This is a genomic window from Okeania sp. SIO3B5 (genome assembly GCF_010692555.1).
Taxonomy (GTDB): domain Bacteria; phylum Cyanobacteriota; class Cyanobacteriia; order Cyanobacteriales; family Microcoleaceae; genus Okeania.
This window is the reverse complement of record NZ_JAAHHG010000015.1, coordinates 1-41,727: the sequence shown is the minus strand read 5'-3', so window position 1 is coordinate 41,727 and position 41,727 is coordinate 1. Positions and strand designations below refer to the sequence as shown.

The window sequence follows — 41,727 nt, the reverse complement described above, 5'->3', positions numbered from 1 at the left end:
ATGACTATTTATCCCTGTGTCTCCCCGTCTCCGTGTCCCCATTTCTGATATGACTATTTCTCTCTTCTCTCCTGCTCCCCTTCTCCCCTGCTCTCCGTGTCCCCGTGTCTCCCCGTCTCCGTGTCCCCATTTCTGAGGAGTTCCTTATAAGGGATAGCTTAGTAAGGGGGGTTAGGGGGGATCTAAAACTGTACTTCATAGGTTAAAGAACTGCTATAGTATTAATAATAATTATTATTATGTTTACCACTCCCCTACTCAAGTAGGTTTTGAACTATTATCTAACTTTTCTAATACCTCTACTAAAGAAGAACGCACTGTTGAATCATCATATTTAAGTAGAGTTAATAGAGCTTGCACCACTGGCTCTGAAGAATTGCTTAATTTGCCTAACACTTCTACAGCAGATATACGCATACTTGAATTGTCATCTTGAAGTAGAGTTAATAGAGTTTGCACAACTGCTTCTGAAGTATTATCTAATTTATCCAATGCTTCTGGTGCTGAACAATTGACTTCTGAACTATCATCTTGAAGTTTATTTTTTTGTCTAACAAACTCTTCAAATTCCTCAAATGTAGGTTCCTCTAATTGATATTTTTCCTTGGTATAATCTCCGGAACCTGCATCAAGTTCTTGGATAAAACGTAACATTCCCACAACACCTAATGAATCTATTAGTGCTTCGTATCCTTTTTGTCTAATTTCTGTTAATTTCATCATTTTTTTCATGTGAAATATTTATTAATGGAACAACAAAGTTTTCTACTTTTCAGCTTCTGAATTCTTACCCAACTTTTCTAATGCTTTAGCAGCAAAGTAACGTACAAACGGTTCACTATCTTGAACTAAATTTGACAGTGCTTGCACCACAGATTCAGAAGCATTACCTAAGTTGCCCAATGCCTCTACAGCAGAACGGCGCACGTCTGGATATTCATCTTGAAGTAAAGCTAAAAGAGCTTGCATTACAGGTTCAGAAGTATTACCTAAGTTGCCCAATGCCTCTACAGCAGAAGAGCGTACCCTTGTATCTTTATCTTGAAATAAAGCTAAAATAGCTTGCACAACAGATTCAGAAGCATTACCTAAGTTACCCAATGCCTCTACAGCAGAACGGCGCAATCCTGGATATTCATCTTGAAGTAAAGCTAAAATGGCTTTCACCAAAAGTTCAGAAGAATTGCCTAAGTTGCCCAACGCTTCTACAGCAGAGCGACGCACCTCTAGATTTTTGTCTTGAAGTAAAGTTAAAAGAGTTTTCACTACAAGTTCAGAAGTATTACTTAGTTTTTTCAACGCCTCTATAGCATAAAAGCGCACCGCTAGATTTTCGTCTTGAAGTAAAGCTAAAATAGCTTTCACCAAAAGTTCAGAAGCATTGCCTAAGTTACCTAACGCCTCTACAGCAGAAAGGCGCACGTCTGGATCTGTATCTTGAAATTTGCCTAATAGGGCTTGTATAACAGGTTCAGTAGAATTATCTAACTTACCCAACGCCTGTGCAGCAGATTTACGGACTTTTTGATCGTCATCTTTTAGACATTTAATAATATCAAGAGCAACAAACTGAGCTGCCGAACCACTATCTTCGATTTTTTTCAGATCATCTACCCTATCTTTTGTCGCCGCCCCTGGAGCAAACAAATTGCGGACAAATCTTTTAATCCTTTGTATCTCTAACTTTTTTTGTAAAGCCTCTAAATTTAATCCTGCTAATTTCCCAATTTCATCTGCGACAGTTCTGGGTACTCTGAGTTCTGAACCTTTTGCTAGACAACAATCTCTCACTGTCAGCAAAAAGCCTTTGATTTCTTCTTTACCCAACTTTTCCTTTACTTTTGCCAGGAACTCCTCCCACTTTTCCTCATCATCCTTATTCTCCTGTAACAAATATAGTGCAGCTAAATATTCTGCTAACGGATCGAGAGCAAAGCAAATGTTCTTCCTATCTTTTATTGGGCCATATCCAGTACGCTTAAGCAGTCGCAATTCTTCCTCAAAATAATTAAGACAGTTTTCTGCTTCATCTGTATCCAAACTGGGAAAAGCCTCAATTACTTCTTTGCGCTTCACATCGGATGGTTTATAATTTTCCTCCAAACATTTCCAAGCAATTAGTTGAGCATCCTGTTTAATGGTAGAATATTTACTCCCAGTCTTTCTTTCACCTTGACGGTTCAACTTTTCTAAATGGTTAAGTATCATATCGGGAATATTGTCGAGAGAACCGTTCTACTAAACTTACCCAAACTTACCCATGAATGATTGCATGAGCTTTGGAGCTAGCTTCCTGTTTCACTGAAGACCACTGACCGCAGTCTGTAACTTATCTTCTCCACAGGCTTAAATTCGCTCTTGACTCAAGCTACTGATTCACATAGTTTTTTAAGTTGATAGCAGCGTTCAAATCTCTATCAGCTTCAAAACTGCATTCACTACATTCATAAGTTCTCAAGTGTAACGGCATTTTCTGTTGATGCCCACAGTTTGAACATATTTGAGAACTTGGATAAAATCTATCCGCTATTACTAATTCACTGCCGTACCATTCACACTTGTATGTAAGCTGACGCTTGAATTCATAAAATCCACAGTCTGCTATGGCACTTGCTAGTTTATGGTTTTTGAGCATTCCACTCACATTCAAATCCTCAATTACTATGGTGCTGTGGTTTTTAGCTAACCATGTTGTGAGTTTATGTAGTGCGTTTGCTCTAATATCGGCTACTTTTTTGTGGAGTTTTGCTAGTTTTTTTACTGCTTTGCGCCTGTTTTTGGAGCCAATAACTTTTTTGCTGACTGCACGTTGATGACGAACTAATCGTTTTTTGGCTTGCCTATAGGCTTTGACGTTAGCAAATTTACTGCCATCAGAACAGGTTGCTAATGTATTTATGCCTATGTCTACACCTATAGTTTCTCCTACTTTTTCTGTTGGATAGGATTCAAAGTCATACTTGAAACTTATGTACCAACTATCTGCACGTTTTGATATTCTCACATTTTTTACTGGCACAGAAGGTAAGATTTCATAAGTTTTTACTATTCCTATTCTAGGTAATTGTATGTAGTTTCCTTGGAGAATTTTGATACTTCCTTCTAGGTAAAAACTGTCTTTTCTACCTTTTTTCTTGAATCTAGGAAATCCTCGATCAGGAATAGTTAAAAAGTTTTTAAATGCCCTGTCTAAGTCTCTTAAAGCTTGCTGGGGGGCACACTTTGATACTTCATAGTACCAGGGGTTAATTGATTTCACCTCAGCCACTAAACGTTTATGCAAAGTGATAGCACTAGGGCGTTTTTTGGTTGATTCGTACTCAGAAATACAAGTTGCTAACCCCCAGTTATAAGCATGACGAGCAACACCTGCGTGTTTAGCAAGTATGGTTTTTTGGTAATTGTTAACTTTTAATTTGGTCTTAATTGATTGCATTTGAACTGGTAAACCATGAAAAAAAGCATTTGATAAATTTTAAAATAAATTTTAAAAGTTTAATATACTATAGCAGATAATCAGCAGGTTTTCAAGATTTATTAAGATTTTTCCAACTTTGTCCAATTATTCGGCTTCAGTAGTTAGCCCTCCGAGGTAAAATTATTCTCCTGACTATTAATCATCTTCTCAGCATAAAGCTTTGCCAGCAAAACAGTAATAGTCTTCTGTTCCCCAACAATGCGTGCAAGTTGAGCGCATTCCTGTAAAAATTCTTCTTGATCCGCCTCAAATAAATGCCACTTACTGCACTCCTTCAAATACTGCTCAATAAAATAAGCTAACTTTCCTCCATCAAACCGGAGAGTTTTAATTTTAATGTCAATACCTCGGAAATCTTCCTCTATTCTAGAAGTGACAATTAAAGCATTTGCCGGAAACTCTTTCGGATCGGGATTAAATTTCTCTTGAGTTGCTTGACTCATCTCCGAATAGCGATCGACTATCAATAAAATTCGGCGCTGTCGCAGGAGTTGTTTAACTAATAATTCATCAACAATCATTTGTTCATTGTCGATCAACTCCTGAATTTCAGCCATAATTGCTTCCATTATCGGTTTGATACCATCCCCAGTATTATCAATTTCTTTCTCAATTAAAACTGGTAACATCAAATGTTTGGCTAAAGCTTTAGACTGATGCTGTTTTTTCATTGCCCATTTAGCAATTTGACAAGCAATAGTTGTTTTTCCTGAGCCTCCTTCACCCCAAATTAGCAGTCGCACTCGCTTTTCTCTGTTAAAAGGTTCGCTCAAGGTTTCCGCTGTCAGCTCATCAATTTCCTGACTGTTTAATTCAACCGGAAGCGAAACATAATCTTTCCGCTCCTCAACAGTTTCATTCTCCAGAAACTTCTGTTGAAAAGTCTCCAGATGTTTTTCAACCCAAGCATCTAATACCCTGGGGCGATACTTGAGAAAACGTAAGATACCAACAGGTAGTTTCACCTCTGGAGTTATTGGTGTTTTCGGTATATTAAATTCCGCAGGTAGTACTAATAACCATAGAGGACGAAACCAGAGAATTCCCAAATACAAACCCGCCAGCACAGGTATTAAAATTAACCACCCTTCCCACCCTTTCTCATCATCAGAATTTTCCGATTTTTCCTGTGTTTTTTGTTCAGTGGGTTGACTTGTCTTTTTTGGTTCAAGACTAGCAGTAGGTTGAGGGTTAGGCTGAGTATTTACTTTGGCAAATACTAGACTATTAACTTGCTTGGTGCTTGGGTGTAATAGAGACAAACTTGTTACTATTAAAGGCAAAGAAGTAGACACCAGAGCTATTTTCAGCACAGCTAATAAGGTCTGTTTAGGTAGTTTTACCATAAATTAGAATACCCAAAAAGAGAATTTTTGTATCTATTATAGTATAAAAACATATAAACCCAGTTTATATTTAGAGACCTTTCCATGCTGATAACTGATAACTAAAATTGAAAAAGCTGCCTCCCAAATAATTCTAATTCTAGTTCTTGGAGAGATTTGCCGCGATCGCTACCTGCTAAGTAATCTTGCCATGCAGTTTCGCTGGCAGCTATTTCTGCGGGAAAAATGAGTTCTTCTTCTGTCTCTGTTTCTATGGAGTTCTCCACTATTGCTTTTAACTCTTCTAATAGTCGGAGTTGCTCTGCCTTGGTGAGGCTGTGAATTTGACTTACTACTTTATTATAAGTTGACATAGACTTTTCTTCTTTCCTTTTGGATAATGGCTATTTTTGTCCATATGGGATTATAGCTCTAATTGCTAGTAATTACAACTGTTTAACCACATTGTCGATTAGAGGGGATCACCCCTCAGAGGTGGTTGGTTTTAGCAGAAGCGATCGCCCTTCTAGATTGATACCGAAGTTAATTATAGAAAAATCACCCGGTTGATAAAATCTTGTATTTCTCCTGCTTTGGCATAAACTTCAAGCTCTTCTACAGCGTAGCCAATAGAAATTTGAGAACTCAAGAAGAAGACTCCAGAGAATTTTTCGCCTCGATCTAACCTTTCTTTTGTTAAGACTAAGAAATCATGATCAGTTGTCACTACAGGACGATTGAGGTTGGTAGCTATGGTCATAATTTGCTTGTCTTCAGTCCTACTTTGACCATTTTCTTAGGCTGTTAGCACTTCTACTCCTCTTAGCCGCAAACCTACGGCGATCGCTCGATTAACTGGAGATCAAAATAATAGGCTACTCACACTTTTAATCTCCTTTAGTTTTGCCGAAAATTGACTTTTTAAACTCTTCAGATTCAAAGCCATAACCACTGGCTTTTAATTCTTGTTTTAAAGCTTCAATTTCTTGATTTTCCTGGGCAATTTCTCTGTCGATATCCTGCTGATGAGTATAATAATAACTCAGAGCAGAATAAATCTGAGGCAAAGATATTTCTGGGTGCTGAAAGTGAATTTCTTCGGGACTCCAACCGTGTGCTAATCGTTCCTGAATTAAGTAAGAAATTCGTATTTTAGTATTAACTATTTTGGCTCTACCTAGAGCGTCAAATTCTAGGTAAGGCCAAGCTTTGTTTTGAGGTTTAGTTCTTGCAGAATCGACTACCATGATTTCTGAGTTTAACTTTTTTGGAGTCTTTATTATAGCATTTTATGAAAGGTTGTTGATAACTGGCAGAGCATGATAGAGTTTCAACCCTATTAGAATCCAATCTTCTAGAGTCGAGCGTAATATCATGTCCGGTTGAATACTTACACTTTGGAGGAGGTAAGGCAGGAGGCAACCCACCCCTAACCCCTCCCAGGAGGGGGAGGCAGAAGGGAAGAAAAGGCGCTCATGAGAAAAAGTGTTTTATCACGCTATTATCCGGACATGATATAACTCATTCTCGCACTGGCGCAGTGTGGATGCAAATGCGATAACGCCTTTGCAGGATAGAATTCTACCGACGAAAGTGCCATCTTCGAGTCGGTCGTAAACTGCTTGGGACATTGCTTCATCGATGTATTGGCTTATAGAGCTTTTCATTTGAGTAGACCACAAAATTATTTTTGGCTAGGGAGTAGGGAGTAGGGAGTAGGGAGTAGGGAGTAGGGAGTAGGGAGTAGGGAGTAGAAAAATGCTTTTGGGTTGCCCATACTAACTGTAGTCTATCCATGTGAAAAGCGCTATAAAATGTAATTTACGCTCATCACCGAATCTCTTTTAGTTTCCTGCTGAATTTGGGAATATCCATTTTATATCATGTCCGGTTGAATACTTACACTTTGGAGGAGGTAAGGCAGCGGGAGCTGGAGGCAGGAGGCAGGAGGAAAGAAAAGGTTAGAAGGGAAAAGGTTTTTTATCACGCTATTATCCGGACATGATATTATACTGATAACTGATAACTGACAACTGATAACTGATAGGTGGTATCCTAGATAAAAGTTCCTAACTTTGCCTCCCTATTACTGGAGGTACTGACAACTGATAACTGATAACTGTTAACTGAAATGACTATCTCAACTCCAAACATCCCTAAACACAAGAAAGCTAAAGCTCTCAGACCAGGTGCCCGTCGCCCTGCCAAAGAACTCTGTAGCGAATGTGGTTTGTGCGACACATATTATATCCATTATGTCAAGGATGCTTGTGCATTTCTTAATCAACAATTTGACAACCTCGAACAACAAACTCACGGACGCACCCGCAACCTAGACAATGATAATGAGACCTATTTTGGCGTTCATCAAGATATGATGGCAGCTCGCAAAAAACAACCTATTGAGGGCGCACAATGGACTGGTATTGTGAGTACGATCGCCTGTGAAATGCTCAATCAAAATATTGTAGAGGGTGTTGTCTGTGTGCAAAATACTAAGGAAGACCGCTTTCAACCGATGCCAGTTATTGCCCGGACTCCAGAGGAAGTATTGGCAGCAAAAGTGAATAAACCAACTCTTTCTCCTAATCTTTCGGTATTAGAAGAAATTGAAAAATCTGGGATGAAAAAACTGTTAGTAATTGGGGTTGGTTGTCAGATTCAAGCATTACGAACCGTGGAAAAACAATTAGGTTTAGAAAAGCTCTATGTTTTGGGAACTCCTTGTGTGGATAATGTCACAAGAGAGGGTTTGCAAAAGTTCTTAGATACTACGAGTAAGTCCCCAGAAACTGTGGTGCATTATGAATTTATGCAAGACTTTCGAGTACATTTTAAACATGAGGATGGAACAATAGAAAAAGTGCCATTTTTTGGGTTAAATACTAAGAAATTAAAAGATGTTTTTGCTCCTTCTTGTATGAGTTGTTTTGACTATGTAAATGGTTTAGCAGATTTGGTGGTAGGATATATGGGAGCGCCTTTTGGTTGGCAGTGGATTACTGTTAGGAATGAGACAGGAAAAGAAATGTTAGATTTGGTGATGAATCAGTTAGATACTCAACCTGTAATGTCTCAGGGAGATCGAAAAAATGCTGTTCAACAAAGTATTCCGGCTTACGATCAAGCTGTTACTTTGCCGATGTGGGCTGCCAAATTAATGGGGGTTGTTATTGAAAAAATTGGTCCTAAAGGTTTAGAATATGGGCGGTTTTCTATTGATTCTCATTTCACTCGTAATTATCTTTATGTGAAGCGGAATTATCCAGAAAAATTAGAAGCTCATGTGCCGGAATTTGCTAAGAAAATTGTAGGTCAATATAAGTTGCCGAATTGATAAGTATTCAGCCGTCAGCCATCAGCACTTCCCTGCGGGATGCCCTCGCATTCAGCTATTGCTTTTAGTTTAGGCTCAAAGCTTTATTAATTGTCTTACTACAAAAATTGCCTCCCTTACCCTTAAAGTAAGTTGTTAATTTAAACACTGTTCTTAAGGAGACATTCTTGTTACTATTAACGCAGTCCCGACCCAGGAGGCTAGCTGACAGCTAATAGCTGAATGCCTACGAAGGCAGAAGGCAGAAGGGAATTTTGGCTCAAAAGAAGAAGGTTTTTGAGCGCTAATTATTAAGTTCAATAGAAGGGAATTATTCATCTATATTTCCATTTTCCTGATGATAATTCAGATGTTCAATTCCCCATTGATGCATTTCATGAATCATTGGTTTCAGACTTTTTCCGAGAGAAGTTAAAGAATATTCGACTTTTGGAGGAACCTGCAAATAAATTTCGCGATGAACAATGCCATCTGCCTCCATTTCACGCAATTGTTGGGTCAGCATTTTGTGAGTTACACCTTGTAGAGAACGATAGAGTTCATTGAAACGTTTGACCCCATGAAATAGTTCTTTGATAATCAAAAGTTTCCAACGTCCACCAATGACCTTAAGAGTAATCTCTGCTGGACAATTGGCCTTTCTCTTTACAGTTTGGACTTTCATAGTATCTTTTTAGGTACTATCTTACTTCAAAGTACATACTATACATAGTAACCTCACTTGAGCTAAAGTATAAATGTCCAAACAAAATCTAAGTTTAATGGATTTTGTATCCAGAGATTAATTTCAGAGAGAAGAACACAATGGCCGAAGCTGTAATTGCAGACAATAAACCAGTAATTATCGAACAACTTGAAGTAGGCACTTACTATTGGTGTGCGTGTGGTGAGTCCAAAGGTCACCCTGACAAACCATATTGTGATGGTTCCCATGCTGGAACTAAGTTTACTCCTATAGCATTTGAGATAACAGAGGCAAAAACAGTAGCACTTTGTAATTGTAAGAAAACTGGTAATCCTCCTTATTGCGATGGGGCTCACGCTAAACTATAAATAAAATAGTAAGCATTTCCTCCGGAATGCTGTGCAAACAGCTGTCAGCTAGCCTCCTGCGGAGGAACTGCGTTATCAGCTATTGCTTTTAGTTTCAGATAAACGCTTGACTAATTGTCATGATTTATACTTGTGCCTAAAAGTTAACTTTAAAGCCTATATTCATTAAAACCCCGTAATGATAAATGATAACTGAGAGCTGACAGCGAGCTAACTGTTAGCTTTGTATTCCGCAGGAAATGCTTACCGAAAAGCGACGTTGAAAGCCTCCGTGTTTTAACCGGGGGATGAAAACAAGCGAGTCGTTTAGACTAGACAACTTTAGTTGTCCTGTATTATTATCTGGATATACAAACGTTTAGACAAAAGTAAGCAGAAAGCATGGGTTAAACTTAAGCCGACTGTGTAGGGGCACCGCGGAAATTGTCCCCAAAGAGCATATCTTTGGTCAGCGCTCGAAAAAACGAAGCAACATGGATTTATCGGTGTTGCGTAGTATCAACTTAGAATTCCCTTGGCAACAGCTACGGGGAGTAGTCAAATAAAATATTCATTTGTTAATGCTGCATAATCAAACAATCATTTTGAGTGAAAATTAACTCCTGCAAAATCACAATTATGCAACATTAGTTGGGAGTAATCAAACTTAACGAAGTCACCTGGTTTTCAGCTCTTCATGCTCAAAAAGGAGCGTATTTTAGACAATAATCTTGTGACAATTCTTACTCCTAGCTCCTCGCTCCCAAGCCATTTCTCCTGTATTCCCCTCCTGGGAGAAGGGTGGGTTGTATCCTACCCCAGCAAAAAGACTTTCCATACGCAAACCCTAATTAGGGTTTGCTGAAAAAATTGGTTGGTGGGGGTAAGACACGGGGACACGGAGACGCGGGGACGCGGAGAATGGGTGAACAGACAACGGTTTCGGTCATTTTATGTGAAGAAATTTTCTAGCATTTCAACAGAAAATTTCAGTATTTTGAGGTCAATAAAAGCCATAAACTTGGAGATAAACTGAATATAAAAAGCTCCTAAGTCTTAGGTATCCTGACTTTTAGCTTTATTCAGCAAACCCTAATTAAAGTTTAATTACCACAAAAAAAATCAAATTTTATCTGAGGTATTAAGAATGATTTTTATACGAAAAGCTGAAGCAAGAGGACACGCAAATCATGGTTGGCTCAATACTTATCATACATTTTCTTTTGCCAACTATTTTGACCGTGAATATATGGGGTTTCGTTCCCTCAGAGTAATTAATGAAGATAGAGTTTCTCCTAGTAATGGTTTCGGAACTCATGGACATCGAGATATGGAAATTATTACTTATGTTTTAGAAGGAGCATTAGAACATAAAGATAGTGGAGGAAATAGTGCTGTACTTTATCCTGGAGAAGTACAACACATGAGTACGGGTACAGGAATTATGCATAGTGAATATAACCACTCAAAATCTGAGGAAGTTCACTTTTTACAAATTTGGTTACTACCAAATTCTAGAGGTTTAAAACCAACATATAATCAACGTTCTTTTGATATAGAAAAAAACTCTGGTAAATTAAATTTAGTAGTTGCGAAAGATGGTAGAAATGACGCACTAAAAATTAATCAAGATGCAGATTTATTTGCAGGTTCTTTGAAACAGGGCGATCGCTTTTCTTATTCTTTTGATGCTGAACGTTACGGATGGGTTCAAGTTGCTCGTGGGGAAGTAGATATTCAAGTAGATACTGATGAGAAGTTATCTCTAAAAGCTGGTGATGGTGTTGCTTTAAGTGAAGTTCAAGAGGTTTCTATTTCAACTCAGTCAAATGGAGAAATTCTTTTATTTGATTTAGCATAGTTCAGGAGTCAGGAGTCAGGAGTCAGGAGTCAGAATGAATAAGTTTAATACCATTTTTGATGTCGTAAATTATCTTTATTTGTCAAATAGACATTTTATATAAAGTCTTTTAATGGCGCTTATTATTCAAACACATTCTTTTTTTAAAATGGTGTAATATTATGTTCCCCCTCCGGGGGAGCTACGCTAACGGATAAGAGTGTGATAAAAAAACTTTCTCCTCCTTATACCTTCCAATTCCTTCTTCTTCCCTTTTGACTCCTGACTCCTCCTAAAAGATAAATTTTTAAGCCGTTTCAGCAATTATTAATTACCTAAATTTTTTATCATTTTATTTTGGGCTTAACACCCCGCCTTCTACATAGTATTTACAATCACTTGAAGTTTGAGTCCCCATCCATTTATTCCTTCTTTATTCTTTATTCTTCCTTCTTCCTTCTTCCTTCTTTAATAGCTAATTTCTCTGCTGTCCTAATAATTTGCCCTGCTAAAATAGCGGCTCCAAAACCATTTTCAGCAATTATTAATTACCTAAATTTTTTATCATTTTATTTTGGGCTTAACACCCCGCCTTCTACATAGTATTTACAATCACTTGAAGTTTGAGTACCCATCCATTTCTTCCTTCTTTATTCTTCCTTCTTCCTTCTTCCTTCTTCCTTCTTCAATAGCTAATTTCTCTCCTACCCTAATAATTTGCCCTGCTAAAATAGCTGCTCCAAAACCATTATCAATATTCACAACACCTATTCCTGGGGCACAAGAATTTAACATTGTTAATAGTGGAGCTAAACCATCAAAATTAGCTCCATAACCTACACTTGTAGGTACTGCAATAACAGGACAATCTGCTAAACCTGCAACTACACTAGGTAAAGCACCTTCCATACCTGCTACTACAATTAATACATCTGCTTCTGCAATTAAATGTTTATTGCTTAATAAACGATGTATTCCTGCTACCCCTACATCCCAAAGGCGCTGTACAGAAAAACCACAAAGAGTCGCTGTAACTGCTGCTTCTTCTCCTACTTTTAAATCAGCAGTACCAGCGCTGACAATTGTAATTATACCTTGATGTTTTGGAGTAGGAAAATCAGAGATAATTGCACAGATTTTTGCATCTCGATAATAATAGAGACCAGGAATTTTGTCTTGCAACTTTTCATAAGTTTCTGGTTCAATTCTTGTTGCCATTACTACAGGATTATTTTTCCTCATTACCTCCATAATTTTCACAATTTGTTCTGGTGTTTTTCCTGGTCCCCAGATAACTTCAGGAAAACCTGTTCTAATATTTCTATGGTGGTCAATTTTGGCAAAATTTTCGACATTTTCAAAGTCAAAATTTTTGAGCTTTTCTAAAGCTGACTCTGGAGTTATATCTCCTGTAGAAATTGCTGTTAATAACTGCTTTAAATCTTCTGATTTCATTAGAATTAAATAAGGGAGTAGGGAGTAGGGGAGTAGTGTAACGACACAGCTAAAATGGTGCATTAGATTCAATTCAAAAGTCAAAAGTCATGCATTCAAAAGTAAGAATTTTCAAGTTAAAAGCTAATGCACAGTTTTAGCTGTGTCAGTCTAGTCCAGTAGTAGACTGACTTATTGCTTTGAGCATTGTAACTAATCGTTCTGCAAAATGCAGACGAAGGAAAGATTAAGACAAATCAAAAGCTTAAAACTAAGACAACTTCATTAATTGATAATGGATAATGGATAATTAGGGTTTGCTGAAAAAGTCTTTTTGCTGAGGCAGGGAATAGGGAATAGGGAATAGGGAATAGGGAATAGGGAATAGGGAATAGGGAATAGGGAATAGTTAATAGTCAGGAGTTTGGGGAAGTTATAGAGAAAGTCCTTGCAATAATGGTTTCTTGATTTGTCTGCCTCGCCCCTGCCCCTTTCAGACTCATTTTTTCAACTCTATTAACCGAAAAGCTGGTACAATTTCGGGACCTAAAATTGCTCAAACCAATATCAGTCAATACTTTTATATTTATTCAGCAAGCCCTAATTACCTCTGGTTAAAACCGAGAGGATTGAATATCAGGAGATATTATTTTTTTTCCCTTAAAAGGGGAGGCTTTAAACCAGAATTATTTAATTATTAATTATTAATAATTAATAATTCGGTAAGATTTTCCTTCTTCCTTTTTCCTTCTTCCTTCTTCCTTCTTTACTCAGAAATTTGCAGCTCATATAAGTTCCAAAAACCTCCGGCAAGTTCAGTATATTGAATTCCTTTAATCCGATTTCTTATAGCATCAAATTCTAGAGGATTGACCATATATATAAAAGGTAATTCTTCAGCAATAATTTGCTGTGCTTGACCATAAATTTCTTTGCGTTTAGCTTCATCTAATTCTTGAGATGCTCTAACATAAAGATCATCTATTTCTTGTTCCCAATCATTAATTTTCCAACCTTCTATTTTGTCTTCTCCAGGTTGAGGTCCTTGATTAAAAGTGTGTAATCTACCATTAACAGACCAAATATTATAACCACCATGAGGTTCAATACCTCCTCCGAGAAAACCTCCTAGATAAGCTTCCCAATCTCTGGATAAAGATAGTCTTTCTACATAAGTATTAAAACTGAGAAACTGCATATTTACCTTAATACCTATTTTGCCTAAATCTTGATTAATTTGTGTTGCCATTTGTTCTCTAACTTTCCGACCCGCACTTGATAATAAATTAAATTCTATTCTATTATCCTCACTGTCTAATAACTCACCGTTTTGATTATATTTAAAGCCAGCACTCAGTAAAAGTTCTTTGGCTTTTTCTGGGTTATAATTATAAGTTTTTAAACCTTCTTCTGGAGAAAAATAAAAAGGACTGGTGACCGGAATTGGTGAATATTGGGGCGCACCTAATCCACGGTATATATTATTTGTCATTGCTTCCCTATTAATTGCATAGGCGATCGCTTGCCGAAAAGTTTTATTATTAAACCATCGAGATTTAAAGGGTTGGACAAATGGTTCTCCTTGAGGATTCTTTGCCTGATTCAAATTAAAAGAAATAAAGCTAGAAGAAGATGTGGGACCACCATTATAAATAGTATACTGGCCGCGATTTTCTTCTCGTTTTAATAGAGGAAACATTTCTGGCTCTACCCTAATTGTATCTAGTTCTCCAGAACGAAAATTTAAGAGTTGATTGTCTGTATTTTCGATGACTTGCCAGGCAATATTTTCAATATAAGGTAAATTATTTCCTTGCTCATCTTGACGCCAGTAAAATGGATTTTTTTCTAAAATAATTCGCTGATTTGCTGTATAACTTTTGAGGCGATACATACCATTACTAATAATTTCTTTGACTGGGGTATCAGTGCCCCATTTTGTGAGATAGTTTAATTCTCCTTTAGAGTTAGTAGTACTAACTGATTCTTTTAAGGCATGAGCAGGTAGAATTGGTAATCCTCCGGCATATCTAATAAAAGGAGCAAAAGGTTCTGGTGTGGAAAATTCTATACGGCGATTATCGATTTTCTTGACTTTTGGTAAAGCTCCAGTTTTACCAATTCTGAGAATGTCTTTAAAGCTAGTAGGAATTTTATCGTTGAGGTATATTTCATTATAAGAAAAAACTACATCATCAGCAGTTAAAGGTTCTCCATCTGACCACTTCAACCCTTCTTTTAAAGTAATAACTATTGTTTGTCCGTCATCAGAAATTGTCCAGGATTCAGCTAACCCTGGCTCTAATTCTCCTGTGATACCATTTTCAATAATTAAGCCCTCATATAGATAGCCAAAAACATTATATGCTGACTGATTTAATGGATAGTTGAAAGTAGAAGCATCACTAGGTGTCGGTACAACAATACGAGATTGATAATTTGATGGATATGGCTGACAAGCACTAAGTACAACTGTCACAATTATTGTTATCAAAATTGCTAATCTACGACAGTAATTTTGGTTGAGGTTAAATTTAATCATATTGATTTAGATATCTCCAGAAAAGAGGGAGTAGGCGGAAAGAATTAATGAATAAAAGTACGATAATTAATTTGATTTTTTATTAGCGGAGATATCTATTAGACATCTGGTAAAAAGGATAAAAATATAGACTTTTTGCTCATAGTAGGGAATATGCAACAAGGAACAGGGAATAGATTTTCACGGCCAAAGATAAAGATTACGAAAAATGATTTTGTCAGTGACTGTTATTTCTATAGCTTAAAACTCATACAACGCCAGATTGTTCAGTTCTTCCCTCTTCCTTCTTCCTCCTTCTTACTTCTTCCTTCTTCCTTCTTACTTCTTCTGCTAGATAAACGTTGCAGAGATATGCTTGCTGCTTGAGATACTTGAGGATGGCTATCTTTTTCTAAATATTTCAAGGCAGATATACTCTTAGGAGTAGGCATATTTCCTAAAGCTTCTGCTAAACGTTGGCGAATTAACCAATCTTCTGAAAGGGCAAATTTGAGAATATGTTCCACTGCTTCTAAGTCTCCAATTTCTCCTAAAGCGGCGATCGCTGCTTGTTGTATCACCATCTCTTGACTATCTAAAGCTTCTATCAATAAATTATGGGCACGTCGATCTTTCAGGTTTCCTAGAGAAACTGCGGCACTGAAACGTACTAACCAACTGGTATCTTCATAAAATGCTCTCGCTAAGGGTTCAAAAGCTCTAATATCTTCTAGATAACCTAACGCCCCCGCAGCATCAGCGCGAATGCCATAATCTGCATCTTTTTCTAACAATTCTACTAAAATTGGGTAGGATTCCTCTGTATGTTTGACACCTAGGGCAAATACTGCCATGGAGCGTACTGGTAAATTTGGGTCATTCAATACTTTTTTAATCAAAGGTACTGCCTTAGTAGCAGATACTTCTCTTAGATGGGCCAGGGCAAGGAGGCGATCGCGAGAATTTTCACTATCTAGTTGGACAGATATTTGCTCTAAACTCATATTTTGCATATTTGGCCTTTATTTGTAAAACTTTACATTTGTTATTATAAGGAAGAAGCAAGAGGGAAGAAGGAAGAAGCCTTGAAGAAAGTAGAAGGCAGCTATGCTGTTTGCGCAGCATTCCGCAGGAAAGAGTTCATTAATGGATAATGGATAATTGATAATTGATAATTGATAATTACCTCTGGTTAAAACCGTTACGGAATTGAATATAAGGAGATATTATTTCTTCTCTTGGTTGATTGGATATGGTTAGGAAACCCATCCATCCCTCAACCGCTTTTTTCCCCTTAAAAGGGGAGGCTTCAAGGCGCGAATTATTTAATTATTAATTATTAATAATTTGGTAATTAGGGTTTGCTGAAAAAGTATGAGTGGTAAGGGTAGGAGTCAGGAGTCAGGAGTCAGGAGTCAGGAGAAATGGGAATTATAGAGGAGTTAGGAGAAAGAATAGTACCTTGACTTTTCTGCCCAACTATGCGGCTAAAATGCTAATTTTTTGAACCTGAGCGACCTAAAAGCTTGTACTTTTTTCGACTAAAAAAGGATAAAACCTTTATTTGTCAGGGATTTGAGATTTAATCAGCAAGCCCTAATTATTAATTATTAATTATTAATTATTAATTATTAATTATTAATTGTTGAACTTGCCTCTTTTCAAATTTCATCTTCAGCGAGGGTAATTAGTTCATCTTCAAGAGTTAAGTCAAATTGAGTATTCAAACTTGGCGCTATATAGATACCAAAATTATTTTCTTTATCTTGAAATTGAGAAGTTATTTTCACTCCAATACAAATTTCATTACGAGATTGAGCAGCAAATACACAGTCAGCAAAAGATAATTTACCAAGTTTTTCAGTAGGGAAAAAAAGCTCTATAGGTTTAATATACATTTCGCTACCTTCTGCCGAAAATAAATAACGATAGACTAACATTACCCCTGGTTCTTGAGATACCTGGGCTAAAATTTTCGACACAAATTGATTAGATAGTAGGAAGTCTTGAACCCCAGCTTTAATTACCAGATCTGTTTCTTCAGAGTCAGCTAGTTCTGCTACTAATTCAGTTGTAACTGGGTTTCCTGTTTGCTCTGTATATTCCAAAAATATTTGCCTAATTTCTAATAATATTGTCAGAGTTTTAGCATCTATTTCTTCAGAGTTTTTACCTTGACTGGCTAAAATTGAGATGCTGTTATACTTATATGGTTGGAGTGTTTGAAGTTCCTCAACAACATCTACATCTATTTGCCAAACTTGCATTAAAACTTCAGGATAAGCTTGGCGAATTTCGTTGAATTGAGCTTTAATTTCTGGTGTTAATTTGTGAGTAACTAGATTAACTTCTGAACCTTCAAGTACATATTTAGCATATTCTCGGAGACAGATTAGTGTTTTTGAGTTCCAACCAATAATTAAATGTTTTTCTGTTTCTCTAGTAAGAGTTTTTTTGAGGTCAACATAACCTAAAACTTGAGGTTTAACTGAAGGTTCCGGATAAAATTTAATTTGAGAGTCATCTTCAGCCAAAACAATTATTGATTCAGCATCTATTAAGTTGTAATTGTTATCTGGTTTGATAATTACATTGCCATTTTTATCTTGTACCCCTAAAGGAATACTTTGATAAAAATGAAATTGTAATTCGGTAAAACGGAGGTTTTGCCAATCATTTTCAGGACGATAAAAATAAATTTCATTTCCAGCAAAACCCACTAAATTTAAGTATACTGTTGCTAGCCCTACAGACCGTGAAGTTTGGACTAAAATTCTACCTAAAATATCAGCTTCATTCAAAGTTGTTACAGCTTCAGGGGCAATGCTTTTAGCTAAAATGCGATATTGTTCTGAGTGAATTTCAGCTATTATTGGTGGTAAAGATAATTTTTGTTCCTCATTAGCTGCTACAGTGGCTAAAATTGCTTTGACAACTCTGGCATCAGATAATTTTTTAAACTCTTTTGAATCTGAGCCTTTAGCATCGTTTAAAATCACTACCGATCTAGCAACTTTAACTCCTACTTTATTCAAATTATTTATATTTGTTACTGTTCCGCTACGAGTAACTACTCTAGTAGTTTTTAAATCTCCTAATTTATCACGGAGAAAATCATCCATTTGTTCTTTATCTTGTGTTGACAGAATCACAATTACAGCATCAGATTCTGATTCATTGCCTATTACTAATTCAGTAATAATATCTACAATTCTGTCATTAAAACCTAAGATTAAAGCATGGTTTTTTTCTACTACCAAGCTTTTACCTTTTTTCAGCAAAGTCAGTCGCGATTCAAATTCTTGAGTTATAAAAGCTACTAAACTAGAAAAAAGTACTAAACCTACAAAAATAGTTAATACCCCTACAGTTTTAGTGGAGAAATTTGCTTCATCTCCGGTGTCTCTGAGACCTATGAGTTGAACAAATACATCCCAAAGTAAATCGCCTTCTAAATCTGTATTTGGGAATAGCCACTCAGAAATATAACGTAGAACTGTCATGAAAACAAAGGCCCCAAAAAAAGCAGAGAGCAATGCTAGAAATACAGAAAATCCACCCCTTGACATAAAGTTGTCAAACTTATATTGAAAGCGTTCTTGCCAGGAAATTTTACTTTGAGCAGACATAGATTTTTTGTTCAAATTAATATAATTATTTTGCCTATGGTTGAATATGGATAAGCAGAATTTTATTTATCATAGGTAATTATACAATGAATTAATGTATCTATGTTAAAAAAAATAGGAAGTTCTGCAACTAAGCAAAAAAATCAAAATAGGCACTTAAGTATTTATTAAGACTACCTCCGGTTAAATACTTATAAATAAATAGACATCTCCAAAAAAGAGAGAATAGGGAATAGGAAATAGGGATAAGTAATTGATAACTTACGGATAATAATTTATTTTATTTTGAATTTTTGGAGAGGTCTAATAATAAAAAATAAAATCAATTATCGCACAGAAATTATCAACTATTCCCCTCCTGGGAGCTATGCTTTATAAACATCTTTCTTAACATAAAACGTAGACATTACAGACAAGTTATGGGTAAGTCTGGAAGCGGCTTTTTCGGGAGAAAATTGTATTGAAAAATACACTATGAGTGAGGACTGTAGACAAAATTCTTACTCCCCCCTCTTCCCCCTCTTCCCCCTCTCCCCCCTCTCCCCTCCTCCCCCTCTCCCCTGCCTTAAGTACGATGGGGCACATCGGAACTTGGATCGACGATCCTAACGCTTCGGGAGATTCTGGCGCTACTGAGGTTGGAGAAATCCTGTCTCAGCAACCAGGGTCATAGAACGAAGAATCCTCCATGCTTTAGCCGGAGGAGTGTCAATTGCTTGTAGCACTATAATTCAAGCTGACCAATACGAAAAATTTAATTTGAACGGATTCACCTTAAATCTTAATTATTAAAATATACAATTACAGCGCTTTCCGTTGTTATGAGGTACGGTAGCAGCACTTAGCAAACCAGTTTTTTAAATGTTGAGGATTCATTAACTTACAGTGCTTTCCACTGTTATGAGGCTATCGCAGGCAAGATGCACGCGCCACAAGATTTTCACCGCTATCGCGGGCAAGATGCCCACGCCACAAGATTTTCACTATTTAACTTGTATGTCATTCTGATAAATTTAGGAGCAGTTATGGGAAAGTTAGTTACTCTCAATATTGATGGCGGGTTTCACGAGGGTTTTTCGGTGCGGGGTGAAATTTGGCAGGATGTAGATTCGATAAAAAATGAACCTAGTTTAGCGATCGCTAGCAAGTCAGCACATTTACCTCCACATTCGGAAATTTTGGAGCAGTATCGTCATTGGCAAAGTTTATATACAAATTTAGATGTCTTTTTTTCTAACCGTTTAAAATCGAAAGCAGGTTTTACTAATATTTCTGATAACGATAAAAATGGAGCTTTTGCAGCTTGTAAAAATGCTGCTAATTTATTAGCTCAAACTTTCAATACTTGGTTAAATTCCTCCGATTTTCAATCCATAGAAATTTTGCTTCGGAATTATTTAGATAAATCGGAAAGTACGAGGATTTTATTGGCAACTGAAAATTATGGTTTACGACGTTTGCCTTGGCATGAATGGGATTTTTTAAAAGATTTTCCGAAGGCTGAAATTGCTCTAGCTACTCCTAATTTTCAACGAGTTGATACGGCGAAAAAATTAGACAAAAAAGATAAAATAAAAATTTTAGTTATTTTGGGAGATAATGCGGGAACTGATGCTGATGAAGAGGTGATTAGAAAATTAATTCCTGATGCAGAAATTTGTTGGTTAATAGAACCTCAACGTTCTGAATTAGATGAACCTTTGTGGCAAAAATCTTGGGATATTTTATTTTTTGCTGGTCATGGCAAGACTAAAGATAATGGCAGTATTGGTACGATTCAAATTAATGGTCAAGATGTTTTGACTATTTCTGAAATAAAAAATCATCTTCTACAAGCTGTTAAGTCTGGTTTAAAATTGGCGATTTTTAATGCTTGTAATGGTTTAGGTTTGGCTTATCAATTGGCAGAAGGTGAGGATTTACATTTACCGCAAATTATTGTGATGCGGGAAAATTTACCTGTAGTTATTGCTCCGAATTTTCTCCAATTTTTTCTGGAAAATTATACTCAAGGTTTATCTTTATATAGTTCTTTGCGGGAGAGTCGGCAAAGGTTACAAATATTAGAAAAGGATTTTCCTTGTGTGAGTTGGTTACCTGTTTTATGTCAAAATCCTGCGGAAATTCCTCCCCGTTGGTTGGAGTTGGGAGGAAAGATTCAGATATCTCCCTACAAAGGATTGAGTGCTTTTACTGAAAATGATACGGAGATATTTTTTGGCAGGAAAGTGTTGACTAATTCTTTATTGGAAAAGGTGGACAGGCAAAATTTAGTCGCTGTGATTGGTGCTTCGGGTAGTGGGAAATCTTCTTTGGTTGCTGCTGGTTTAATTCCTCAATGGTTGGCTCAAGCTACGGAAATTTTACCCCGTTTTGTGGTGAAAATTCGTCCTGGTTTTCCTCATCCGAATCCTTGGGAAAATTTGGCTGAAGAATTGGGGAAAATTTCACCGAATTTAACTGCGAATAATTCAGGTTTTGGGGAATTAGTGGCAAATTTGGAGACTAATTCAGGGAAGTTAGCTAAATGTTTAACTGGCATTGTGCAAGAAAAGAAAGGTTGTCAAATTTTGTTGGTAATTGACCAATTTGAGGAACTTTATACTTTATGTTCTGAGGAGAAACGTCGGTCATTTTTAGCAGGTTTGGTTGATGCGGTTCGGGATGATAGTTGGAAAATTGTTTTAACTTTACGGGCAGATTTTTTATCTCAAGCTTTGGATGAAGATTTGGGTAAGATTTTTGATGAACGGGATAAGTTAATTACTCCTATGAATGATGAAGAGTTGAAGGAGGCGATCGCTCTCCCTGCTGAAAAGTTTGAGGTGGAATTTGCGGATGAGTTGATTAAGAGAATGATTCAAGATTATCGGCAAAATTCTGGTCATTTACCGATGCTGCAATTTGCTTTGGAGGAGTTATGGAAAAAGCAAAAATATGGGGTAATTTCTCTGGCGAGTTATGAAGAGATTGGGGGTTTGACTCAAGTTTTGGGGGATTATGCCGAAAAGATTTATATTGGGTTAAGTCAGGAGGAAAAAGAGCAGGCGCGATATATTTTTACTCAATTAGTACAACCTATAAGTCAGGAAAAATCGGGGGAAGTTAGTCGCATTGCTACTCGGAAAATTGCTACTTTTGCAGATATTGGAAAAGAAAATTGGCAGTTAGTAATTAAATTTGCCGACGAGCGTTTGGTGGTGACAAATAAGGAAAAAGATGTAGCTTCTGTGGAGTTAATTCACGAGGTTTTAATTACCGCTTGGAGTCGGTTAAAAAAATGGATAGAGCAAGATTGGGAATTTCGACGTTGGCAAGAGAAATTAAGAGATAATTTGAGTCAGTGGGAAAAGGAAAAGAAGGATGAGTATTTGTTGCAAGGGGGGTTGTTAAAGGAGGCAGAAAGTTGGTTGGAAAAAGGAGAGCAAAAAATTCCTGAGAAAGAGAGGGGGTATGTTGATAAAAGTAGGAAAAGACGAGAGAGGGAGCGGCAAAAACTTATTTATGGGTTAGCAGGTGGTTTGGCGATAGTTTCTTTTTCTCTTGTAGGGGTTGCATGGCAATGGCAACGTGCGGAAAGACAAAGTTTGATTAATGAAGCAGAGAATTTGAGTAATTTAGCATTGAATCAATTTCAGTCTGGGGAAGGTGGAATTAGTGCTTTAATGACGGCGATGGATGCAGGGCAAAAGTTGAAAAAGTTGGTAAAAGATGACGAAAAGTTGGGGAATTATCCGACTACTCAACCTTTGTTGGCGTTGCAGACTATTACTAGCAATATTCGAGAGAAAAATGTCTTAGAAAGCGGCAGTAATACTTCTGCAATTTATAAAGTTCTTTTTGCTCCTGATGGTAAACAAATTGTTTCTTTGAATATGTCTTTAGTAGGAAAAAATCATCAATTTATAATTCAGAGCAAATCTGGTGAAAAAATCGCTGAATGGGATGTTCCTGAAGGAGTATTTGATTTTGCTATTAGTCCTGATGGTAAATACATTGCTGCTATGGGAATAAATCACTTGTATCTTATGGATTTTTCGGGTAAACAAATAGCGCAATTAGATAACAAAGGGTATTTAGGTTCAGTATATTCGTCCTTTTCCAATCCTAAATTTAGTCCAGATAGTCAATATATTGCTCTAAGATCGGCAAGTTACATTTTGACTGAAACGGGGGAAGGAAAAAGTATCACTAAACTTAGAGTTTTTAATCTGTCTCTTCAAGAAGTAGGAGAATTAACTGTAAGTGAAAATATTGACGAATCGTTATTTGATTTTGATTTTGTTGACACTAATGATAGTCAACAAATTGTTACAGGAAATCCTAAAGGAATGGTAGAGTATTGGAACTTAAAAACCTTCAAAAAGCTCAGAGAATTTCAGGCAAATACCAATGGAATTTCTCAATTAATTGTGAGTCCTAATGACAAGAAAATATTAACATTAGGAACGGATGTTGATTCATCAGATAAAATAGCAAAATTATGGAATTTTTCAGGTCAAGAAATCACTCGCTTTTATGTTCCAAATATTGATGGCTTTTATACCATGAGTTTTAGTCCCGATAGTAAACAAATTGCTATAGGGATTCAAGGAGCAAAGATAGAAGTAGAATCGTCTGACCAAAAAGTAGCTCAATCATCTGGTACAGGGATAATTAAGTTGTATGATGCGATAACGGGACTTGAAACTAATACTCTAACTGTTAATGGTTTATCATCTAACGCTGGTCTAGCTTTCAGTAAAGAAGGTTTAAGTTACAGCCATGATAGTCAGACTATTGCTATGGCAGATAGTACGGAAATTAAATTACTTAATGTTACTAACAATAACTCTAATTTTATAGAGCTGCCAAAGATTTATGAAAAAGAACAATTTGTAGTTTCAGGTAAAAAAATATCAACAATTAAGAACTTTCAGTATAGTACAGATGGTCAAAAGCTATTGGTTCAAGACTCGCCTTTTTTCCGAAATAATTTAGATATTTGGAATTGGTCAGAGAAAGAAGTTAAAACATTTGAATTTAGTGAGGGTGATGCTAACATTCATCTCGCTCCTGATAGAAAATCTTTCGGTTTTATTAATGAAGAAGGTATTCAAAAACGGAACTTAGAAAATCAATTAATTTCTCAAATTAAAATTAATCCTAATGAGCTTAACAAGGAAGAAACAGTTTTTGAGAGTTTTTATCCGCTACCGAAAAGCAACCTCTATACATCTAGTTATGATGGAGAAAAAATAGCAACTATCGGTGTGGACACCACTTTTGGTTTTAGTGAGGCTGACTTTCCTGTGCATTTGTGGAATCTATCTACTAAGGAATTTAAGCGATTAATACATCCCTCCCTTTATCGAACTAGGAAAGTAGTAATGAGTCCCAATGGCAAATATCTTGTCACATTAAGTGGAAGTGGAAACGTAGTAAGAATTTGGGACGAGCATGGAAATTTACTTAATCCATTAAAAATAAAACTTAAATCATTTTTACCTTCTGAGGAATCAGAAATTTCAGTTGTAGCTATTATGCTAGATAACAGACAAAAAGTGAAAGTATTTGATGTTTGGGAAAATTCTACAGCTAGAAAAACAGGTTTAAAAAATGGTGACATAATTTTGTCAATAGATGAGCAAAATGTTTCTGGTTACAGTATAGAAGAAATATATTCTCTACTAAAAGGAGAACCTGGCACTTCAGTTAAAATTAAAGTCAAAAGTCGTGATGACAAAATTGAAGAAAAAATAATTGTTAGAGAAAAGTTGATTCTTGATAGAAGCAATTATATTTCTGGATATAATGCAAAATTTAGCCCTGATAGTAAGCATTTGATAACATGGTATCCTGCTGGAAAAGAATTGAATTTAAGGAATCTAAAAAATAATCAAAATACTACTATACAGAGCAACAATTCCATTTTTAAGATATACTTTAGTCCTGATAGCAAATTAATAACAGGATCGGGATTAGATTATTCAGTAAAAATATGGGATACTTCTGGGAAGTTGATTACCCAGATAAAACTAGAAAAACAAAAAAATACTTTGAATTTTAGTCCAGACAGTCAAAAAATTGCTGTTTTATCACATCTGCCTAATGAATTAACTGTTTGGAGTATCGATGGAAAGAAACTTGCTAAATTTACTATTCCTGAAAGAAACCAATATCATAATTCTGAATCCAAGATTGTGTTTTCTCCAGATGGTAAATATATAGCAGTAGGGACAAAAAAAGTAATGATTTGGCGTTATCAAAACTTAAACGAACTATTAGCAACAGGATGCGATTGGTTGCAAGAATATTTAACTACTCGCCCCGAAGAAAAAGATAAATTAAAAGTTTGTCAAGAGGAAGTCAAATAGTTAGAAAATCCTGGAATTTGTGTCAAATAAAATTATCCTTTATAATTGAATAAAATTTGAGCTAATGAAGAATTTATGGTTAGCAAAGTGTCAACAGCAAAAACATCTCAGTCAGTTCCCCTGAAGTTTCATATTTTGCTCGATCGCTCTGATGAAACAAAAATAAGTGCATCTTTTCTGGAACTTCCTAACTGCCAAGTAGAAGCTTAAACACAAGAAGAAGCTATAGAAAAATTGAACGAAATCTTACATACTCGTCTGGAAAAACTAGAGATTATTCCAGTAGAAATTGAATGGCAACCTTCTAAACAACCGGAGAATCCTTGGGTAAAATTTGCCGGAGTTTTTCAGGATGATCCTGACTTTGCTGAGATTGCAGAAAGTCTTAGAAAAGAGCGTTTAGCTAACGATGTTTCTAACTTAACAACACAACTAGAAGCGATGGCAAACGATCCATCTATTCAAGCTGAAATTCAGCAAATAGAACAGGAATGTAAAATCACTGAAATGGATGGTTTAACTGATTTATGACCATTCAAATAGAATTAAAAAATCACCCTGTTTGGCAAGATTTAACAGAAGTAATAGAAAACTTAGATGCTCACTCTTTAGTAACAGAACATCTAGAATTATGCGATTATAAAATCTGCGGTTATTGGGATGAAGAAGATAAATTTTATGAAGAAATTATCTTGCCTCGTTCCCTATCTGCTGAGTTAGTTAGTAACTCAATTGGTGTTACCAACAAAAAACGTTGGATTAAATTAAAATCCCTTCTCAAAGCTAATAATATAGCTGCACAAAATCTGGGATAACTAACTATAATTTATGATGAAAATTTGCAATTTTTAGATGAGAATTGGCAGATACAGCGGATTCCAATTTAGTTAGGTAAACCCACGCGGGCAAGATGCCCGCACTAGGAAAATTTAATTAGTTAATATCTGTACTTATTAAGCGAGAAATATTCTGTAATATTGACTCTATTTTTATTACTACTTTAAGTCGAGCGATCACGAAGCGTGGCGGATGCCTTATCGCCTTTTTTCCACAATATAAAATTAGGTAGCTATTTCCAGATAATTTTGAGGAATAGATTTGCAAAGATTAGTCAAAAAAATCGGTTTTTGTTCTGATGAAATTATGAAGAAAATATCGACAGGTATTGCTTTATTGGTAGAATATGGTGGTTAAATTTTCCTAATGAACTAAAAATTATTAATAGATATGGAACTTAGCTTTGATGATATAATTAAAGACAAATTCATAATAAATCTGAAAATGACATCTCCATCTAATCAACAAAAAGCGATCGGCATAACGGAACGAGGATTAACAATAACAGGAACTCGCATAACCATCTACGACATCATGGACTATTTAACTGCACAGTACCCACCTCACTTCATCCGCAGTATGTTAAGTCTCACCGACGAACAACTTCAGGCAGCTTTATCTTACATCGAAGCTCACCGTCCAGAAGTTGAAGCAGAATATCAAACGGTACTCCAAGAAGCAGAAGCACTCCAAAAATATTGGGAAGCACAAAATAGCACCCTATTTGCTCGCATTGCTACCACACCCACAAAACCAGGAACAGAAGCTATCCGTGCCAAACTGCAAAGAGCTAAAGCTCAACCCGATCCAGATAATACTCCTGTTGAAGAAATAAAAGCTAGTCTCAGAAGAGCATTGCAAGAAGCAAAATCTGAACAACGCATTCCCCTTTCTCAAATGTGGGAGGGAATAGATGTCGAATAATACTCCCTAACCTCAAATAATTAATAAATACAATAATTTAATCAACCAAATCTATCAACTAAATATGTCAGAATCAAAAATTATTACTATTGAACCAGGAAAACGCAGTGGAAAACCTTGTATTCGAGGTATGAGAATAACTGTTTATGACGTACTTTCTTATCTAGCTGCGGGAATGACTTATGAAGAATTATTAGAAGATTTTCCCTATTTAACAAAACAGGATATTTTGGCTTGTCTGAACTATGCTGCTGAACGGGAACAACAAACTTTAATAGTACCCAAATGAAACTTTTATTCGACCATAATTTATCACCTCGTTTAGTGTCACGTTTAGCTGATATTTATCCACAATCAAGTCATCTTTATTTTTTAGGATTAGACCAAGCTAACGATCGAGATGTATGGCAGTATGCTCGTGATAATGAATATATTATTGTCACTAAAGATGCTGATTTTTATGATTTGGTAATTTTGCTTGGTTTTCCTCCTAAATTAATCTGGATCAGGGTAGGAAATTGCACAACATCTGAAATTGAGATACTTTTACGTTCTCGGTATGATGATATTATAGATTTGAGTCAAGATGCCAGTAATTCAGTTTTAGTTCTATATTAAAAGAGAAGGTAAGGAAGTCAAAAATGTCATTAAAATCAACATCCCCCACAATCCTTGAAGCTGCCAAAGAAAAGTTAGTAAATCTTTCCCCGGAACGACTAAAAATAGCCCTAAATTTCTTGACTTACCTCCAAGAAAAAGATGAAATAGATGCCAGTTATTTAATGAAATTACCATTAGAAAAAAGACGAGAAATTTTAGCAAAGCAAGCAGAAAAAATGTTAGAACATTATCGGCAAAATAAAGAATTGCAAGAATTACAAACTTGGGATGAATTAGATGAGCAATGATAATTCACCACTTTGTGCTAAAATAATATAATTCTATAATCAAAAACAACCATGAACCAAACAATTAATGTCAGTGGTTTAAAACCAGAACAAATTGAACAAATACAAGCAATTATCGAGGCATTTCAAGCAAAAAATCAACTGGAAATTTTACAAAAATCTCAAACAAAAATAGGCAAAGACATAATTGACTATCTGACAGAAAAACCAATTAAAGTCGATGGCTTTTTAACCAGGGAACGATTATATTTAATGCAAGAAGCTAAGGGAATTTGGCAAGACCGAGAAAATATTCCCAATTTAGAAGAATTGAGAAAAGAATTTAATCGTTAATCATCCTATGACTAAAATAGAATTAAAAAATCACCCTCTTTGTGAGGTACACCCACGCGGGCCAGATGCCCGCACTGGGAACATTTAATTGTTAATATCTGTACTTCATATACTTGAAATATTCTGTAATATTGACTCTATTTTTATTGCTACTTAAGTCGAGCGATCGCGAAGCGTGGCGGATGCCTTATCGCCTATTTTTCAGAAGATAAAATTAAGTCACTATTTCCAAATAATTTTGATGTTGAGGATGTATAAAATTCAAACTAATATTATTCTGAGAAATTCCCATCTCTACCAATTTTTCTACTATTGATTCTTCCGTATCATTACATTGAATAATAATACTATTCCCAACAATATCAATATGTACAGCACATTGATGGATACGCTTATATTTGTACCATCCCACCCACAAAACCATATAACGCATTCTTTCATCATCAAAAATTAGCTCAATTTGCGAATCTTCATCCTTGAGATACTCATATTCACAGAGAATTTTTTTCACACATTGCCTGTAAAAATCTATTGTATTATCCATTGTAAATCTGACTCCGAAAAAGAGAAAATAATTAGTTTCAAATTGAACTTTTTAACCGCGATTTTTCCAACTTGTCGGCTGAATATGTTATCAAAAGCATCTATAGGAACTGCCAAATAAAGTTCTCGATCTGGCTCCTGTATTTTCAATAATTCTTCGTATATTCCATACTGGCCAATAGCTTTTTCCAGTTCCGTTACTTGGGAATCTGTAATAAAACTCTTGACTTCTACTGCTATTTTATCACAATTTTTTTCAGCAGCAATAATTCTTTCAGCACCTAAATCAATAGAAAGTTTAGGATCGGATTTAAGAACATATGGATCGTGATAAATCGTCCATCCTTCTCTGATTAAAGCAGATTTAACCAAATAATGATAAGTATCTTTTCTAGACATATTGAGTTATTTTAACTTTACCTATCAACTATAATATAATTTACCAAAACTACTATCATAAAAAAACAAATGAAAGCTATTGAAGTAACAGGAAATATTGATGAAAACGGACAATTATTTCTCGACCAACCCATTGAAAATTTACCTCCAGGAAAAGTGCGAGTTATCCTACTTTTTCCCGAAGTAACAGCAGAAATTGAACCCGATCCTGACGATACTCCTGTTGAAGAAATAAAAGCTAGTCTCAGAAGAGCATTGCAACAAGCAAAATCTGGAAAAACTAGACCAATTTCTGAAATGTGGGAAAGAATAGACGTTGAATAATACTCCTTAATATCAAATAACAAACAGGATAAATATATGCCACAAATCACCCTAAATATTCCCGATGAATTAATTTCACGCCTCCATTATTTTGAGAAAGAATTACCCCAAATTTTAGAATTAGGAATTCGAGAATTAAATGCTAGTTCAACTGAAGGCTTAAAAGGAATCGCAGACCTTTTAGAATTTTTAGTTTTCTTACCATCTCCCGAAGAAATTATTGCTCTGCGTCCTTCCGAAGTTTTGCAAAATCAAATCAATATTTTATTAGAAAAAAATCGGATTTCTGAACTTACTAATGAAGAAAAAAAACAGTGGGAACAGTATCAATATTTAGAACATTTAGTTCGTATTGCTAAAGCTAAAGCCTACCTTCAATTGAAACAAACAGAATCTCAAACATGAGTAAAACTAGGATTCCTTCTGTCTTACGACGGTTAGTTAGAGAACGTGCTAATGAGTGTTGTGAATATTGTTTAATTCCAGAAATTTTAACTTTTTCTACTCACGAAATAGATCATATTATTGCTGAAAAACATGGAGGCTTAACAGAGGAAAATAATTTAGCATTATCCTGTACTTTGTGCAATCAATATAAAGGAACTGATTTAACTTCTATAGACGCAGAGACTGGAGAAATTATTCCTCTCTATCATCCCCGCAAGGATGTTTGGTTAGACCATTTTTTATTCAAAGATGGTAGAATTATTCCCTCTTCAACTAAAGGGAGAGTTACTGTTCGACTTTTACAATTTAACCGCCCTGAAAGAATAGAAGAACGTCAATTATTAATTGAAACAGGACTCTTATTTTTTCCCCGGAGATAAAATTAGGTATAAATTGATAAAAAGTAGCACTTTGTAGGTTGGGTTGACGCAGGAAACCCAACAAGAAACTTGTATCTATTGGGTTGAATTTAACTTGCCAACTACGACATTATAACCAAAATAAAAATATGAAAAATTCTTTCCTACTACTACTTTTACAAAGATCGATAGTTCTAATTTTAGCAATACTTATATTTGCAATATATATCAATTTCCTGCAAATAAAAGTAGGTATTACTCAACCAATATTCATTCATAACATGGTTCAATCTAAAACTCCTGAATGGGCAAGATTAGTAGATATAAAAACTATTAATTCTGAGATTATTTTAGATATTCGCTATGCCACTATAAATAATTTCCTCAATCAAAAATTATACCCTGTAGCTAAGTGCGCTTTAAGAAAAGAAGTAGCAGAAAAATTATCACAAGTTCAGGCAGATTTAAAAACAATAGGATTAGGTTTAAAAGTTTATGATTGCTATCGACCTCTATCTGTTACAAAAAAGATGTGGGAAGTTTTGCCAGATTCTCGTTATGTGGCTAATCCTAAGAAAGGTTCTCGACATAATCGTGGTGCTGCAGTTGATGTAACTTTAGTTGATTTAAATACTGGTAAAGAGTTAGAAATGCCTACAGAATTTGATAATTTTTCTGAAAAAGCTTGGCGCAATTATTCAGGTAATAAATTAGAAGTTCAGAGAAATAGCGAACTACTAGCAGAGAAAATGAAAAAGTATGGCTTTGAACCATTAATAACAGAATGGTGGCATTTTGATGCCATAGGATGGCAAAAATTTGCTATTTTGGATGTACCGTTAGATCGGATTACTGAATTTCAAAAAATATAAATTATGGATTTCAATAATTTAGAATTAAGAATTTAGAATTTAGAATTATCTCTCCTTTGAAACGGATAGGATTGACTCAAAGGAAATTTTTTCTTTTTATTCCCTTAAAAGGGGAGGCTTTATACCACAATTTTTCGGTAAAAAAGTTACTAACTCAGGACTAAGGTATTAAACCCCCCTATTGTGGATAAATTCTTTTAAAGATGAATATTATTATATTATAAAAAAGTCCGGAGTTTGACTTTTAACTGGAGAAAGTTTATTATAGAGAACAACTAATTTATCAGTTAGTTACAAAGCAAAATATTAAATAGTCCTCACTAATTGTAAGCATTGAGCTATTAGCTGTCAGCTCTCAGCTATCATGATGGGGTTTTAATGAATATAGACTTTAAAGCCAGATTTTATAGTTAAGTATAAATTCTGCCTCAGTTAGTAAAGCTTTTATCTAAAACTAAAAGCAATATCTAATTGCTGATTGCTGGCGGCTGTTTGCGCAGTATTCCGCAGGAAATGCTTACCACTAATTCCGATTTTAATCAATTTTTATGGAGAACAATATGAAAAGTATACTACTAGAGCCAACTTATATTTTTAATGATGAAAATTCACTCAATCAAACAATTAACTTGACTGATAACTATGAAAAAATCCCCAGTCAGATTACTGAAAATCAAGATTTACCAGAACAGTCCATTAGTTACGGATATCCAAAGCAATTACAAGATAATCTTGAACCTTGGGAAATAATTCGGTTAATTAAACAAACTAGAATTGAGATTGCTGAATATGCAGAATCAACTATTATTGGTTCAGACAATAAATACGATAAAATTAAAGCCGAACTAGGGATGAATATTATTATTCCCAAGGGCAAAATTGAACAACTTAGATTAGAAGTTTCCTTAATAGGAGGTAGTGAGTCTGAACCAATAATAGCTGTAGATGGATTACCATCTGATTTATTTGATGATAAATATCTAGTTCAAGGCAAAGTTACAGTAGCAGTTGATAAATTACTAAAATTTACTCCTGTAACTGCTAATGTTTTAAATATGTTACCTGCTGATATTGAACTAGAACCTTGGGAATTTAATTTGGGACGCATGAGAGATGTCACAATTGATTTTTCCGGTGGATTAACTTCTCAACCAGCTTGGTTTTTTCAAGGTAATGGGATTAAAAATGATGTGAGAGTAGCTCTGACAATTAAAAAACCTAAAAACTTGCATAAAATTACTGCAGATGTACGGGCAGCTTGGATATATAAACCAGGTTTATTTCGTTCAGAAAAAGTCGGTAGTGATGTGAAAAATATCCTGATTTATGAAAAGTATTAAAGTAAGCATTCAGCTATAATTATTAATTGTTGAACTTCTTCCTTAGTCAAACAATATGAAACCAGAAAAAATTGCTCCTGGACTAATAACTGCCTGAGAAAACTATCAACAACAGGGTGAAAAAGGTCTCAACCTGCATCTGCGGTCATTAGGTATTATTAATAATCCAAAAACTTCTAAACCGCCCTTAGCATCAGTATTTATCCGCTGTGAAGAAAATGCTAATCTCAATCATCTCAGCGAGTATGGAATACAAATTAAACAGTCTAAAGGAAAAATTCGCACAGCTTTTGTCCCCTTAGAACATATCGGGCGTTTATCCGAAGAATCAGCGATCGATCGTATTACTCCTTCTCGTTACCTAAAAGCCTTATTAGACGAAGCAAAAAACACTATTGGTTTACCAAATTTTCAGACCAAAACTGGGTTAACTGGCAAAGGAGTAATTATTGGTATCATCGACAGTGGCATCGATACTACCCACCCCGCCTTTACTGGTAGAATTTTGCAGATATGGGATCATACCCTCTCTAATGATGGTAACTCCGAATATCCCGAAGGTTTAGAACTCACTGGCAACCTACCCAAAAGAATATTAGCAATGTCTCGCGACCAAACTGGTCACGGTACTCATATAGCTGGCATTGCTGCAGGAAACGATCCTGCCTTTACAGGAGTTGCCCCCGCAGCAGACTTAGTAATAGTCAAAGCAGTCTTGACATACTCCCGACGTTGCACTAACGCGGGATTCTTCAGTCAGAAAAAAAAGCTGACTGCTGTTTATACAGAGGTGATGTCCTCCCCCTGTGTTTAGAACAATCATAATCTATTTATTTGTAATTGTCAATAGCTATAAATGTATATAATGCAATATGCTACGTATACTACAAAGAGGAAATCCCCGATGAACAACACAGATAACGCCCGGCTTTCCCATCCCTCCGCTCCCCTCCGGGAGAGCGCGGGACTTCCCGCCGGGGGAGTTAAATACAGATATTGCCAATGCGATCGACTATATATTTCAGGTTGCAGATCAACTCCAAAGACCAGCAGTAGTTAATCTCAGTTTAGGAGACCACTACAACGCCCATGATGGTAGCGATCCGTTGTCTAGTTTCATCGATCAAGAATCAGGCCCAGGCAAAATTGTCTGTTGTGCCGCTGGTAACGAAGGTAACGTTGATATTCATGCAGAAACTATTGTGCAAGAAAATCAACAAGTCTGTATCCGTTTCCTCATACCTGCTTCCATCGACTCCAGTTCCTCAGAATGGCGAGCAGAATTAAATGGTTGGTACGCCAGCAGCGATAATATTGAAGTCGCGGTGCAATCTCCAGAAGGTAGTCGCACGCATTTTCAGAGTATCAGCGACAATGGTTACTCTAATAAAACACACCATATATCGGGGGCACAAGTACAGATTATTATGTACGGTCCGGAAAATACAGACAACGGCGAACATAGCTTCAATATTGAGATTACTCATGACCCTAATTCTGTATCGATCACCACTGGAAATACTGGTACTTGGCGACTTTTGTTAAATGGTGTTGCTATCAAACATGGAAAAGTTAATATCTGGAGTGGGGAAACCACAAAAGGATTTGATGTTGTATTTACAGGATATGGAGTGCAAGATTTAATTAAAATAGGTTCTCCGGGGGCAGCAGCTAGGGCCATAACAGTTGGTTCTTACACAGCACGACTATCCTGGCAAGATGTGGAGAAAAATTGGCAAAAGGTAGGATTAGATCTGAATACAGTTTCAGAATTTAGTAGTCCAGGCCCTTTGCGTAATGGTATGATGAAGCCAGATGTAGTTGCACCGGGAGCGATGATAGTTTCTGCTTTGTCATCTGCTTCTACTTGTTCGTCAATGATGCAAGTTGACCAGTTTCATAAAGTAATGGCAGGTACGAGTATGGCAACACCGTTTATTACTGGGTTGGTAGCGTTACTGTTGGAGAAGGAGCCGCAGTTAACCCCTGAAGAAATTAAGCAACGTTTGCATTCAAGTAGTTTTATTCCTGGAGAACCTGTTGGCAGTTTCGATCCAAAATGGGGTTTTGGTTTGATTAATGCTGAAAAATTATTAATAGAATAGGTGGTAGGTGTTAGGTCTTAGGTGTTAGGTGTTATATTATCTAGTTGCGACTAATATGGCAATAATTGACAACTATACAAATTCGGTATTAACCATTACGATGTAAAAATAGCACTGGATTGATTAACAAATCAAACGTTGTGACAAACATCACACAAACTTACATATCTGCTTCACTCAATATACACCAAAAAATCACCGTTGGTTGTACTATTAATCACCACCATATTATGAAAAAGAGTGGATGATTGAAATATGGAACTTAAGGTTGATATTATGCTTCAAATTAACTTACTTCCCGGTGCAATCAACGAAATTATGGCTTCTGTTGCCAAAAGTGGCTTCCTCACAAAATCAGACTGCTATGGCCTCATGGCTGCGGTATTGGACGAGTCTCTAAGCTCAGAAGACCTTTGTACTGTTAAGAGACTTTCATATTTTGTGTTCAGAGGATGGGTGCGAGTAGAATAAAGAGTTGACTTCATCAACGAATAGCGGTTCAATTCGTTAGCAAACACACATTATGTTATAATCAAAGAGAACCATCTAACTGATTAAATTCCACAAGATATTTGGTTTAAATGAACTTGTTGTTGGCGTAGCTTTGCGGAGCGCAAACCAAGAATCCTGGTTTCAGGATAATCTCCCCACCTTTAATTCAGAGAGTATGTCATTTCAGTTATCAGTTATCAGTACTTCTCTCTGCCTGTTTGCGTAGCATGACCTAGGAAAGTCAGAGGCTTGAAATATTGAACCTTATCCATTAATGAACCCATATACCTAAGTTTTAATTCTTTTTGAAAGTAATTGTTCTTCTAAAGCAGCAATTCGATTATAGGCTGCTGTCAATTGAGCTGTTAGCCGTTGAATTTGAATTTCTGATGTTAATTCTCGATCCATATTTTGACTACCTTGATTCATATAGTCATCATCTACTAGCACGTCTTTGTGTTCTAATTCTAGATCGAAGTCGTTATATTTTTGTTTTAGTTCATTGAGCTGTATCAGACTCGAAGTATTTTCTGTAGATTTATGTTGATTTACCTCCTGTTTAATTATAAAGGTTGATACCCGGTCGTTCAGTTTTTCAATAATTGTGTGTATTGCTTCAATTTTTTTACTCAAAGCAATAATTTGTTCTTGCAATACTTCCATATATTTCTTCACTACCCGAAAATTAAGTTTACATTATTCAATTTTAATCAATATTGAGTATAATTGGCTATTTTTTCCAATTTCTTAATTTTATAATAAGAATTAATTTCTTAACTAGACAGTGCAAAGTTCTTGGAATAACTATTGCTAGCTAAAGCTTTCAGCGATCTAAAGGTTAAAAAATTTTCATTCAGAGCTGTAAGTACTGTAAACCTTTTTCAGTAATACTTTCAGTCTTCAAAACCAATCGTTTTTTGGGAGAACTTTGTACTCTTCAGTTCTTAAAAAAAGATTAAATTTTGAGATGTTTAAAGAGATATTAAAGTCAAAATTCAAGAGTAACTCTCTACAGGTATATTATGAATTAGTGATGTAAAGTGATTGACAAAATACTTTACTTTATTTAACAGTAATTTTTCAAGAAGTTTAGAGGCAGAAGGGAAACTATAGTAAGCATTCAGACGTCAGCTATTAGCTAGTCTCCTGCGGAGGAGGCTAGCTGACTGCTAATAGCTGAATACTTACAAACTATACCCTATAGAACTGATTTGATAGCTATCTATTTATATAGTTAAAGATAGGGAGATGGGGAGATGGGAAGTAGGGAGCATTTTTCTACTTTATTTCTCCTATTAATATCATGTCCGGTTGAATAGTTAGACTTTGGCGGTCCGAAGGCAGGAGGCAGGAGGCAGAAGGTTTTCTCAAGAGTGTCACCTTAATTTTATACACGCTCCGATGCTACCGGACATGATATAACCCTATTGCTTTTGTCAGAGAAAAATATACAAATCCCATCACTGCTATAGCAATATGATTTGAGTTGTGAGATATTGGAAACTTTTAGGGAACACGGGATCTGGGTTCTGGGATCTGGGGACAGAGAAGAAGAAAAAACGTACTATATTAATATAATAATTGCTATATTCTATACTTTTAAGGAACACTTCAATTCTCACAACTGATTCCTGATTGCTATATATGTTGTGCGATCGCTATATTCCTCAAAATTTCTAACTTTTGACTTTTAGCTATTAAAGTATTCTTATAATTAGTTTTTCTATTTGACATCCTCCCCGGCTGTTAGGCACGGGGATTCCTACCGAGCCGTAACTCCTCGGCGGGTTGACGCCTCACAGGCTGCTGCTAACTTGGCGGTAGTCTTACACTTGCCTCCACGTCCGTTTTTTGTCTCCGAATGCCCAAGGAGCGACTAATATATTTATTGCTGCATTCTCGTCTAAGAACATGTTTTGCACCGCAGTTGAGACACTCCCATTCTCGCACCTTCAGGTCTAGCTTGCCACCTTTAAAGCCACAATTTGAGCAAATTTGAGAAGTAGGCTCCCAACGGCTAATTACTCTAAAATCACGACCGTATTTCTCAGCTTTTCCTTCTAAGAAAGTTCTAAATTGTCGCCAACCTAAATCAGATATAGCTCTGGATAGTTTACGGTTTTTTACCATACCAGAAACGTTTCCAACGGAGATGCTTCGCAAACAAATCTTCTAAAACAACTGTTTGGTTTTCACGAATTATTTTAGTAGATAATTTATGCAGAAAATCTGACGAGTGTATCTTTTAATTTAGCATGGAACTTAGCAACTCTAACCCTGGCTTTTTCATACCTTTTAGATCCTTTAGTTTTATGAGATAATGACTTACTTAACTTTTGATACTTCTTAATTCGTTTCTTTAGTGGCTTAGGAGCATCAACCTTTGTACCGTCACTAAATGTAGCAAAGGTAGAAATGCCTAAATCTATACCTACTGAATTATCAGTTTGAGGTAAGATTTCTGGTTGTATTTCTACTACAAAACTCAAGAAATATCTATTAGCGGAATCTTTGATTACTGTTACTGATGATGGAGCAGCAGGTAACTCTCACGGGCGAAACTATTTTCAGCTTTCCAATCTTAGCGTTGCTAGGAACTTTGTGTTGACCAATTTTAAACCCTCATGCATGTAAACCTAGCAGTTTGCTTTGACTTTCTAATGCATAAATTTAGGAGGTTTAACAGGTTTACCTTTTCTCTCTCCTTTAGTCGAACGGAAAAAATTTTGATAAGCCTGATTTAAATCATTTAAAGATTGCTGCAATGGTATAGCAGAAACTTCTGATAACCATTCTCTGTCTTCAGTGTTTTTCGATTGAGTGATAAACTGTTTTTGTAGTTGAGATAAGTTGGGTTTCTTTTCTCCCGATCTATACTTTTCTTGACAACAAGCTAGGCTATCATTCACTCGCCACACGAACACAACCAAATAGCTTTGCGCTCTCGGTATTTTTGTCCCGGTGTTGGATAAATACGATACTTAAATCTAGCTTTCATAATTCCTATCTGAACTAACAGTATGATAACATTTTTATTAAAAAAAGCAACTAAAAAGTCGCCCTAGAAGGGCGAGGCTTTAAACCCAATTTTTTGGTAAATTTATGACAGTAGAGATTCCCTTATTGCCTTTAGGCTTTCAATTTACTTCTCCTGGTCCAACTATTTTTGAATTGGGGCCTTTGGCAGTCCGTTGGTATGGACTTTTAATTGCCACAGCAGTATTAATCGGAGTTACTCTCTCCCAATATTTGGCTAAACGACGTAATGTTAACCCTGAATTATTAGGCGATCTAGTAGTTTGGTTGGTATTAGCTGCAATTCCTGGAGCAAGGTTGTACTATGTTCTGTTTGAGTGGGAACAGTACCAACAAAATCCTATAGATATGATTGCAATTTGGAAAGGAGGTATTGCAATTCATGGAGCAATTATTGGTGGAGCGATCGCTGCTTTAATTTTTGCGAGAATTAATAAAATCTCTTTTTGGCAATTGGCAGATTTAGTGGCTCCTTCTGTAATTTTGGGACAAGCCATCGGTCGGTGGGGCAATTTTTTCAATTCTGAGGCTTTTGGTAGTCCCACTGATTTACCCTGGAAGTTATATATTCCTCCAGAACGTCGTCCATCAGAATTAGTAAATTTTGATTATTTTCATCCCACTTTTTTATATGAGTCTCTATGGAATTTGATGGTATTTGGACTATTACTATTCCTATTTTTTAGAGATTTGCGGGGTAGATATAGGCTTCAGGTAGGAACTTTATTTCTTGTTTATATGGCAGCTTATAGTAGTGGACGAATTTGGATTGAGGGATTACGGACTGATAGTTTGATGTTAGGGCCACTGCGAATTGCCCAATTTGTGAGTTTAGCTGGAATTTTGTTGGGGTTGGCAGGTTTGGCTTGGCTATATTTGTTAAAGCGACCTTTACCTGATGTATGGCCTTCAGAGAATAGGTATAGGGAGGAAGAGATGCAGAAAGACTGAAATCTTAGTAATGAACATAAAAAGGTGGTGGTGCATTGTCCGGCAAAGTTTGTTACGAGGCACAGCAGTGGGAGTATCTTGTTCCTGTGCCAGGTATTCTTCATTTACAAAAAAAACGTGCAGTTGAAAGCCAAGTGGCTTTAGCCCTTGGATGAAAACAAGCGGGTCTTCAACCAACGTTGAGATAAAAAAAGCTCTAGACAGTAAGTCCAGAGCTATACCAGGGTGCATCTACCATTTCTTTTATCTGAATGTAGTTATTAACATCAGGAAAAATCACAAAATTAAAAAAATTTTTTGGCTAATACTAATAAATGAATAATACAGAAAGTCTTGAAGCAGCAGTCTACATTGTAGGGGCAGGTCCAGGAGACCCCGATCTATTAACAGTGAAGGCTTATAAAATCTTGGCGAAAGCAGATGTGATTCTATATGCAGATTCTTTAGTGCCTAAGCAAATTTTACGAGATGTACGTCCTGATGCTGAGGTGATTGGAACGGCAAATAAAACCCTAGAGGATATTTTGCCTCTAATGATAGACCGAGTGAAAAAAGGTTGTTCTGTAGTACGTCTCCATTCTGGAGATCCAAGTTTATATGGGGCGGTTTATGAGCAAATGCAGCTTTTGGCAGAGGCAGAAATTGATTTTGAAATTGTGCCGGGAATTAGCGCATTTCAGGATGCAGCAGCTAAGTTAAAAGTGGAGTTGACTGTACCTGGGTTGGTACAGACAATTATATTAACTAGGATTAGTGGAAAAGCTACAGGAGTTCCTCCTAGTGAAGAGTTGAGTAGTTTGGCTGCTCACGGGGCGAGTTTATGTTTGTATTTGAGCGCTCGTCATGTTTGGGAAGCACAACAAAAGTTGATAGAACATTACTCGCCTCAAATACCTATTGCAATATGTTATCGTTTGGGATGGCCTGATGAACAGATTTGGGTTGTACCTTTGGAGAAAATGGCTGTTGTTACTGAGGAGAAACAGTTAGTCAGAACAACTCTATATGTTATTAGTCCGGCATTGGAGAAAGTGGAAAAAGTAGGGCGTTCTGGTCTTTATAATCCTCAACATACTCATCTCTTTCGAGAGATTAGGTAACAGGTGAGGTAATGGTAGAGAGGGCGTTGCATAAATGCGGGATGATTTTAATACAGGACTTACGCAAAGACACTATATATAGCGCATGGTAAATAGAGCGATTGCTGACGCAAAGCTCCGCTAACGCTAGCTAATTTTTTATGCGGTCGCTTAAATTTTCTCACCAAAATCCAACTGTTAAAAAGTTAAATAACCTTAATTTTAATTGAAGGATATTTCAGTTCATTTATTAAATAATTAGACAACAATTCATATTTGATTTGGTAAATAGTTTTTCCCATTTTCCCTGCTAACCCTTTTAAATGATTCACTCGCCAGCATGGCACAAGCAATATGGTTTTTTTGAATTCTCGCCCTAGGACATTGACAAAACTCAAGTCCTGTTAATTGCTTAATTTCTCGGTTGATATCTTCTATTTTCCATCTAGTTTGTGACTCAAATTCTACATCATCTATAGAAGATTGGCTCAAGTCATTAGTGACAATATATTCTGTTCTGTGTAGCTGTCATCAGTACATCCACATGAAGCAATGATACCCATATCCGATATGGTGTACAGATTGTCGGGAGCCGGATGCACAGAAATGGGCACGTCCGGATCTAACTGGGAGGTGCGGAGTTAATAGCTCCCATCGACCCAACCAGATTTAGAAAAAAAACAAGCTACGAGTGGCAGAAAAATTATTTCCACACCAATCAAACCTACTCAACAAGAAAACAAATCTTTAGTTGAAACTTAAAATTATGTTCAGTTCACTTAACAACCACAATCAGATACTATAAGGACTTACCAGAAAATTGGGTTTAAAGCCTCGTCCATAAGCGGGCGACTTTTTAGTTGATTTTATTTCTATAAATATGTTATCATACTGTTAGTTTAAATAGGAATTATGAAAGCTAGATTTAAGTATCGTATATATCCAACACCGGGACAAAAATACCGATTAGCCAAGCTATTTGGTTGTGTTCGTGTGGCGAGTGAATGATAGTCTAGCTTGCTGCCAACAAAAGTATAAATCAGGAGAAAAGAAACCTAACTTATCTGAACTACAAAAACAGTTTATAACTCAAGCTAAGAAGGCTGAATATAGAGAATGGTTATCAGAAGTTTCTGCTATACCATTGCAGCAATCTTTGAATGATTTAAACCAGGCGTTGCTCTAACTTTTTCAAATCGACTAAAGGTGAGAGAAAAGGTAGACCTGTTAAACCTCCTAAATTTAAGAGTAGAAAGTCAAAGCAAACTGCTAGGTTTACACTCGTGAGGATTTAAAGTTGGTCAACATAAAATCTATTTAGCCAAGATAGGAAAGCTGAAAATTGTATGGTCAAGAGAGTTACCTGCTGCTCCATCATCAGTAACAGTAATCAAAGATTCCGCTCATAGATATTTCTTGAGTTTTGTAGTAGAAATACAACCAGAAATATTACCTAAAACTGATAATTCAGTAGGCATAGATTTAGGTATTAAAACTTTTGCTACATTTAGTGACGGTACAAAGATTGATGCACCAAAACCACTCAAAAAACGAATTAAGAAGTTAAGAAAGTTAAGTAAGCCATTATCTCATAAAACTAAAGGCTCTAAAAGGTATGAAAAAGCCAGGGTTAGAGTAGCTAAATTACATGCCAAGCTGAAAGATACAAGGACTGATTTTCTACATAAATTATCTACTAAAATAATTCGTGAAAACCAAACAATTGTTTTAGAAGTATAACAACGTTTCTGGAATGGTTAAAAACCGTAAATTATCCAGAGCAATTTCTGATTTAGGTTGGAGACAATTCCGGACATTCTTAGAAG

General features: G+C 36.0%; 45 protein-coding genes and 1 pseudogene. 25 read left to right on the top strand and 21 right to left on the bottom strand.

Annotation, left to right across the window (positions count from 1 at the left end; translation table 11 throughout):
• Positions 1 to 258 precede the first annotated feature (258 nt).
• The 8 genes from F6K54_RS03775 to F6K54_RS42675 all read right to left on the bottom strand — a co-directional run bounded on the left by F6K54_RS03775 (position 259) and on the right by F6K54_RS42675 (position 6,470).
• A complete protein-coding gene (locus F6K54_RS03775) occupies positions 259 to 723 on the bottom strand; it encodes a HEAT repeat domain-containing protein (protein WP_293074684.1) in 465 nt (154 codons plus the stop codon).
• A 42-nt stretch (positions 724 to 765) separates the two neighbouring features.
• On the bottom strand, positions 766 to 2,208 hold the full coding sequence (locus tag F6K54_RS03770; RefSeq protein WP_293074682.1) for a sister chromatid cohesion protein PDS5: 1,443 nt from the start codon (positions 2,206 to 2,208) through the stop codon (positions 766 to 768).
• Positions 2,209 to 2,368: 160 nt separating this feature from the next.
• Positions 2,369 to 3,436, bottom strand: a complete 1,068-nt coding sequence (locus F6K54_RS03765) for an RNA-guided endonuclease TnpB family protein (RefSeq protein WP_293074680.1) — start codon at positions 3,434 to 3,436, stop codon at positions 2,369 to 2,371.
• A 143-nt stretch (positions 3,437 to 3,579) separates the two neighbouring features.
• A complete protein-coding gene (locus tag F6K54_RS03760; protein ID WP_293074678.1) occupies positions 3,580 to 4,824 on the bottom strand; it encodes an NACHT domain-containing protein in 1,245 nt (414 codons plus the stop codon).
• A 101-nt stretch (positions 4,825 to 4,925) separates the two neighbouring features.
• Positions 4,926 to 5,177 carry a hypothetical protein gene (locus F6K54_RS03755; RefSeq protein WP_293074676.1) on the bottom strand — a complete coding sequence of 84 codons (252 nt, stop codon included), beginning with the start codon at positions 5,175 to 5,177 and terminating at the stop codon, positions 4,926 to 4,928.
• Positions 5,178 to 5,350: 173 nt separating this feature from the next.
• Positions 5,351 to 5,563 carry a hypothetical protein gene (locus F6K54_RS03750; protein WP_293074674.1) on the bottom strand — a complete coding sequence of 71 codons (213 nt, stop codon included), beginning with the start codon at positions 5,561 to 5,563 and terminating at the stop codon, positions 5,351 to 5,353.
• A 127-nt stretch (positions 5,564 to 5,690) separates the two neighbouring features.
• Positions 5,691 to 6,050 (bottom strand): DUF433 domain-containing protein, encoded by a 360-nt coding sequence (locus F6K54_RS03745; protein ID WP_293074672.1) that lies wholly within the window; start codon positions 6,048 to 6,050, stop codon positions 5,691 to 5,693.
• A 246-nt stretch (positions 6,051 to 6,296) separates the two neighbouring features.
• Positions 6,297 to 6,470, bottom strand: a complete 174-nt coding sequence (locus F6K54_RS42675; protein WP_366558047.1) for a hypothetical protein — start codon at positions 6,468 to 6,470, stop codon at positions 6,297 to 6,299.
• Positions 6,471 to 6,934: 464 nt separating this feature from the next.
• On the opposite strand from F6K54_RS42675, the gene F6K54_RS03740 reads away from it, so the two are divergent.
• The gene (locus F6K54_RS03740; RefSeq protein ID WP_293074670.1) at positions 6,935 to 8,140 is read left to right on the top strand and encodes a Coenzyme F420 hydrogenase/dehydrogenase, beta subunit C-terminal domain; all 1,206 of its coding nucleotides are present in this window, start codon (positions 6,935 to 6,937) and stop codon (positions 8,138 to 8,140) included.
• A gap of 310 nt (positions 8,141 to 8,450) precedes the next feature.
• On the opposite strand, the gene F6K54_RS03735 is transcribed toward F6K54_RS03740, so the two are convergent.
• On the bottom strand, positions 8,451 to 8,804 hold the full coding sequence (locus F6K54_RS03735; RefSeq protein WP_293074668.1) for a helix-turn-helix domain-containing protein: 354 nt from the start codon (positions 8,802 to 8,804) through the stop codon (positions 8,451 to 8,453).
• 140 nt (positions 8,805 to 8,944) lie between these two features.
• Here F6K54_RS03735 and F6K54_RS03730 point away from each other — a divergent pair, with 140 nt between their 5' ends.
• The gene (locus F6K54_RS03730) at positions 8,945 to 9,193 is read left to right on the top strand and encodes a CDGSH iron-sulfur domain-containing protein (RefSeq protein WP_293074665.1); all 249 of its coding nucleotides are present in this window, start codon (positions 8,945 to 8,947) and stop codon (positions 9,191 to 9,193) included.
• 1,126 nt (positions 9,194 to 10,319) lie between these two features.
• Positions 10,320 to 11,033 carry a pirin family protein gene (locus F6K54_RS03725; protein ID WP_293074662.1) on the top strand — a complete coding sequence of 238 codons (714 nt, stop codon included), beginning with the start codon at positions 10,320 to 10,322 and terminating at the stop codon, positions 11,031 to 11,033.
• 591 nt (positions 11,034 to 11,624) lie between these two features.
• On the opposite strand, the gene larB is transcribed toward F6K54_RS03725, so the two are convergent.
• From larB to F6K54_RS03705, 4 genes are all read right to left on the bottom strand, one after another.
• A complete protein-coding gene (gene larB, locus F6K54_RS03720; protein WP_293074658.1) occupies positions 11,625 to 12,467 on the bottom strand; it encodes a nickel pincer cofactor biosynthesis protein LarB in 843 nt (280 codons plus the stop codon).
• 745 nt (positions 12,468 to 13,212) lie between these two features.
• On the bottom strand, positions 13,213 to 14,988 hold the full coding sequence (locus F6K54_RS03715) for an ABC transporter substrate-binding protein (protein WP_293074655.1): 1,776 nt from the start codon (positions 14,986 to 14,988) through the stop codon (positions 13,213 to 13,215).
• A gap of 266 nt (positions 14,989 to 15,254) precedes the next feature.
• Positions 15,255 to 15,980 (bottom strand): HEAT repeat domain-containing protein, encoded by a 726-nt coding sequence (locus F6K54_RS03710; protein WP_293074617.1) that lies wholly within the window; start codon positions 15,978 to 15,980, stop codon positions 15,255 to 15,257.
• Positions 15,981 to 16,628: 648 nt separating this feature from the next.
• Positions 16,629 to 18,596, bottom strand: coding sequence for a hypothetical protein (locus tag F6K54_RS03705; RefSeq protein WP_293074614.1), 1,968 nt, complete (start codon positions 18,594 to 18,596; stop codon positions 16,629 to 16,631).
• 920 nt (positions 18,597 to 19,516) lie between these two features.
• On the opposite strand from F6K54_RS03705, the gene F6K54_RS03700 reads away from it, so the two are divergent.
• The 9 genes and pseudogenes from F6K54_RS03700 (at position 19,517) to F6K54_RS03660 (ending at position 27,954) form a co-directional block, all read left to right on the top strand.
• Entirely contained in the window at positions 19,517 to 24,952 is a 5,436-nt protein-coding gene (locus F6K54_RS03700) for a PDZ domain-containing protein (RefSeq protein WP_293074612.1), read from the top strand.
• 75 nt (positions 24,953 to 25,027) lie between these two features.
• Entirely contained in the window at positions 25,028 to 25,162 is a 135-nt protein-coding gene (locus F6K54_RS03695) for a hypothetical protein (RefSeq protein ID WP_293074609.1), read from the top strand.
• 24 nt (positions 25,163 to 25,186) lie between these two features.
• The gene (locus F6K54_RS03690; RefSeq protein ID WP_293074606.1) at positions 25,187 to 25,483 is read left to right on the top strand and encodes a hypothetical protein; all 297 of its coding nucleotides are present in this window, start codon (positions 25,187 to 25,189) and stop codon (positions 25,481 to 25,483) included.
• On the top strand, positions 25,480 to 25,767 hold the full coding sequence (locus F6K54_RS03685) for a hypothetical protein (RefSeq protein ID WP_293074603.1): 288 nt from the start codon (positions 25,480 to 25,482) through the stop codon (positions 25,765 to 25,767). Before F6K54_RS03690 ends, F6K54_RS03685 begins: the two co-directional genes overlap by 4 nt.
• A 412-nt stretch (positions 25,768 to 26,179) precedes the next feature.
• Positions 26,180 to 26,401: pseudogene (locus F6K54_RS43700) on the top strand (DUF433 domain-containing protein); the annotation flags it as partial.
• A 376-nt stretch (positions 26,402 to 26,777) separates the two neighbouring features.
• Entirely contained in the window at positions 26,778 to 27,002 is a 225-nt protein-coding gene (locus F6K54_RS03675; RefSeq protein ID WP_293074600.1) for a DUF433 domain-containing protein, read from the top strand.
• Positions 26,999 to 27,331, top strand: a complete 333-nt coding sequence (locus F6K54_RS03670) for a DUF5615 family PIN-like protein (RefSeq protein ID WP_293074598.1) — start codon at positions 26,999 to 27,001, stop codon at positions 27,329 to 27,331. Before F6K54_RS03675 ends, F6K54_RS03670 begins: the two co-directional genes overlap by 4 nt.
• 23 nt (positions 27,332 to 27,354) lie before the next feature.
• Positions 27,355 to 27,621: a hypothetical protein gene (locus F6K54_RS03665; RefSeq protein ID WP_293074595.1), complete on the top strand. Its 267-nt coding sequence runs from the start codon at positions 27,355 to 27,357 to the stop codon at positions 27,619 to 27,621.
• 51 nt (positions 27,622 to 27,672) lie between these two features.
• Positions 27,673 to 27,954 carry a hypothetical protein gene (locus F6K54_RS03660; protein WP_293074593.1) on the top strand — a complete coding sequence of 94 codons (282 nt, stop codon included), beginning with the start codon at positions 27,673 to 27,675 and terminating at the stop codon, positions 27,952 to 27,954.
• A 214-nt stretch (positions 27,955 to 28,168) separates the two neighbouring features.
• Here the strand turns inward: F6K54_RS03660 and F6K54_RS03655 are convergent, their stop codons facing one another.
• The gene (locus F6K54_RS03655; RefSeq protein WP_293074590.1) at positions 28,169 to 28,498 is read right to left on the bottom strand and encodes a XisI protein; all 330 of its coding nucleotides are present in this window, start codon (positions 28,496 to 28,498) and stop codon (positions 28,169 to 28,171) included.
• Entirely contained in the window at positions 28,483 to 28,896 is a 414-nt protein-coding gene (locus F6K54_RS03650) for an element excision factor XisH family protein (protein WP_293074588.1), read from the bottom strand. Before F6K54_RS03650 ends, F6K54_RS03655 begins: the two co-directional genes overlap by 16 nt.
• A gap of 69 nt (positions 28,897 to 28,965) precedes the next feature.
• Here F6K54_RS03650 and F6K54_RS03645 point away from each other — a divergent pair, with 69 nt between their 5' ends.
• The 8 genes from F6K54_RS03645 (at position 28,966) to F6K54_RS03610 (ending at position 34,814) form a co-directional block, all read left to right on the top strand.
• Positions 28,966 to 29,220 (top strand): hypothetical protein, encoded by a 255-nt coding sequence (locus F6K54_RS03645; protein WP_293074585.1) that lies wholly within the window; start codon positions 28,966 to 28,968, stop codon positions 29,218 to 29,220.
• A gap of 36 nt (positions 29,221 to 29,256) precedes the next feature.
• Positions 29,257 to 29,625, top strand: a complete 369-nt coding sequence (locus F6K54_RS03640; protein ID WP_293074582.1) for a hypothetical protein — start codon at positions 29,257 to 29,259, stop codon at positions 29,623 to 29,625.
• Positions 29,622 to 30,047, top strand: coding sequence for an HNH endonuclease (locus tag F6K54_RS03635; RefSeq protein WP_293074579.1), 426 nt, complete (start codon positions 29,622 to 29,624; stop codon positions 30,045 to 30,047). The genes F6K54_RS03640 and F6K54_RS03635 overlap by 4 nt, the downstream gene beginning before the upstream one ends.
• 128 nt (positions 30,048 to 30,175) lie before the next feature.
• Positions 30,176 to 30,898 carry a M15 family metallopeptidase gene (locus tag F6K54_RS03630; protein ID WP_293074576.1) on the top strand — a complete coding sequence of 241 codons (723 nt, stop codon included), beginning with the start codon at positions 30,176 to 30,178 and terminating at the stop codon, positions 30,896 to 30,898.
• A 560-nt stretch (positions 30,899 to 31,458) separates the two neighbouring features.
• Positions 31,459 to 32,238, top strand: coding sequence for a hypothetical protein (locus tag F6K54_RS03625; RefSeq protein ID WP_293074573.1), 780 nt, complete (start codon positions 31,459 to 31,461; stop codon positions 32,236 to 32,238).
• Between the two features lie 133 nt (positions 32,239 to 32,371).
• Complete coding sequence (locus tag F6K54_RS42670) at positions 32,372 to 33,052, top strand: S8 family serine peptidase (RefSeq protein ID WP_366558050.1); 681 nt, start codon at positions 32,372 to 32,374, stop codon at positions 33,050 to 33,052.
• A gap of 103 nt (positions 33,053 to 33,155) precedes the next feature.
• Complete coding sequence (locus F6K54_RS03615) at positions 33,156 to 34,343, top strand: S8 family serine peptidase (RefSeq protein ID WP_366558049.1); 1,188 nt, start codon at positions 33,156 to 33,158, stop codon at positions 34,341 to 34,343.
• A 276-nt stretch (positions 34,344 to 34,619) separates the two neighbouring features.
• Positions 34,620 to 34,814: a hypothetical protein gene (locus tag F6K54_RS03610; RefSeq protein WP_293074567.1), complete on the top strand. Its 195-nt coding sequence runs from the start codon at positions 34,620 to 34,622 to the stop codon at positions 34,812 to 34,814.
• Between the two features lie 309 nt (positions 34,815 to 35,123).
• Here F6K54_RS03610 and F6K54_RS03605 read toward each other — a convergent pair whose 3' ends face one another.
• The 5 genes from F6K54_RS03605 to F6K54_RS03585 all read right to left on the bottom strand — a co-directional run bounded on the left by F6K54_RS03605 (position 35,124) and on the right by F6K54_RS03585 (position 37,833).
• On the bottom strand, positions 35,124 to 35,498 hold the full coding sequence (locus F6K54_RS03605; RefSeq protein WP_293074564.1) for a hypothetical protein: 375 nt from the start codon (positions 35,496 to 35,498) through the stop codon (positions 35,124 to 35,126).
• Between the two features lie 1,146 nt (positions 35,499 to 36,644).
• The gene (locus F6K54_RS03600; protein ID WP_293074561.1) at positions 36,645 to 36,965 is read right to left on the bottom strand and encodes a transposase; all 321 of its coding nucleotides are present in this window, start codon (positions 36,963 to 36,965) and stop codon (positions 36,645 to 36,647) included.
• An 86-nt stretch (positions 36,966 to 37,051) separates the two neighbouring features.
• The gene (locus tag F6K54_RS03595) at positions 37,052 to 37,324 is read right to left on the bottom strand and encodes a transposase (protein WP_293074559.1); all 273 of its coding nucleotides are present in this window, start codon (positions 37,322 to 37,324) and stop codon (positions 37,052 to 37,054) included.
• Between the two features lie 168 nt (positions 37,325 to 37,492).
• The gene (locus F6K54_RS03590; RefSeq protein ID WP_293074557.1) at positions 37,493 to 37,753 is read right to left on the bottom strand and encodes a hypothetical protein; all 261 of its coding nucleotides are present in this window, start codon (positions 37,751 to 37,753) and stop codon (positions 37,493 to 37,495) included.
• Positions 37,741 to 37,833, bottom strand: coding sequence for a helix-turn-helix domain-containing protein (locus F6K54_RS03585; RefSeq protein WP_293074555.1), 93 nt, complete (start codon positions 37,831 to 37,833; stop codon positions 37,741 to 37,743). The genes F6K54_RS03590 and F6K54_RS03585 overlap by 13 nt, the downstream gene beginning before the upstream one ends.
• 104 nt (positions 37,834 to 37,937) lie before the next feature.
• Here F6K54_RS03585 and lgt point away from each other — a divergent pair, with 104 nt between their 5' ends.
• A complete protein-coding gene (gene lgt, locus F6K54_RS03580; RefSeq protein ID WP_293074552.1) occupies positions 37,938 to 38,822 on the top strand; it encodes a prolipoprotein diacylglyceryl transferase in 885 nt (294 codons plus the stop codon).
• A gap of 314 nt (positions 38,823 to 39,136) precedes the next feature.
• Complete coding sequence (gene cobM / locus F6K54_RS03575; protein WP_293074550.1) at positions 39,137 to 39,922, top strand: precorrin-4 C(11)-methyltransferase; 786 nt, start codon at positions 39,137 to 39,139, stop codon at positions 39,920 to 39,922.
• Positions 39,923 to 40,171: 249 nt separating this feature from the next.
• Here the strand turns inward: cobM and F6K54_RS03570 are convergent, their stop codons facing one another.
• Positions 40,172 to 40,393, bottom strand: a complete 222-nt coding sequence (locus F6K54_RS03570; RefSeq protein ID WP_293074547.1) for a hypothetical protein — start codon at positions 40,391 to 40,393, stop codon at positions 40,172 to 40,174.
• 420 nt (positions 40,394 to 40,813) lie between these two features.
• On the opposite strand from F6K54_RS03570, the gene F6K54_RS42665 reads away from it, so the two are divergent.
• From F6K54_RS42665 to F6K54_RS42655, 3 genes are all read left to right on the top strand, one after another.
• Positions 40,814 to 40,909, top strand: coding sequence for a helix-turn-helix domain-containing protein (locus F6K54_RS42665; protein WP_202223267.1), 96 nt, complete (start codon positions 40,814 to 40,816; stop codon positions 40,907 to 40,909).
• Entirely contained in the window at positions 40,893 to 41,087 is a 195-nt protein-coding gene (locus F6K54_RS42660; RefSeq protein WP_366558045.1) for a hypothetical protein, read from the top strand. The genes F6K54_RS42665 and F6K54_RS42660 overlap by 17 nt, the downstream gene beginning before the upstream one ends.
• Positions 41,088 to 41,212: 125 nt before the next feature.
• Positions 41,213 to 41,641 (top strand): transposase, encoded by a 429-nt coding sequence (locus F6K54_RS42655; RefSeq protein ID WP_366558048.1) that lies wholly within the window; start codon positions 41,213 to 41,215, stop codon positions 41,639 to 41,641.
• Positions 41,642 to 41,727 lie beyond the last annotated feature (86 nt).

Excerpts from the sequence above, each read along its gene's own strand:
- F6K54_RS03775 (WP_293074684.1), bottom strand. The coding sequence starts at position 723 with ATGATGAAATTAACAGAAATTAGACAAAAAGGATACGAAGCACTAATA.
- F6K54_RS03770 (WP_293074682.1), bottom strand. The coding sequence starts at position 2,208 with ATGATACTTAACCATTTAGAAAAGTTGAACCGTCAAGGTGAAAGAAAG.
- F6K54_RS03765 (WP_293074680.1), bottom strand. The coding sequence starts at position 3,436 with ATGCAATCAATTAAGACCAAATTAAAAGTTAACAATTACCAAAAAACC.
- F6K54_RS03760 (WP_293074678.1), bottom strand. The coding sequence starts at position 4,824 with ATGGTAAAACTACCTAAACAGACCTTATTAGCTGTGCTGAAAATAGCT.
- F6K54_RS03755 (WP_293074676.1), bottom strand. The coding sequence starts at position 5,177 with ATGTCAACTTATAATAAAGTAGTAAGTCAAATTCACAGCCTCACCAAG.
- F6K54_RS03750 (WP_293074674.1), bottom strand. The coding sequence starts at position 5,563 with ATGACCATAGCTACCAACCTCAATCGTCCTGTAGTGACAACTGATCAT.
- F6K54_RS03745 (WP_293074672.1), bottom strand. The coding sequence starts at position 6,050 with ATGGTAGTCGATTCTGCAAGAACTAAACCTCAAAACAAAGCTTGGCCT.
- F6K54_RS42675 (WP_366558047.1), bottom strand. The coding sequence starts at position 6,470 with ATGAAAAGCTCTATAAGCCAATACATCGATGAAGCAATGTCCCAAGCA.
- F6K54_RS03740 (WP_293074670.1), top strand. The coding sequence starts at position 6,935 with ATGACTATCTCAACTCCAAACATCCCTAAACACAAGAAAGCTAAAGCT.
- F6K54_RS03735 (WP_293074668.1), bottom strand. The coding sequence starts at position 8,804 with ATGAAAGTCCAAACTGTAAAGAGAAAGGCCAATTGTCCAGCAGAGATT.
- F6K54_RS03730 (WP_293074665.1), top strand. The coding sequence starts at position 8,945 with ATGGCCGAAGCTGTAATTGCAGACAATAAACCAGTAATTATCGAACAA.
- F6K54_RS03725 (WP_293074662.1), top strand. The coding sequence starts at position 10,320 with ATGATTTTTATACGAAAAGCTGAAGCAAGAGGACACGCAAATCATGGT.
- larB (WP_293074658.1), bottom strand. The coding sequence starts at position 12,467 with ATGAAATCAGAAGATTTAAAGCAGTTATTAACAGCAATTTCTACAGGA.
- F6K54_RS03715 (WP_293074655.1), bottom strand. The coding sequence starts at position 14,988 with ATGATTAAATTTAACCTCAACCAAAATTACTGTCGTAGATTAGCAATT.
- F6K54_RS03710 (WP_293074617.1), bottom strand. The coding sequence starts at position 15,980 with ATGCAAAATATGAGTTTAGAGCAAATATCTGTCCAACTAGATAGTGAA.
- F6K54_RS03705 (WP_293074614.1), bottom strand. The coding sequence starts at position 18,596 with ATGTCTGCTCAAAGTAAAATTTCCTGGCAAGAACGCTTTCAATATAAG.
- F6K54_RS03700 (WP_293074612.1), top strand. The coding sequence starts at position 19,517 with ATGCACGCGCCACAAGATTTTCACCGCTATCGCGGGCAAGATGCCCAC.
- F6K54_RS03695 (WP_293074609.1), top strand. The coding sequence starts at position 25,028 with ATGGTTAGCAAAGTGTCAACAGCAAAAACATCTCAGTCAGTTCCCCTG.
- F6K54_RS03685 (WP_293074603.1), top strand. The coding sequence starts at position 25,480 with ATGACCATTCAAATAGAATTAAAAAATCACCCTGTTTGGCAAGATTTA.
- F6K54_RS03675 (WP_293074600.1), top strand. The coding sequence starts at position 26,778 with ATGTCAGAATCAAAAATTATTACTATTGAACCAGGAAAACGCAGTGGA.
- F6K54_RS03670 (WP_293074598.1), top strand. The coding sequence starts at position 26,999 with ATGAAACTTTTATTCGACCATAATTTATCACCTCGTTTAGTGTCACGT.
- F6K54_RS03665 (WP_293074595.1), top strand. The coding sequence starts at position 27,355 with ATGTCATTAAAATCAACATCCCCCACAATCCTTGAAGCTGCCAAAGAA.
- F6K54_RS03660 (WP_293074593.1), top strand. The coding sequence starts at position 27,673 with ATGAACCAAACAATTAATGTCAGTGGTTTAAAACCAGAACAAATTGAA.
- F6K54_RS03655 (WP_293074590.1), bottom strand. The coding sequence starts at position 28,498 with ATGGATAATACAATAGATTTTTACAGGCAATGTGTGAAAAAAATTCTC.
- F6K54_RS03650 (WP_293074588.1), bottom strand. The coding sequence starts at position 28,896 with ATGTCTAGAAAAGATACTTATCATTATTTGGTTAAATCTGCTTTAATC.
- F6K54_RS03645 (WP_293074585.1), top strand. The coding sequence starts at position 28,966 with ATGAAAGCTATTGAAGTAACAGGAAATATTGATGAAAACGGACAATTA.
- F6K54_RS03640 (WP_293074582.1), top strand. The coding sequence starts at position 29,257 with ATGCCACAAATCACCCTAAATATTCCCGATGAATTAATTTCACGCCTC.
- F6K54_RS03635 (WP_293074579.1), top strand. The coding sequence starts at position 29,622 with ATGAGTAAAACTAGGATTCCTTCTGTCTTACGACGGTTAGTTAGAGAA.
- F6K54_RS03630 (WP_293074576.1), top strand. The coding sequence starts at position 30,176 with ATGAAAAATTCTTTCCTACTACTACTTTTACAAAGATCGATAGTTCTA.
- F6K54_RS03625 (WP_293074573.1), top strand. The coding sequence starts at position 31,459 with ATGAAAAGTATACTACTAGAGCCAACTTATATTTTTAATGATGAAAAT.
- F6K54_RS03610 (WP_293074567.1), top strand. The coding sequence starts at position 34,620 with ATGCTTCAAATTAACTTACTTCCCGGTGCAATCAACGAAATTATGGCT.
- F6K54_RS03605 (WP_293074564.1), bottom strand. The coding sequence starts at position 35,498 with ATGGAAGTATTGCAAGAACAAATTATTGCTTTGAGTAAAAAAATTGAA.
- F6K54_RS03600 (WP_293074561.1), bottom strand. The coding sequence starts at position 36,965 with ATGGTAAAAAACCGTAAACTATCCAGAGCTATATCTGATTTAGGTTGG.
- F6K54_RS03585 (WP_293074555.1), bottom strand. The coding sequence starts at position 37,833 with ATGAAAGCTAGATTTAAGTATCGTATTTATCCAACACCGGGACAAAAA.
- lgt (WP_293074552.1), top strand. The coding sequence starts at position 37,938 with ATGACAGTAGAGATTCCCTTATTGCCTTTAGGCTTTCAATTTACTTCT.
- cobM (WP_293074550.1), top strand. The coding sequence starts at position 39,137 with ATGAATAATACAGAAAGTCTTGAAGCAGCAGTCTACATTGTAGGGGCA.
- F6K54_RS42665 (WP_202223267.1), top strand. The coding sequence starts at position 40,814 with ATGAAAGCTAGATTTAAGTATCGTATATATCCAACACCGGGACAAAAA.